We start from the raw sequence: 56376 nt of genomic DNA on the forward strand, positions 1-56376 counted from the left end.
GAACTGTTCGCGGGCGACGACCGGGCCTACGACGGTCTGACGTCCGAGGAGACGGCCTTCCTGGTCGCCGCGGTGGAGCAGCGGGCGGCGGAGGAGCGGACCGCCACCCGGGCCCGGCGCCGCAGCCGCACGCTCACGGTCTCGCTGTGCGCCGTGCTGGCGGTGGCGCTGGTCGTCGGCCTGACCGCCGTGCGCCTGCGTCAGGACAGCGAGAAGCAGACCACCGACACGGCGGCCCGCCGGGTGGCCGCGGTCGCCGAGGCGCTGCGTACCACCGACCCGCGCACCGCGATGCTGCTCGGCGTCGCCGCATGGCGCACGTCCCCGCTGCCGGAGTCCCGCCGAGCCCTGCTGGGCGCGCTGGCCCAGCGCGAACTGGGCACCTTCACCGACCCGGCGCCGGGTGACGGACCGGCGCGGTTCCTCGACGCTTCCGGACGGACTCTGCTCAGCGTAGGCGTGGAGAACAGCTGGCGGACGTGGGATCTGGGCACCCATCGCCGTGTCGCCTCGGGGCCGGTACCCGACGGAGGCATGCTCGACGCGGGTCCGGGTGGCCGGGTGCTCGCTGTCGCGGTCACTGACAGGGACCAGCGGCTGTGGGACACCCGAGCGAGGCGCTGGATCGGGGGTGTCCTGCCGCACGGATACAGCGTGAGGTTCGGGGCGAGTGACCGCAATTACCTGCTGACGAGCATGACGGACGACCGGGTGGGGCTCTACTCCGTCAACGATGGCCGTCTTGTCTTCCGGACCCCGGCGGCCGGCGGTGGACGGCTCACCGACGCGGCAACCGACGGCGACCGGCTGGTGGCCGTCTGCCCGCGCGGCCGGGCCCCGCAGGTCTGGGACACCTCCACGCGCAGCGTCCGGTCCGGTACCTGGACGAGTGCTCGCGGCGTCTGCGACGACAGCACCCGCGTCCGCCTCACCGGCGGCCGGCTCCTCGCTCTCACCGGGGACCGGGTGCGTGTATGGGACACCACGTCGGGACGAGAACTCGCCGACGTCGTCCACCCCGGGGTCGTCTCGGCCGCCGTGAGCGCGGACGGCTCGTTTCTGGCGACCGGCGGCGAGGAGGTCAGGGCGTGGCGTCTGCCCAGCGGCGGCGTCCCCGTCTTCCGGCAGTCCTTGGACAACGCGCCCCTCTCCGGTCTCGCCTGGGACTCCTCCCGGCCCCTGCTGCGGTACCTCGAAGGGGGCACGGTCCACACCCTCGACCTCACCACGACATTCACCCGCGCCTGGCGCAAGAATCCCCTCGCCGGGGTCCGGCTCAGCCCCGACGGCCGGACGCTCGCAACCGCCGAACCCACTCGTGACGGCTACGTCTTCCACCTGCGGAACACACGCGACGGCCGTCTGCTGCGCACCCTGCCGGCCCCGTCCCTTCCCGTCCTGCGCGACGACAGACCGATCTTCCTCCCTGACGAGACGGAGCCTCTGCTGTCCTTCAGCCCCGACGGAGGCGTGTTCGCGTACGGAATCTCCGTCCCCGGCGGGGACACGACGGCGCAAGGGCTGACGATGTGGGACGTGGCCGCCGGACGCGTCCGGACCACGGTGGACCTGGCGAAGGCACCCGCGCCTACGTCGGCGTACCTGGAGCCCAGTGACACGATCGCCCTGGGCCCTGGTGGACGTACGCTCCTCACCGCACGGGGGGCGCCCGAGGGGTTCGTCAACGAGACGTGGAGCACCGCGCACGGGCGGAGGACGGCGCTCCTCCCCGGCCCGGGCGGCGATCATCTGGCCGTCAGCCCGGACGGCGGGCTCCTCGTGACTGACAACCGCCTCGTCCGAGGGGGCAGGTCCCAGGCTCATGATCTCGTCCAGCGCGACGCCGTCGAGACAATCGCCTTCGCTCCCGACGGCTCCCGCCTGGCGGCCGGCGACGGGACCGGGCGGGTGGCGATCTGGGACGGCGATCTCCGGCGCCGGGAGGGCATCCTGAAGAACGTCTTCCTGGCGCCCGTCGATCCGACCCACGACTCGGCCGAGAGGATCACGGCTCTCGCCTTCAGCCCGGACGGCCGCACGCTCGCCGTGGGCGGCGACTCGGGAACCGTCCAACTCTGGGACATCTCCACCCAGCAACCCCTCGGCCCTTCCCTGCCCACCCCCGGTGGGAGCGTGAAGACGCTCGCCTTCAGTCCGGACAGCACCATCCTGTACGCGGGTGGCCTGCACGTCCCGCTCCAGCGGTACGTCGTGGATCCGGAGCGAGCGGTCTCCCTAGTCTGCGCCCGGGCCGGGAAGACCGAGCTGACTCGCGCTCAATGGCGCACGTACCTGCCGGACCGGCCGTACCGGCGGGTCTGCACCTGACCGGCTCGGGCCGCAGCCGTGCTCACAGCCCGTCCGTCCTGTCGCGGCCGATGAAGACATGGCCGATACCGGTCCCGTGCCGCATCTGGTCCGCCTGCTGTGCGGTGACGAACACGTCACCCCCGTTGTCCATACCGTTCGCGATGCGGTCGGCGACGGAGCGGAACCGGGAAGCCTCGGTGACGGCAATGAGGTAGCACAGCAAGCCGCGCGCCCGGGCGGGACGGCCGGTGGCGCGGGCCCCGAGGTCCCGGAGGCTGTTCACCAGGCTGACTGAGCTCAGGTTGATGGCGGTCAGGGGCTGGTTCGCGACGCGGGCGAGGGCGTCGTAGTCCGCCTTGCCGAGCAACCGGTCGTTGTCGGTGGCGTCTTCCTCGAAGGGGGCGCCGGGGGCGGCATTCAGGACGAAGCCGCGCGGGGTGTCGCCGGGGAGGAACCGCACGACGGCGAAGTCGCCGAGCCGCACGATGGCATGCACCGCGGGGGTGTGGCTGCCGCCGCTGATCAGGATGTCGGCGAAACTTTGGGGCACCGTGTCGTCGTCGGTGAGGGCGACGTCCGCCCCGCTGTCGACACCATCGCCGACGCCGTGGGCGGCCGCGGCATCGGCGAGGTCGCGCAACTGGTCGAGCATTGTCAGATAGGCGACCGAGCCGCGGTTGACGTTCCAGCGGACCTGGGGGCAGTCGATGTGATTCCTGCCGCCGACGGTCTCGGCGTTGATCGTCACGGGGTCCGTCGCCGTCGAGGCCGGCGTGTCGCTGTGACCGAGCGGCAGGAAGATCACCAGGATTCCGAGCAGGACGGAGAGAGCGACCGCGATGAGGACGCTGGTGGGCATGGTGTGCTCCGATGGTTCGACGTGCGGCGATACTCACGATCGACGTTCACAGCCGGGGGATTGTTTGGCAGGCCCCTCCTGCCGCCGCAGACAATTCCGGGGATCAGGTTCCCCCCTGCTGTGCAACGAGAAGCGGGTACCGGGGGCGGCGTGGAGAAGCGCCGCCGTCGGCCGTCATGGACGCACGACGACGGTCCACCCGGGGTTGTAGGTGTCCGGTACGGGAAAACGTTGCCAGTCGCGCGCCCAGTGCGGTGGGTTCCGCTCGCGAAGGACCAGCGCCATGGGGTGCGCCGGGGGATCCGACTCCGGGGCAGAGCAGCCCGCGGTGTGGGCGATGGGAATCGTCGAACTGTTCCCCGCGAGGACACACGGCGGGTGCACCCCGTGCTCGCGCAGCACGGAGGCGATCCGGTCCCAGTCTCCGCGGGCCCGCTGCTGGATGCCCGCATGGGTGTGGACGAGAGCGGCCTGGAGGCCCCAGTGCCCGAGGAACGCCAGGGCGAGCGCCGCGGCTGCCGGCAGCGAGCGGCGGTTACGGGCCCGATGGACGACGGCGAGCAACCCGACAGCGGCAGGAAGCGCCAGCAGGGCGTAGGCCGGCAGCAGGAAGCGGGCCGCGGCGTAGGGGACGAGGAAGAGGTACGGCGCCGCCGTGGCCAGCGCCACCGCCACCGCAAGCCACAGCGGTGCGGTGGACCGGCGCGCCCGGTGCTCCGCCCACAGCCCCAGGGCCACCAGCAGCGGCAGCAGCACCCACCATTCCGTCACGGGCAGCCGTACGCCGTCGCCCGTACAGGGACGGCACAGCAGCGGGCCGTCCAGCGCGGTGAGATGGGCACGCAGGGAGAACACGGCCCGCAGGCCGCCCTGGACCTCGTCGGCCTCCGCAAGCCGGTTCCGCACTCCGCCGAACCGCACCTCGGCCTCGACGACCCAGGGCAGCACACCAGCCGCGAATCCGGCCGCCACGGCTGCCAGACGCCCCCGGAGGCAGCCGTGGTCGCGCAGGGTCGGCATCAGCACGGCGGCCAGGAGCAGCGGTACGGCGACGGCCACACCGTCGTTGGGCCGCATCAGAGTCACCACCGCCAGGCCTGCCGCGACACCCCCGTACCGGGGGCGCGGCGCGAGGAAACAGCCCACCGCGGCGGTGGCCCCCATCGCGGTGTAGTGGTTGGGCATCGCGGAACCGGCGTAGAACAGGGTGATCCACAGGCTGCCGTACAGCCCGGCCGCCACCCACACCGCCGCCGGGCGGCGCACGATCCGCAGCCAGGGGCGGAATCCCAGCCAGAGCGCACCGCCGGCCAGCAGGAGCAGCCACACCCTGAACAGCACCGTCGAGTCGCTCCAGGAGGCGATCGGAGCGAGCAGCAGAGGGACCCCGCGGGTACGGGGGGCACTGAACGGGGTCTCGGGACCGTACGGTCCGAAGCGGCTGGCGTACACGATCTCGTCCCAGCCGAGCGGCAGCGTGAGCGGTACGAGGACGGCCGACAGCAGACAGAACCCGGCGGCCACGATCCACAGCCGCCGCTGCGCGGAGACCACTGCGCGATCCGTGTTCATCCGACCCAGCCCATCTCGCGCCGCCCACGGCGCACGGCTCCGCGGGCGAGGATGCCTGCCGTGGCGGCGAGGACGGTGGCACGGCCACGCCAGTCGGCCGGGCCGGGCGGTGGAGGAGCGGGCGGCCGGCCGGCCCGCTCCTCCACCAGTGTGCTCAACAGGCGCTCGTACCGCTCGGCGACGTCGTCCGGGGCGAATCGTTTCGCTGCGCCGGCCCGGGCCGCCTTGCCCATCTCCGCACGCCGTCCGTCGTCCCGCATCAGCGCCAGCAGGGCGTCGGCCATGCCCCGGGTGCTGTCACGCGGGACGAGAAGGCCGTCCTCCCCGTGGCGGATGATCTCGCCGGGCCCGTGGGGGCAGTCGGTGCTCACCACGGGCAGGCCGCACCGCATGGCCTCCACGATCGTCATGCCGAAGGACTCGTGCGCGGAGGTCACCGCGGCGAGGGAGCCCTTGACCAACTCGGCCTCGAGGGGAGTGGCCGAACCCATCAGGAAGACCCGGTCCCCCAGGCCGTGCCGGGTGATCCGGTCGGCTATCCGGCCGCGCTCCGCACCGTCCCCGTAGATGCGCAGGGACCAGTCGGGGCAGGCCGCACCGGCCAGGGCGAACGCGTCGACCAGCATCTCGTACCGCTTGACGCGGGCCAGCCGGCCTGCCGCGACGACGACCCTGGCCGCCGCGTCGGCCGGCGGCACCCTGGGTTCGGGGACGCTGTTGGGGATGGCCACCACCTGGGTGCACGGCAAGCGCATGCCGCGCCGGTGGTCGCGCGCGTCGGCCTCCGTCATGGTGACCAGCGCGTCGAGACCGCCGTACCAGCGCTGGAGTTCCGTCCGCAGTCGGTGGGAGTGGCTGTCGTGGGTGAGATGCTCCTGGCCGACGCGTACGGTGAGCCGCTGCCCGAACCGGGCCAGCAGCGCGTTGAGCCCGGCCCTGGTGCTCACGACGACGTCGGCGTCCGTCTCCCGCAGCCAGTCGATGACCCGCTGCTCGGCAAGCCGGTGGTACTGGTGCGAGCGGCTGTCCCCCTGGGGAAAGAACTCTCCGGCCCGGTGGGCGAGGGGGTCCGCGGCGTCCATGGACTTTTGGCGGCGGTCCACCAGGGCCCGCAGCGGCACCTCCGGCGACCGTCCCAGCCGCGGCTTCTCCCGGTGCCGGAAGACCGACACGAGTTCCACCTCGTGTCGACGGGCGAGTGTGTCGGCGAGTGTCATGGTCGTTCGTACGGTGCCGCCCATCGCGTAGGCGTTGTGCAGCAGGAAGGCGATGCGCACGTGCGGCGTTCCTCGATTTCCCTGTGATGTCGCCGGTCAGTGCCGCTGCCTCACCTTCGACCAGGCGACAACAACCCCGACTGCCGAGGCGCCTGCGATCCGAGGATCGTCATCGCGTCGGGGCCGGGTATGCGCTCTTCCTCGGGGTGACTCAGCGTGCCGGGATCCGGCCTTGCCGCCACCGACATTCGCGACGGGAAGGTTGTTTGGCACCTCCCCTTCGCCAGGTCGGACAATCCTGGGGGCGGTGGATCGCCGGGCCGGGTGCTCGGGCGTGGGGGCGCCTCGCGCCGAACAGACGGGCACGGTGGGCGAGCTTGCAGAGGTGACGCGGCGACTTCGACGACCCCGCCGACGTGCACCGCCCCGGCTCCCGCCCCTGCGCGGTCTATTCGGCTGACGGATCGACGGGAAGAACGCCCTTCGCCGGGAGTGGTGACCGCAGAGGCGCTCCGGTGTCTATGAAGGGCTCCGGCACACGGACCAGACCTCTTCCAGCAGTGCCGGATAGTCCTCGCCGTAGGTGACAACGCCCGCGTAGACCGCGTCCAAGGCGGCCTGGAGCGGGTCGGCTCCCGCGGCGTCGACCAGTGCGGGCAGGGCCATGTGCGGCTGCGACATCCGCAGGGCCGGGTCGGGTGCGCCGAAGACGACGGCCATGGCGTATGCAGGCGGGCTGTCGTCGGGCTGCGGTGCGGGCGGGCTCGGCGGCTTCACCATGGCGGCCGCCGGGCCCACCACGGGCGGTGATGCTGGTGAGGGGTTCCCCGCAAGCTCCTGGCCCCTGGAGGGTTCGGCCGGATGGCGGGGCGGCCGTCGGGGCGGGACGGCCCGGCCGACGGTCCTGTTCGGGACACGTGGGTCCGCGTCCAGTACCTGCCACATGTGGTCGCGGTCGTCGAAGGGCGGCGGCAGCGGACGGCCGGCGGCCAGGGCCGTGAGTGCGTCGGCGATCCGGTCCAGGCCGGTCAGGCCGGCCCTCTCGCAGGCCCGGCGGGCAGCCAACAAAGCCACGGCGCGCTGGGTGGCGGGGCCGGCGGCATCGATGGCGTGCAGGAGTGCGGGGTCGAAAGGGAGTAGGCCTCGCACGTTGCCGCCGACACCGCGCAGGGCCTGACTGGGCAATTGTCCGCCCCATTCCCACCGCTCGTGGGCGAGCAGGCTTTCTCGTTCCGCTTGTTGCCGGACGAGGCGGGCTCGGTGTTCGGCTGCGGCGCGCTCGGCGGGTGTGGGAGGCGGTGGCTGCTTGCGGGCGAAGTGGTGCCAGTAGGCGGCGTTCTGCGAGGTCTGCCTGATCACCTGGTCGGACCGAGGCGGCGCGGGCCAGAACTGCAGCAGGTATCTGTCGACCTGGGGGTCGTCGTCCAGTCGGGTGTCCCGCTTGCGGGCCGCGTCCATGCCTGTGGCGCAGTAGCGCACGCGGTAGTCGGTTTCTTCCAGGTCCAGGTCCCAGGCGTCCTCGCCCGCCCATTCCATGAGCACGCTGGTGGCGGACAGCGGACGGAAGGACACCTCCACGACGTCCTCCCATGCCGGATCCAACGGCGGGGCCTGGTCATGGACTTCGACGGTGAAGCCGACGCTGCCGGTGTGCAGCCCGGTGGTCAGCCACAGCGCGCCGGGAATCGCCGCCCCGCACAGCCCGCTGCTCTGTCCGGCGAACGCCTCCGCCAGACCGGGGCCGACACCGTCCTGGTCACTCTCGACATAGATCTGGCCGTAGTGAACATGCACCTCGCCATCGACCGGCCTGCGCACCTCACGCCCTCCCCGGCAGGGTTGTGCGCCGCGTACGGCAGTCGCGTACACGTGGCGCGGAGACGGCGTTCTGTGACGGGCTGCTTCGGCCGAGGCCGGTGGGCGGCGGGATTTCCCGGAGCATGGTGGGCTGCCTTCTTCCTGGGGCGCGGCGCTAGGAACGCGTCGCCGCCCTGCACTCGTCCCCGGAAGTCCCGCCCTGCCCGACCGGCGCGCTGCGGTCGTAGGGATCGATCGCCGCGCCGGACTCGTCCGTACGACGGTCCGCACCGAAGGGTGGGGTGAGGTAGCCGGTGGAGGCTCCGCAGCCACCGTTGGTCATGTCGTACTTGTACGAGACGATCGAGAACGTGCCCGGCTCGGTGATCACCTTGTCAGGGTCGTCCCAGCTCAGGACCAGTTCGCGCCGGACGATCGTGCGCACGATCTCGTCGTCGCGGCCCGCGTCCGCGGGGGTGACGGGGTAGACGAAGGTGACATCGGCGGTCACCTGGAGCGCACCGCGCTCGCCCTCCTGGTAGGTGAGCCTGCCCCTGGTCTTCACGACGTCGCCGACCAGGCGGGTCCGGGAGGGCTGGAAACGGCTGAAGAGGAGGAGGGGGTCGTCCTTCTCGCTCGGGGATCGGAAAGCGGTGTTCAGAAGATCTTGGACGTCCTTCTGGTGCGGGTTGATCAGCGCGATCGCCGCCTTGGGGCGCTCGCCCCGCAGTACCGCGCGGTCCAGGCCGGACTCGACGAGAAAGTCCCGGCTGCGGGCGAGGGCACGCTCGACCTCGGCCGCGCTCATCCAGCCGACCGCTTCGGCCTTGGGTACGGCGATCCCCGCCGCTCCGCTCGCCCAGCCCGCAGCCGGGGAACCGCGGAACGGCCTGTCCGTGGTGGGACGTTGGGCCGCCTCCGTCGGGGGTGCCTGGGTCGGGCGGGCGCTCTCGGCCGCCGGCGGCGGGGAGTCGGGGTCTTCGCCGGCGAACAGGTTCACTATCCGCCCCGGCGCGAGCGCCGCCACGAGCAGGACCGACGAGACCAGCAGCCCGAGCACGTACCAGCGTGTGCGCCGCTTGGGCTGCGCGGGCGTATAGGTGCGCCAGCCCTCCGGCCCCCGCCCAGGCTCCGCGCGCAGCCGATTCGCCACGTCACGGGCCCGCGCCGAGGTTTCTCTGGGCGAGTCGGCGGCACCCGCCACCGACTCGCGCAGGAACTGCTCCCACTCCTCGTCGGACTTGGACGAACCGTCCGGCTCCCTGCCCGCTCCCATCCCCTACCCCCTGGCTTTCGGTTGACCGCGGCCCACTCCCCCGGGACGCGCCCGCATAATGACACAGAGCGCTGACAGCCGGGCCGGCTGGGCGGACGGTGTAGCCGCCTCTGCGTCTTGTTCGGCGCGTCGCACGCATCAGAGGGCGAGCGCGCGCCGAGCGGCTGAACTCCCGCGCCGGCAAACTCTGATCGCGAAGCGAGCGCCCCCTCCTGTCACGAGGTCGAGCGCACGATCATCAGGTTGCACGGCTTCTGCTCCGCGCTCCGACGGGAACGACAACGGGAAGGCCCCGGCGCGGCCGCCGGTTCCCGGCTCCTTCCGCCCTACAGACCGGGGGAAGGAGCTTTCGGACCGGGGGTGTTCGGCGGCATACCCAGGAAGGGGCCGGACGATCGGTGCAGTACCCGTTCCAGATCACGGCGTATGCGCTCGGCTTCACCACGCACCTGGGCGGGGACATCGCCACGCTCGTCGACGAGGCGGCTGAAGATGGGAGTTTCCTGGAACACGGCGGGGTCTGCTCTCTGACGGGCTTTCCGGGCGGCGGTGCGAAGCCGGTGCGGCGGTGTACGACTGCGAGCGAGGCCAAAATCTGGCCACGCCCCACACCCTACGGTGGGACACTGACAACGCGGTGTCCCCGGCCCTGCAGCCGCCGTTCACGGGATCGTCCCCGGAGTCTGCCGCTTGCCCCCGCACACAGGCCGCAGCCGTGGGGGAGAACCAACTGCCGGAAGCCGTCGAGCGCGGCATCCTTCACTCCCGGTCGACGTCAACGGCGACGGCCACCGCGACCTGGCCGCCGCCTCCACCGCGGAGAACGCCTCCGACGGCGCCGTCTGGCTGCCGCGCGGCATCGCGTCACCACCACGTCGGCCCAGGCCTTCGGCCCGAAGGCCCTGTCGGCTCCCTTCGCGAACGCCCTGTTCGGCAGCTTCCTGCGCTGACCGGTCTGTGCCATCCGGATGGGCCGCCCGGAGCGAGAACTCCGGGCGGCCCGACGCCTGTCCAGGTACGCGCCATCGACGCGGGCCCGCGCGGCGGGCCTTGGTCAGGGCCTTCACGAGGCTGTCGGGGCGCGTTCGCACCCCCGGAGGCGCTCGGGCGACAGCGGCCGGCTACAGCGAGACCTTGCGCTCCTCCGCCTTGAGGACGCGGAGTTTCCAAAGGCCGTACAGAGCCAGCAGCGGTTTGCCAATGATCCACTCGCCAGGACGGTAGTCCTCCGCTCGCACGAGTCTCTCGGCGAGATCAGGGCGTTGCCGCCTCAAGTACGCACGGGCCTTGAGTGCGTGAGCCGGCTGGGAGGCGATCTTGATGCGGTCGACATCCTCGAGCAGCGGGATCACGTTCGTGATGTTCTCCCACGTCGTCGCGCTCTGGTCCTCGAGAACCACCGTGCCGTCGAACCCGAGCACCGACTTCGCATGGTCAGCCATCAGCTGGGCTTCTGAGGCATGGGAGCCGGTCGCACCACCGCTGAAGATCACGCGAGTGTCTCGCGCACCGTCCATGGCAACGGAGCGCAGCCCAGCACGAACGCGGGAGCGGTTGATGAAGTTCGCCTTCGGTCCTGGGTTCCGGTAGCCCAGCACCACCACGGCCTCCGATGCGCCCTCGCCGCTCCCCACGAGGGCTCGGGACCAGCGCCAGTTCAACCACTCGCCCCAGGCCAGGGCCGCAGCCCCAGCCAGCGCCAGCCCTGCTCGTCGTCGCATGCGGCGACTCTACTGAGAATGCCGCAGGGCTGTGCGGGCCTTCAGTGAGGAGCCGGTGCCCACAGAGGTGCTCGCACCTGTGCCGGCCGCGGCGGCCAGGGCTCCGTCGAGCGGGAGTATCCGAAGTGTCCGGCCGAACTGACGTCACCGTATCCGGACCGTTTCTCCGCCGCGGCCGCTCAGCGGTACGAAGCGCTGGGCATCGGGCGCGACGACCCCGACAGACCCACAGCCGGGCCGGGCCGCTGACCTGCGGAAGGCAGCGCCGGGCGAGGCCGGCGGCCCGGGCAAGCCGATCCGAGCCGCCGGCCGTCGGCACTTCTGCGGCACGGCGGGCCGACGGCGGTAGTACTCCACCGGACCCGGTTGGCGAGGCGGCCGTCGATGTCGGGCGGGTGAGGATCCCTCGCACCCTGACGGGCAAATCCCGTTGCAGGCACAGCAGTTACTTCGGTCGAATGCCTCCATGACTCATGATGGCCCGGCGGACCATGTGGAGCAGAACCGACGCTTCTGGGATGACGAGGCGGCTGCGTGGCACGGGCCGCTCGCCCGTGACCACTGGGCGCAGGCGGAACCGACCTGGGGATTGTGGGCCACCCCCGAGTCGCGGGTTTCCGTACTTCCCGACGGCATCGACGGTATGCGCACCATCGAGTTGGGTTGCGGTACCGCCTACGTCTCCGCTTGGCTGGCCAGAGCAGGTGCCCACCCGGTGGGGATCGATCTCTCGGAGAAGCAGCTCGCCACTGCCCGCGCCATGCAGGCGGAGTTCGGCATCGACTTCCCCCTCGTTCTGGGCAATGCCGAGAAGGTGCCGTACGAGGACGACACGTTCGGCCTGGCGATCAGCGAGTTCGGCGCCTCGCTGTGGTGCGACCCCTACCGGTGGATCCCGGAGGCAGCCCGGGTTCTCGTTCCTGGGGGTCGGCTGGTGTTTTCGCGGTACTCACCGCTGTTCGCGCTGTGTGTTCCCCCCGAGGGACCGGCATCCACCACTCTGTACCGCGGCCAATTCGGCCTGACGCGGCTGGACTGGGGGAATCACGTGGAGTTCGTCCTGCCGCACGGTGACATGATCCGTCTGCTGCGGGACTGCGGCTTCGTCGTGGAAGACCTGATCGAGATCCAGGCGCCCCCATCGGCACGGGATTACCTGGAAGTGTCCGCCAACTGGGCCCAGCAATGGCCGTGCGAAGAGATCTGGAAAGCTCGGTTGGCGGGCTGATAGGCCTTCGCCGTACCTCGCCGGCAATTCTTCTCCTCTTCAGGCAGCCGACCGGTACTCACCGGCCCCACCCCAAGACGTCGACAGGGTTTCTCCGGGCAGCGCCACCGTGGACCCAGGCCTGTGGTCAGCCAGACGGCTCGACGGCCACACATGACGAAGGGACACCTCATCGATGCGCGTCCTCCTGATCGGTCCGCCCGCAGCCGGCAAGGGCACGCAGGCAGTGCTCCTTGCCGCGCGTCTGTCGATCCAGCACATCTCCACCGGTGACCTGTTCCGCGAGCACGTCGGCCAGGGCACCGAGCTCGGTCAGAACGCCCACTCGTACCTACGCGCCGGCCTTCTGGCTCCGGACGAGGTCACCATCGAGGTGATCAAAGAGCGCCTTGCCCGTCCGGACACCGAGCGCGGATTCCTGTTGGACGGCTTCCCCCGCAATCTTGCCCAGGCGGAGGCGCTGGACGGCACCCTGGCCGAGTCGGAGTCGGGGCTGGATGCCGTGCTCGAACTGGGCATTCCCGAGGTCCAGGTGGTCAGGCGGATCGCTGGACGACGGTTGTGCCGTCAGGACCACGAACACATCTTCCACGTCGACTACAGCCCACCTGTGGTAGCGGGAGTCTGCGACGTCTGCGGCGGTGAGTTGTACCAGCGTGAGGACGACCGCGAGGCAACTGTTCGTACGCGGCTGGAGGTCTATCGCACCGAGACGGCGCCGGTCGTCGCCCACTACCAGGCCATGGGTCTGGTGACCACGGTCTCGGCCCTCGGCCAGGTGCAGGAGGTTCTGGACCGCGCTTTGGCCGCGATCGGCCAGGGCCGCCCGCCAGCCAACTCCGTGTGACGGCCCCGGCCTTCTGACGAGGCGGCTGACCGGATCCGTGTGCTGCAGGCCCGGCGTCAGCGCGGCGCGGCCCGCTTCCGGCCGAAGCCGCAAGCGGGCCGGGCGGGGCCGGCGTGGCGTCAGTGGCCGCTCTTGGCGCGCATGTCGGTGACGTCGCGGTGGACCGGATCCAGCTTCGCGACGAGGTTGGTCTTCACCGTCGGCGACTCCCCGCCGCCGAAGGAGTGGGTGACCAGGATCTCCCGGCTGTAGCGCCCGTTGACCTTCCACTGCACCGGGACATTCTCGGCGCGCAGGACACCGTCCACGTGATTTTTCCTCTCCCATGCCGCCAGCCGCTCGGCGAAGGCGGGCGTCAGGCAGTGCGCGCGCAGCGCCTTGGCCGACCTGGTGTCCGGGCCCTCGGTGTCTCCCTTCGCGTCCACGTACGCTCCGTAGAAGTCGGCGAGCCGCGTCACCGGGTTACCGGTCCTGCCACTGATCGACCGCACCGCGGCAGACGCCTTTGTCCGACCCCGGTGAGCACCCTCCGGGGTCGACAAGATCGATGCGCCGAGCACCTGCCCGGTCCAGGCGCCCGGCGAGCGCGAAGCGATGTGTACCGCCACCCGTGGAGGTCAGAAGCCCCGCATCAGGAATCGCTCCCGACGCCGCGATCGGGGGCGCTCATGTCCCCGGTGGCGGGCGTGCCGTCGGCGAGTGCGTAGCGCAGGTACACGGTGCCCTTGGTGCCGGCGGCCGGTGGTTCGAGGAGGGTCAGGTTGGTGGGTACCTCACCGCCGTCGAACACCTTCTTCCCGACGCCGAGCACGATCGGGTGCACCCAGAGGTCGAGACGGTCGAAAAGCTTCTCGCGCAGGAGGGTCTGCACCAGGTCCAGGCTCCCGACGACCTTCACGTTCTGGTGCCGGTCCCGGATCTCGCGTACCGCTGCGGCGAGGTCCGGGCCGAGCTGCGTGGACCCCTCCCACGACAGGTCGGGCGTGCCGCGCGAGGCCACGTACTTCGGGACACGGTTGAAGAGGTCGGCGATCTCCCCGTCCTCGCCGCCCTTCTGGTGCGGCCAGTACCCGGCGAAGATGTCGTACGTCCGCCGGCCGAGCAGGAGGGCGTCGGTGCCCTCGTACGCGGCACCTACCTGCGCCCCGGAGACCTCGTCCAGCAGAGGCGCCTGCCAGCCGCCGAACGGGAACCCGGCCGGGTCCTCGTCGGGACCTCCGGGTGCCTGCCCGACGAGATCCAGGGTCGCGAAGAGTTCGATGTGGATGAGGCCCATGGCTTCCTCCCGATGAGACGGTCGTCGCGGTCAAAACGTAGACCCGCGGAACCCGGCGTACTCATCGCCGCGCCGACCCGAGCCGGTCGGACAGCCAGCCAGCCAGGAACAGCTGAAGCCAATGCTGGGGAGATAGGCACAGGCGGTCTGGAAGAACACCGCTGCCGTGCCCGTCAGCAGTGCGACGCTCAGCAGCAGCCCGATACTCGGAATGTGCGTCCGGCGACGCAGGAGACGGCCGGGCGGATTCTGCTGGGTGTCCCCACCGACACAACTCGGCAGTGAAACCACAGCTTTCGTCCTTCCGCGAGGCAGGACAGGCCGTCGCCGACCTCCGGTCCGGCGAGGACGAACCCGCCCGATTCGCCTCAACGGCGGACCTGGGCAGCGACGGCCACGAGGCGGCGCGATCCGCGCGGCGGGCCCGGGCCGCCGCGGCACGACCGGGTGGCCCAACCGACGGCAGCCGACCCCATCTTGCGGTAGGACGGGCAGACATGCCCCGCCAGAGAATCCCGTCCGAACCGTTGACGCGTCGGCCCGATGGCGTTCATCATCGGGCCACCCGATGTCATCGTTGACACAAGTCATCGTTGACATCCCCTGGTCGGCGGTGTGGACGCCAGTCGCGGACCACGGAGTCGCATTTTTCACGGGCCGCCCGCCGCAGGCTGGGGCGCGTGGAGCCCGGATCACAGGAGACACCATGAGCTCTGCACGTGTAACCCGACAGGCCCGCCTGCGGGCAGCCGCAGCCACGGCGGCCGTCTGCGCGCTGTCCGCCGCCTTGCTCGCCCCGCAGGCCTCCGCGGCCGACGCCCCGGCGTACTCCGAGACCTACCGTCCCCAGTTCCACTTCACTCCCGAGAAGAACTGGATGAACGACCCCAACGGCCTCGTGTACTACAAGGGCGAGTACCACCTCTTCTACCAGTACAACCCGAGCGGCAACTCGTGGGGCGACATGTCCTGGGGGCACGCGGTGAGCACGGACCTCGTCCACTGGCAGGAGCTGCCGCTCGCCCTGTCGCACGACGACAAGGAGATGGTCTTCTCCGGCAGCGCCGTCGTAGACGAGAACAACACCACCGGCTTCGGCACCAAGAAGAACCCGCCCATGGTGGCGATCTACACCAGCCACGACAAATCCACCGGCATCCAGTCGCAGGCACTCGCCTACAGCAACGACCGCGGCCGCACCTGGACCAGGTACCAGGGCAACCCCGTCATCGACATCGGCTCGAAGGACTTCCGCGACCCCAAGATCCAGTGGTACGCGCCCACCCAGAGCTGGCTGATGTCGGTGTCGCTGTCCGCGGAGCACAAGGTGCGGTTCTACTCCTCCAAGAACCTCAAGGACTGGACCCGGCTCAGCGAGTTCGGCCCGGCCGGCGCGACGGGCGGCGTATGGGAGTGCCCCGACCTGTTCCCCCTCGCCGTCGACGGCGACAAGAACAACATCAAGTGGGTCCTGGTCGTCAACATCAACCCCGGCGGCATCGCGGGCGGTTCGGCAGCCCAGTACTTCATCGGTGACTTCGACGGCACGAAGTTCACCGCCGAGGACGACGGCACCTACACCCCGCCCGCCGGGACCGTGAAACAGGACTTCGAGGACACCGGCTTCGGTTCGTGGACGGCCACGGGCACCGCGTTCGGCCCGGGCCCGGCAGCCGGGACGCTCGACGGGCAGCAGACCGTCAGCGGCTTCGACGGCAAGGGACTCGCCAACAGTTTCCACTCCGGGGACGCCACCACCGGCACCCTGACCTCCCCCTCCTTCACCGTCGACAGCCCCTACCTGAACTTCAAGATCGGCGGCGGACGCCACCCGCACCGGCCCGGGAAGGTCCTCGCCGACTTCGAGGACGGCAGCTATGGCGACTGGACGACGACCGGCGACGCCTTCGGCACGGCACCGGCCACCGGCACCCTCCCCGGCCAGCAGCAGGTTGCCGGCTTCCAGGGCAGTGGCCTCGTCAACACCTTCCTGAGCGGCGACGCCGGCACCGGCACCCTCACCTCTCCCGAGTTCACCCTCGACAAGCGCTACGTCAACTTCCTCATCGGCGGCGGCAACCACCCCGCCGGATCCGCCAACCCCACCGCCCTCGAACTCGTCGTCGACGGCCAGGTCGTGCGCACCGCCACCGGAAGAGACGCCGAGGCACTCCAGGCGGCCTCCTGGGACGTCCGTGACCTCGCCGGCAAGAAGGCGCGGATCAGAGTGGTCGACGACAACACCGGTGGCTGGGGCCACATCAACGTCGACCAGATCACGCTGTCCGACAGCCAGGCCCAGCCCGGCTCCCAGGAGACCTCCGTCAATCTGGTCGTGGACGGCCAGGTGGTCCGCAGCGCCACCGGATCCGACAGCGAGACGCTGGACTGGGCCTCCTTCAACATGCGCCCCTTCCTCGGCAAGAAGGCGCGGATCCAGCTCGTCGACCTGAACACCGGCGGCTGGGGCCACATCCTCGCCGACCAGTTCACCACCGCGGACTCCCCCGCCCTCTCCGCCCTGCAACGTGCCGGCTGGGCCGACTACGGCAAGGACTACTACGCGGCCGTGTCCTGGGAGAACTCCCCGGGCAGCAAGCGCTACATGATCGGCTGGATGAGCAACTGGGACTACGCCGGCGCCACCCCCACCACTCCCTGGCGCGGTGCACAGAGCATTCCCCGCCAGATGGGCCTGCGCACCGTCGACGGCCGCGTCCGACTGACCAGCGAGCCGGTGACCAGCGTGAAGTCCCTGCGCCAGGACGACCCGGCGGCAGCGGCCACCACGGTCGTGACGAACACCTCGCAGGCGCTGATCGGTCCCGCCGCCCAGGGCAGGACACTCGACATCGAGGCGACCTTCTCCCCCAGGGATGCCGAACGATTCGGGCTGAAGGTTCGCACCGGGGCCGCGGGCGAGGAAACCGTCATCGGCTACGACACCACGACCCAGGAGCTGTACGTCGACCGCACCCGCTCCGGCGCCGTCGACTTCAACGGCACCTTCCCCGGCATCCAGACCGCGCCCCTCAAGGCGGAGAACGGCAAGATCAGGCTGCGGATCCTGGTCGACTGGTCGTCCGTCGAGGTCTTCGGCGGCAACGGCGAGGCCGTGATAACCGACCAGATCTTCCCCGACCCGGCCAGCCAGGGAGTCCAGGTCTTCGCCGAGAACGGCTCGGTGAGGCTGGACAAGGCGACCGTCTGGCACCTCGATTCCACCCACGGCTGATCCCCACTGCCGCCCAGCGCGACTGCACGCGAGGACACGACAGCGTGGCGCGCCGAGCTGGGCGGCACCGAGCCGCGGCCCGCATGTCCCGGGATGCGGGGATCCGGAGCAGCCCGGCCGTCGAGAGCACGAACAGGTGCGCGGCTCCAGGGCAGGGTGGGTGCGGCGATCCTCGTACCGCGTATGACCGTTCGCCGTTCGCCGTCCGCCGTCCGCCGTCCGCCGTCCGCCGTCCGCGGCAGATTGCGGCACCGAGGCTCACGGAAGCCGGACTCCGGACCAGGCGTCGACCGCGCACTGTCCGTCGACGTTGTTTCCCGTGGACACGACCGTGCCGTTGGCACGCAGGCCGAGGGTGTGCGCGGAACCGGCCGCCACCGCGACGATGTCGTGCCAGTCTCCGACGTCGCACTGGCCGTGGCGGTTGTCTCCCACGGCAAGGACCCGCCCGGACGCAGTGACCCCGACGGTGTGACAGCTGCCCGCGTCGAGCCCCACGACTTCCTCCCACTCATCGACCTCGCACGCCCCGGTGGTCCGGTCTCCGGTCGCTACGGCGCGCCCGTCGGCCCTGAGGCCGACGGTATGGACGTACCCGGCCGCGATGGCGGTGAGGTCACGCCAGCCCTCGACGGCGCACTGACGGCGTCGGTCGTTGCCCACGGCCAGTGCGGCACCGTCCGACCGGACGCCGACCGAATGCCAGTCACCACACGAAAGGGCGACCACCTCGCGCCAGGCCTCCACGTCGCACTGCCCTTCCACCGTCCGGCCGGTCGCCAGCACGCGGCCGTTCGCGAGCAGTCCGAGCGTGCGGCGCCAGCCGGCGGCCACTGCTGTGACTGCACGCCATCCGGCGACATCGCACTGCGCGTCGCTGTTCCACCCCGTTGCCAGCACCGTGCCGTCCGAGCGGAGTCCCACGGTATGGGACTTGCCCGTGTTCCTCGCGGTATGGACGTTGCCGGCCGCCACCGCGACGACACCGTCCCACCCCTCGACGCGACATTCGCGGGCTGCGTCATTGCCCACGGCGAGAACGGTTCCGTCCGAGCACAGCCCGACCGAATGCCGCCTTCCGGCAGCCAGAGACGACGAATGGACGGACACTACGACTCCTTTTCTCAGCCCGCGCGCCACCGGACACGACCCGCCGATGACCGACGCCAGGCACGCTTCCACGGGGCCTACGGTTCGACGATGTGCCGCAGATAGGCCTGCGGATCGGAGAGATAGCGGCGCCAGTGATCCACGAGGTCGAGCTCCGGCCAACTGACCCTCCGCATTCCGTGCTCACCGACCTCGATGATGTCCGCGCCCGGCAGCGCCGTCAGCAAGGGCGAGTGCGTGGCACAGATGACTTGGCCGCCCTCCCTGGCCAACCGGTCGATGTGCCCGATCAGTTCAAGGCACGAGGAGAAGGAGAGCGCCGCCTCCGGCTCGTCGAGAACATAGAGCCCGGCGTGGAGGAACTTCCCGCGGAACGCCGCGAGAAAGCCCTCGCCGTGGCTGACATCCTCCGGCGAGAACCCCTCCCGGTCCAAGGCGTCCAGCGCGGTCTCGGCCCGCAGGAAGAAGCCCTTGCGGGCCGACCAACTGGTGGCCATCCGACGCCCGCGCCCTGAGGCGGCGTCGAACTTCATACGCTCACCGAGAGCCGACTTGCCGCGCGGGGAGGCGTAACGCCAGTCGTGGGAGCCGCCGTAGGAGTCCAGGCCGAACCCCTCCGCGAGCGCCTCGACCAGCGTCGACTTGCCCGAACCGTTCTCACCGACCAGAAAGGTCACGGGCGCGGTGAACCTCAGCCCTTCGCGGAGCATCTGTCGCACGCAGGGCACCGACCAAGGCCAGGCATCCTCGTCGTACGAAGGGAGATGCGCATACGCGCGTTCGACAATCACCCGACCAGTGTCACCCGGGCACGGCAAGCGCACGCACGCTCACCCGCGGGTATGCGGAGCCGCCGCGTTCGACGAGTGAAGCCGGTTCCCGGAGTTCGGCCCACCAGATCCCGGCGGATCTGGTCAGCGGAGGTGCCGCGCTGGGCTGGGTCGAACCACCCTCGCAGGATGAGTCGCGGAGCTTCTCGGCCACGTCGTCTCTGCGGTACGGGCCGGGGATGCGGCGTTGCGTGCCGCATATCTCGACCGTCGGCTGGTCGGGCTGGGGTACTGGTTCCGCCACACCCGGCCGACACATCGGCCACACGCCGATCTGGAGGAGATCGCGGTACGTCCTGCTGCCCATGGCCGGAGTGTCGGCCGCGCGCCGGCCGCTGCGTTGATCACGGATGCCTGGGCGGCGGGCATCGAGGTCCTCACCCTCGACGCCCGTGGTGACAACGCCCATGCCCTGCACCTACCGATCACTGGGCTTCACCGAGTACGGCCGTCTGCCCGGCTTCGTCACGTACGCCGACATTGAGCGCGGAGTCCGGCACGGACGTGCCCAGGAGCCTGGCGTAGTAGTGCACCGGCGACACCGGTTCCGCACCGACCACTGGACCGTCGAGGAACCATTCGACCTGCAGGACGCTCCGCGCAAGGTGACCGGCCAGGCCACCCACCGACAGCCCGGGCAGCACGGATTCCTTCTCCCAACGCTGCGCCACCCCTCCGCTGCCAGAAGCTGCACGGCCTGTTCGGCAGCCAGCAGGTACGCGTTCCGTATCGCGGTAGTCGTCATGCCCTGCATAGTGCCGACAGGAAGATCACAGTCGTCGGGTCGTCCATATATCGATCACATCATCCACCATGTGGACATTCGGCTGGCCCTCGGCCCGGTGTGGGTTCGGCGTGCCGTCATCGCTCATGTGCGCCCGCTGCCAGATCTGGGCCCATCGGTACGGGGTGTCCGACACGAGCCGGTGCCGCTGCCCGCACGGGCATGGCCTGCGCACCCACGCGCACCCATGGCACAGCTCGACCCAGCCGTGCCCGGTCGACCTCGGTTCCAGCGGCCCCTCGTCCCCACAGGCCGGACAGCCGGGGAGAGCGGCGCCGTCCAGGAACGCGTTCTGCCGTTGGACGTACTCGGGCAGTCGCAGCGAAGGGTGGCGATGCGGGTCCTCACACCAGGCGCGGTCCGGGCCGTCCCATCTGTGCCCCAGCCACCACGGTCGCGGATTAGCCACTGCCCGCCGACCGGCCCGCTTCTGCGCCCGGCGCTGCTCGACGTACTCGTCCGCCCGCGCGAGCCACAGCACCCGCGCCTCATGCAGTTCCTCCACCGCTCGCACCAGCGCGTCCGGGTCCGCCTCCAGCCGCCGGGGCATCGCGGCGCTGAGCGTGAGGTGGTGGTACGTCGCCCGGAAGCCGTAGGGCGCGAAGAGGGTGAGGCACGTCCGCAGCGCGCTGTGTCGGCGGTGGGGAGGGAGGTGAGCCTCGTGCACGCGCGCTCGGTGGGTCAGGAAGCTGGCCATGGGGTGTGCTCCAGGTCCAGCACCCGCGCCAGGGCAGCGGTGACGGCGGTGGCGTGCGCCGACAGGTGTTGTTCGGCCCAGCTTCCGGCGAGGCTGAGGAAGTCCTGCAAGTCCCGCTGGGCACCGGTGACAAGGGTACGTACCTGGTCCACCGGCAGTTCGATGACCGGGCTGTCATTGCCCCCGTCGGCGTCGAGAGTCAGCCGGACGATGTCGCCGACGCGTTCACCCATCGAGGAGGGGTCGTGGCCGAAGTAGCAGCCGCCGGTGCCGTCGAGCATGTCAAGCCAGTCCCGCCAGGTCTCCAGACCGTTGCAGCAACCTGGCTGGACGACGACAGTGTCGGTGGCGCTATCGGTCACACGGAAGCCGCCGGCGGCAAACAGATCGGGCATGGTGAGCAGTCCGTGCAGGAACGTGCCGAGCGGGTCGGTCGGGCACGGCCCGTGCTCCTCTTCCGGCTCGAAGTCGTTGCAGTTGGCGATCCGCATCACCGCCGTGCCGACCTCCGCCGGAGTCAGGTCCCCGTCGAGAACGAGGTATCCGTACGACTCGTGCTCGCCGATGGGCCAGAGCGCGAAGTCGTCAGCAGCGAAGATCTCCAGAACGGGTTGCATGACCATCACACAGGGATGATGCCGGAACCTACCACCGCGCCGCCACGGGCTTTACTCGCCCCTGTCGGGCTCAGGGCGGGCCCCCACCGGGGCAGTCGGACGGGCCGAAGATCGCCGCGTGGGCACGCTGTGCTGGTGACTTGGCTCATTGGCTCACCTCGGCCTCCCACTGTCGGTCGTACGGCCTCGACGTCACGTTCGGTGCTCAAATCCTCCCGCAAGGCTTCGGCAGAGCGCGCCCGCAGGGCCCCGAAAGCAGCGGGCCCTCCGCCGCGCAGGCATGGAAGTAGCCCGAGCGGGCAAACGGTCGCTCCCTGAACCAGGAGGATGCCATGGCCCTGACGGAGCGGCCGGCCGGCGCAGGACCGGCGGCAGAGCAGGACACCGCCTGCTGCGCCCACCGCGATCACCACCAGCGAACGCCGGAAGCCGAAGCGCCGGAGGCGCCGGAATCGGCGCACGAGAGGGTCAACCGCCGTTGGAACGAGATCCTGCAGGAAACGCGGGTCACCCAGACCGGCGTGCAGATCCTCTTCGGATTCCTGCTCAGCGTGGCCTTCACGCCGTTGTTCCGGGAGCTGGAGACGCTGGACCGCGGCATCTACGTCACCACCGTGGTGCTCGGCGCGGCGGCCACCGGAGCGTTGATAGCCCCCGTCTCCATGCACCGTTTCCTGTCGGGTCAGCGCATGAAGGACGACCTGGTGGAGAGCGCCGCCCGCCTGATGATGTGCGGCATGGTCCTCCTCGCCCTGACCATCGGCTGCACGCTGCTGCTGATCCTGCGCTTCGTGGTGCCGGGCGTCCTCGCCGAAATACTCGTCGGCGCGGTCATGCTCTGGTTCGGCCTGTGCTGGTACGTGCTGCCGCTGCTGCTGCGCCGCCGCGCTGCCCGGCGCTCGCGCTCCGGCCGCGAAGCGTGACCAGGACGGCGACGACGAGACCGCGACCGCGTCAGGTCTGTGAGGGAGCGGGCAGCGGAAGCAGCATGCAGCTGCTCGTGGCATGAGCGAGGAGACGGTCCTCCTCGTCGATGAGCGTGGCCTCGGCCAGCACCGTACGGCGGCCGCCGTTGAGGACCGTGCCGACGGCGCGCACCCTGCCGGTGTCCACCGTGATGCGCCGCAGGAACTTCACGCTCAGGTCGAGGGAGGTGTATCCCATACCGGTCGGCAGAGTGGACTGCACGGCACAGCCCGCCGCCGAGTCGAGCAGCGTGGCGAAGACACCGCCGTGCACGCTGCCGATCGGGTTGTAGTGCTCCTCCCCCGGCATCAACGAGAACACGGCCCGGCCGAACTCGACCTCTTCGAGGGCCATGTCGAGCGTGGCCGCGATGGGCGGGGCGGGCAGTCGGCCGGCCTTCACGTCGCGCAGGAACTCCAGACCGGAGACGCGTCCGGCGGCTGCAGCCGTCAGCTGGGGGTCCTCCCACTCGTACGTCCGCGTCCGTCCCACAGTCACGCCTCCAGCTGTGCCACTCCCACCTGACTTCGGAGATCGAAGTTAGCCGCGCCACCCTCTGACTGTCAATGACGAAGTCAGAGTCCCTACCATGGCGGCATGGAGTGGCTTGAGGTGAGCACGGACAACTGCCCCGTGCAGCGCACGCTCGACGTCGTCGGCGAGAAGTGGAGCCTGCTGATCCTGCGGGACGCCACCAACGGTGTACGCAGGTTCGACGACTTCCGCCGCCACATGGGGCTGTCGGAGGCGGTCCTGAGCGACAGGCTCCGGAAACTGACAGCGGCAGGCATCCTCACCACCGTTCCCTACCAGGAGCCCGGCAGCCGCGCCCGCAACGAGTACCGGCTCACGCGCAAGGGATGGGATCTGTGGCCGGTCCTGATCGCTCTGCGCCAGTGGGGGGAGACGCATGCCGCCGACCCGGCGGGTCCGGTCCTCGATCTGCGGCATTCCGACTGCGGGGCACCCGTCCGGGTGGTGGTCGAGTGCGCCACCGAACACACCGTGCTGACCCCCCGGGACGTCACGGCCCGGCCGGGTCCGGGGGCGCACCGGCGGAGCGGTTGAGCGTCGGCCTCTCCTCTGTCCGCTGCCTTGTCCGCAGGGTGAGGCAGTGCTGATCGACGACTGGCCGATGGCCGTGGCAGTGAACGCGGAGCCGTTCATGTCGCTGGAGATCGCCCGCACAAGCGTCTCCCTCTCCGGCTTCTGAAGGCGCTGCGGTCCGCACCTATCACCGTGGCCGCCCTGCCCGCCGGCAGGGCGTTCACGGCGTCCGACAACCGGGTTGTGGTGCGGTCCTGACGGCGGCGGTGTCGGAGGTGGCGTTGCGGTCCACCTGGCCGACACCCACGGGGAGACGCTGCACCCGCCGCCGCTGGAGGCCGGGTCCTACGCCGTCGACCCCGTGCCGTACGGGCCACCGTGGCGGCAGTGGGACGAGGTCAGGCCGCACGAGGCCGCGGAGCAGGGGCGCTTCCCGCCGTTCGGCTCACTGTCCGACGGACCGTCAGGCACCGTCCTCCTCGCGCCCGGCGACCTGCGACCTGCGACCTGTGACCTGTGACCTGTGACCTGTGACCTGTGAGCGAGGATGGTGAGCCGCCGGAGGTGGGCGCCGTCGTCAATGACCGGCTGTGCCTGCCACAGACCGAGGCCGGCCTGGGATCGCGTCAGGGCGGGGCCTGCCGTGCACGGTGGTCCGGGCCGAAGCAGCAGGATCCGCCTGCAGTTCACCCCCTGTCGTCCGGTGTCCGTTCATGCATGATGACGGAATGAGCCACAGTGACCAGCGCTTCCACGTCATCCTGCTGTCGAACTTCGCGAAGGGCTTCGACAAGTACGCGTACGCCTACGGCAAGGCGGGGATCCCGGAGAGTACCTATCCCGACCGGTTCCATCTGCTGACCCGGGCGGAGTTGGGGATCGGCGTCGGCAAGGCGAGACGGCTGCTGGACCGTCTGGCCGTCCCGGGCGACCGGCTGCTGGTGCTGGAGACCACGGTGGACCCCGACGAGCTGATGCCCAACGCGTTGACCGGCCTCGGCATGGAACTGCACCAGGCCCTCATACGGTTGTCCGCAGTGCACGAACTCGACCAAGCGGACGACGAGTTCACTCTGCGCCCGACCACCGTCGAGGACGCGATGGCGGCCTCCCTGCGCCTGCACCCCTCGGCACAGCGTCGCTACGCCGAGACGCGACCGCGCTCGGTGTCGGTTCTGCCGGTCGCCTCCGCCTGCCAAGCCCGGTGTTCCTTCTGCTTCTCCTCGGCTTCGATATCCAGCGACCAGGCGCCGGCACGGGTTCCGTGGGACGCGGTCGGCCACTGGCTGGAGCGCGCCCGTGCGGCGGGGGCCGAGCGTGCGGTGATCACCGGCGGCGGGGAACCCACGCTCATACCGTTCGACCAGCAGCTGCGCCTGGTGTCGGCCTGTTCGGCGGCCTTCCCGAAAGTCGTCATGATCACCAACGCGCACACGCTGGCGAAGGGCGGGCACGCCGACCGGACCGACCGTCTCGCGGCGCTGAGCGACGCGGGCCTGAGTGTGCTGGCGGTCTCCCGGCACCACCAGGACGACGCCGTCAGCGAGCGGCTGATGATGCTGCGCACCCCGGTGAGCTCGGTCGTCGACACCTGGCGCATGGACCGTGACCGCTGGCCGGGGCTGCGGATGAGGCTGATCTGCGTGCTCCAGCACGGCGGCGTCGCAGACGCGGCCGGTATCGCAGGCTACCTGTCGTGGGCCGCGGCTCTCGGTGTCGAGGAAGTCTGCTTCAAAGAGCTCTACGTGTCCACGAGCACCGAGTCGCTCTACTTCGACCGCGCCGCGAACGTCTGGAGCCGGCAGCACCAGGTGTCGCTGTCCATCGTCACCCGGTTCGCCGAGCGGCACGGCTTCGCGCCGACGAGTCGCCTGCCCTGGGGCGCGCCGGTCTACGACGGCACCTGGGACGGGCGGCCGATACGGATCGCCGCGTACACCGAGCCCAGCCTGCTCTGGGAACGCACCAACGGCATGGCCCGCAGCTGGAACGTCATGGCCGACGGCCGCTGCTACGCATCCCTGGAGGACCGGGCCAGCGAGATCGTGCCGGAAGGTGCGACGGCATGAGGTTCCAGGAGTTCCAGGAGTTCCGGCAGCGACAGCTCAGCGCTTCCCCCTCGCTCCTGGACACCTCCGAGACCAACGTGTACGGGGCGCTCGCGCCCCTGCGGCCGCAACCGCCCACCGACGTGCGTACGGTGCACCGGTGCGATCTCGCCCGTGCCTGGCTGCGGCGCTTCGCACTGCCGGAAGAGTGGTCCGGCCATGCCATGGTCTGCCGAGGGGTCCGTCACGGGCTCGGTGTGGTGTTCCACTGGCTGCACGCCGTGCAAGGGCGGTTGTGGCTGCCCAGTGACGTGTACCCGGTGTACTTCGAACTGGCTCGCGCCGCGGGCCTGGAGCCCGCCTCCTACCCGACGTTGCCGGCGCCGGCCCTGCCTGGGTCGCCGGCCGACCACCGGCCCGAGTACCTGCTGCTGGCCAACCCCAGCAAGCCGCTCGGCCGGTACCTGTCCGACGCCGAGTGCGCCGCGCTGGTGTCCTGGCTGCGGGAGTCACCGCACCGCCGCCTGCTGATCGACAGTGTCTACGACCTGGGAGCCCCGTTCGCGGCCGGGACCCAGAGTCTGCTGGACACCGGTCGTGCGGTCCTGCTGCATTCGGTCACCAAGGGATGGCTCTGGCCCCGCACGTTCGGGGTGGTCCTGCTGGGCCCGGCACACGCCGAACTGGCCGACGCGTTCCGGACGGATCCGCCGACATCGGCACAGCTGCAGCTCGCCGACCGTCTGCTGACCGAGCACGGTGACGTGCCCCGGCAGGTCGTGGCGGAACTGGCCGCACGGGCGGAGCGGCTGTTCGAACGATTGCCGCAGGACGTGCTCGGCGCGATCCCCACGGCGAGCCGGATCTGTCCCGGCAACTACTTCTTCCCGGTCGGCATCCCGGCGCGAACCCTCCAGCGGGAGTACGGCGTGCTCGCCATGCCGGTCAGGGTGTTCGGGGAGAACGACTGGTCCGGCTCCATCCTGACCAGCCTCGCCGACGCCTTCGGCCCGGCGCCGACCGGGGCACGCTGACAGCGTTGGTGGCGCCGACCCCGGCCTCCACACGCCGGGCCGGAGACGACCGGTGCGTCTGCCGGCGGTCGGCGAGGGCCGCGACGATCTGCAGCCCTCGGCCGTGCTCGTCAACATCTCCCGAGGCCGTGGCGCGGTGGCCGCGAGCCGGGCCGGAGTCGGTCACCTCGATGTCGATGACGCCGCCGTGCGACGCGAGCAGCACCGTGAGGTCCGCGTGCTCGTGCCGAGCGGAATCGGCGGCCATTTCACCGACGATCAGGAGCACCGAGTCCGTGCCGTCGCGGGATGTCGCCCACTGGCTCAGTGCGGCGGCGGGGAAGTGCCGGACGTCGGGTACCCGGCCCTCCGCCGCGGGAAGCGCGATGACGGAGGTGAGGTGCGCGGTCAGGCAGGGGCGGGAGGCGAGATCATGGCAGGTGCTTCCTCCGGGGGGGGATCCAGCACCCATCCGGGGCGACACCCATCCGGGGCGGCACCGTGACAGGGGTTCAGCGCGTCAGGCTGCGGCTGATGACCAGTCGTTGGATCTGGTTGGTGCCCTCGAATATCTGCATGATCTTCGCCTCTCGCATGTACCGCTCCACCGGGAAGTCCCGTGTGTAGCCGTAGCCGCCGAGCACCTGGACGGCGTCGGTGGTGACCTTCATGGCGGAGTCGGTGGCGATGAGCTTGGCGATGCTGGCCTGGCGTCCGAAGGGGAGGCCGGCGTCGCGGCGGCGCGCCGCGTCGAGATAGGTGGCGCGAGCGGAATCGACGGCGGCGGCCATGCCGGCCAGCAGGAATCCCAGGCCCTGGTGATCGATGATCTTCCGGCCGAACGTGGTGCGCTCGTTGGCATAGGAGATGGCCGCGTCCAGTGCGGCCTGTGCGAGGCCGGTGGCGCAGGCGGCGATTCCCAGGCGGCCGGAGTCGAGGGCGCTGAACGCGATCTGCAGGCCCTGCCCCTCGGCACCGATCAGCCGTTCGGTGTCCAGCAGCGCGCCGTCCCAGTGGGCGGAGGTGGTCGGGATGCCCTGGAGTCCCATCTTCCGCTCCGGCGCGCCGAAGGACAGGCCCTCGGCGGTGCCGGGCGCGAGGAAGCAGGCGATGCCGCCGCTGCCGGGTGCGACGCGGGCGAACAGCGCGTAGAAGTCGGCCTTGCCGCCGTGGGTGATCCAGGCCTTGGTGCCGGTGACGCGGTAGCCGGACCCGGTCCGCTCAGCCTTGCAGGCGAGGGCGGCCGCGTCGGAGCCGGCCTGTGGTTCGGAGAGGCTGTAGCCGCCGACCAGCTCGCCGCCCAGCATGTCCGGCAGCCAGCGCTGCTTCTGGGCGTCGGTGCCGAAGGCGTTGAGCGGGTGGCAGGCCAGGGTGTGGACGCTGGTGGCCACGGCGACGGCCGCCCACCGGGCCGCCAGTTCCTCCAGCACCTGCAGGTAGACCTCGTACGGCTGGGACCCGCCGCCGTACTCCTCCGGGTACGGCAGGCCGAGCAGCCCGGCCTTGCTCAGGATGGCGAACAGGCCCTCGGGGTACGCGGCGGCGTCCTCGTGCTGCTCGACCCGCGTGGCGAGTTCCCGGTCGGCGAGGTCGCGGACGAGCGCGATCAGATCTTCCGCTTCCTCGGTGGGCAGCATGCGGTCGACGGCCATGTCGCACTCCATACGGTACTGTGAGTGGTACTTCAGTACCGTATAGCGTAGCGCATGGGTCGTCCTGGGATACTGATCGAATGACGGAGACCTCAGCCGCGGGCACCCCCAAGCTGACCGGGCGCGGCGCGGCCCGTCGGTCGGAGCTGTTCGAGGACCTGGTGGCCCTGCTGATCGGCGAGGGCTTCGCCCAGTTCACGCTGGACGACCTCGCCGCCCGGCTGCACTGCTCCAAGCGCACCCTGTACGGACTGGCCGGCAGCAAGGAGCAGCTGGTCCGGACGGTCGTGGTGCACTTCTTCCGGGCCGCCACCGCGCGTGTGGAGGCCACGCTCGCGGCCGAGCCCGACCCCGCCGGCCGGCTGGCCGCCTACCTGGGGGCGGTCGCCGCCGAACTCGCGCCGGTCTCACCGCGTTTCTTCGACGACGTGGCCGCGTTCGAGCCCGCGGCCGAGGTGTACGAGCGCAACACCCGCGCCGCGGCGGGCCGGATTCAGCAGCTGATCGAGGAGGGTGTGGCGGCCGGCGTGTTCCGCGAGGTCCACGTGCCCTTCGCGGCCGAGGTCATCGCCTCGGTGATGGTCCGCATCCAGCAGCGCCAGGTGGTGGCCGCGACGGGTCTGGCCGACGCCGAGGCGTACGCCAACCTCGCCGATCTGCTCCTGCGCGGCCTCGCCCGCTGAGCCGGGAGGGCTGGGCGCCCCTGATGCTCGCCCGCCCACGGCCCCGTGGCTGTTCAGCCGGATGGTGGGACCGGTGGGTCGATGATCCGGTACCCCACGCCGGGTGTGGTGGCGATGACCGGGGGGTCGCCGAGTTTGCGGCGCAGGCGGCTGATGGTCACCGTGACGGTGTTGGTGAACGGGTCGGCGTGTTCGTCCCAGACCTGTTCGAGGAGGTTCTCCGCGCTGAGGAAGGCGGGGCTCGCGTTCAGCAGGGCTTCGAGCACCGCGAACTCCTTGACGGAGAGGTCGAGTCGGTGCCCGTCCCGGCCGGCGGTGCGCCGTATCGGGTCGAGTTCGATGCCCGCCGTGCTCAGAGTGCGGGACCGGGCCGCGGGGCGGCGGCGGGCCAGCGCGCGGATACGCAGGACGAGTTCGGGAAAGTGGAAGGGCTTGGCGAGGTAGTCGTCGGCGCCCAGCGTCAGCCCGCTGACGCGGTCGCCGGGTGAGCCTGCGGCGGTCAGCATCAGGACCATCGCGCGGCCGTCCTGATCGGTGATCATCTGACAGAGGGTGTCCCCGTGAATGCCGGGCAGGTCGCGGTCGAGCACGACGACGTCGTACGTGTTGAGGTCCAGTTTGGCCGCTGCGTCGAGCCCGTCATGGGAGACGTCCACGGCCATGCCCTGGTCACGCAGCCCCTCGGCGACGACCTCGGCGAGGGGGCGGGCGTCCTCGACCACCAGCACTCTCAACGCACCATGTCCATCTCTGTGTTGCGAGCCTCCGCCGTCGCCCCGGCGTTCGTGCCGGGGAGGGTGACGGTGACGCCCAGGCCGCCGTCGGGTCGAGCGCGCAGGTCCAGGGTGCCGTGGTGGGCCCGGGTGATGGCCTCGACGATGGAGAGACCGAGACCGCTGCCCCGGCCGGTTCCGGTCCGGTCCGCGCCGAGGCGGCGGAAGGGCTGCGCGAGTTCCGCCACCCGCCGCTGGTCGAGGGCCGGTCCACTGGACTCGACGACGAGCGACACCGCGCCTGTGTCGTCGTCCCCTTCTGCCCGTACCGCGACACTGATCCAGCCACCGGGGTCGTTGTGCGCGATCGCGTTGTCGATCACGTTGTCGGCCAGGCGGCGCAGCAGCATCCGACTGCCCCACACCCACGCGGGGTCGTCGCTCCGGTCTTCACGCACGGTCAGCCCCTTGGCCGCGATGTCCTTCGCCCGTCCGGTCACGGCGGCCAGCGCGAGCCGACCGACATCGAGCCGCTCCGAGTCGGTGAACTCGCCGTGCTGGGTGCGGGCGAGAACGAGGAAACTCTCCAGCAGCCGGTCCACCTGATCGAGTTCGGCACGCATCCGGGTCGCCAGCGTGGCCGTGGTCCCGGGGAGCGGGCCCGGCTTGGCGAGGGCCACGTCCAGAGATGCCCGCATCGTGGTGAGCGGTGTACGCAGCTCATGGGCGGCGTTCGCGACGAAAAGGCGCTGGGCGTCGAAGGAACCCTCCAGACGACCCAGAAGGTCGTCGATGGTGTCGGCGAGGTCCTTCACCTCGTCACCGGGGCCGCTGATGGCCAGGCGTTCGTGCAGGCTGTCGGCGGTGATCCTGCGGGTGGCCGCCGTCATCACGCGCAGGGGGCGCAGCACTCGTCCGGCGACGAACCAGCCGAGTCCGACCGAGATCACCGCCATGACCCCGAGGGCGATCGCGGAGCCGATGAGGATCTGCCGGAACTGGATGTCGTGCACCTGGGCCAGTTGCCGCTCCAGTGCGCTGATGCGCCCCTGGACCTCTGCCGTGGTGGCGGGCTGACCGGTGCCGCCGTCCGGGACGGTCCGGCTGGAGCGAGAGGCGCCGGATGCCACCACGGCCGCGATGACGAGCAGCGCCGTTCCCGACAGCATGAACAGAGCCACGTACAGGGCGGTGAAGCGGGTGCGGGCAGTGCCGCTGCGCAGGCCGAGCCGGGCGGTCAGGCCCGCGAGCCGTCCGGACGGACTCCATGTCATCCGCATCCTTCCCCTCCCGCCGTCGCTCCAGGACATGTACCGGACCAGGCTAAGCCGAGGCGCCTAACAGCGAGATGACAGCGGCCGTTCGGCCCCTGTGACCCGCTCCGGCACAGGGTGGGCCCATGAGCGATGAGAGTACGAGGGCCACGATCGAGGTCGTCGGTCTGCGCAAACGCTACGGACCACAACCGGCCCTGGACGGAATGACGTTCACCGTACGGCCCGGGCGGGTGACCGGCTTCGTCGGCCCGAACGGGGCCGGCAAGTCCACCACCATGCGCGTGATCCTGGGCCTCGACGCGGCCGAGGAGGGAACGGCCCTGGTGGGCGGAGTGCCGTATCGCAGCCTGCGTCGCCCCCTTCTGCGTCTGGGGGCACTTCTCGACGCCTCCGCCCTGCAGCCGAGCCGCACCGCCCGCAACCATCTGTTGTGGCTGGCCCACTCACAGGGCCTGCCGGCCCGGCGGGTGGACGAGGTCATCGAGCAGGCCGGACTGGGCCCCGCGGCCCGGCGCAGGGCCGGCGGCTTCTCACTGGGCATGCGTCAGCGCCTGGGGATCGCCGCGGCGCTGCTCGGCGACCCGCCGGCCGTCATGCTGGACGAGCCGTTCAACGGACTCGACCCCGACGGCATCGTGTGGATGCGCGGCTTCCTGTCGTCGCTGGCCCGGCAGGGCCGCGCCGTCCTGGTCTCCAGCCATCTGATGAGCGAGCTCGAGGACACCGCGGAGCATCTCGTGGTGATCGGCCGCGGCCGGGTGATCGCGGACACCGGCGTGGCCGAGCTGCTCGCCGAGGCGTCCGGCGACCGGGTCACCCTGCGGACCTCCGAGCCGCCGCGTGCCGCCCGGGTCCTGGGCGGCGCGGGCGCCACCGTCGTCGCCACCGGCCCCGGCACCCTGGGCGTCACGGGCCTGCCCGACGAGGAGATCGTCGCGCTGCTCGCCCGGAACGGGGTGCCGTTCTCCCAGGTGTCCACGCACCGGGCGACATTGGAGGAGGCCTACATGGAGCTCACCCGGGACGCGGTGGAGTACCGGGGCGTCCCGGCGGGCGAGGCCGCGCCATGACCGTCGCCCACCTCCCTCCCCCGCCCGTCGCCAGACGCGCTGAACGGGGTGGTTTCCGCAGGGCGTTGCACTCCGAGTGGACGAAGTTCCGTACGGTACGCGGCTGGGTCCTCGCCATGGCGGGGGCACTCCTGGTCACGATCGTCGTCGGCCTGCTCGGCACGGCCGCCCCCACCCCCGGCGGTCGCGGCGCGGACTCCGCCTCGTACCCGACGGGACCCGGCGGCGAGGCCGTCAACGACAGCTTCTTCTTCGTGCACAAGACGCTCACCGGGGACGGAACCCTCACCGTTCCCCTGTGGTCGCTCACGGGTGTGGCCGACACCGGGACCGGTCGGACCGTCCCCGGCGCCCAGCCCTGGGCGAAAGCCGGCATCATCGTGAAGGAGAGCCTCGCCCAGGGGTCACCGTACGCGGCGGTCCTGGCCACCGGCGACCATGGCGTGCGCATGCAGTATGACTACACGCATGACACGGCGGGCCCCTCCGGCCGGGTCTCCCTGGAGTCCCCGCGCTGGCTGCGCCTGGTCCGTTCCGGTGACCGTCTCACCGGTTACGCGTCCTCCGACGGCTCCCGCTGGACCGAGGTCGGCCGGGTTCGGCTCACAGGGCTGGCGCGGACCGTACAGGCCGGCCTCTTCGCGACGTCACCGGAGGCGATGCACCACACCGCGGCGGGCACGGGATTCAGCCCCGCCGTAGCCATCGGCACCTTCGGCCGTCCCGGCCTCACCGGCGGCTGGTCCGACGCGGCGTGGCGCGGCACGCAGGTGGGCGGCGACGCGGGCACGTCCGGCAGCTACACGAACACCACCGAGGGCGGATTCACCCGGCCCGACGGCGGCGGATTCACCGTGACGGGGGCAGGTGACATCGCACCGGTCGTCGGCGGGCCCGTCATGGGCAGCGGCTACTCCGTCGAGAACTTCCTCGTCGGCACCTTCGCCGGGCTCGTCGTGATGATCGCCGTGGGCACGGTGTTCGTCACCGGCGAGTACCGGAGCGGTCTGCTGCGTACGACGATGGCGGCAACTCTCTTTCGTGGCAGAGTGCTTGCCGCCAAGGCGCTGGTGGCCGGGGGTGTCATGTTCGCCGTCGGCCTGATCGCCGCCGCGATCACCGTTCCCGTCGGAACACGCGGCGCGCTCGGCAGGGGCTTCCATGTCTTCCCCGTCACGTCGGCGACCGAAGTGCGCGTCATGGTCGGCACCGGCCTGCTCTGCGCGGCCGCCGCCGTGCTCGCTCTCGGCGTCGGCACCCTGCTGCGGCGCAGCGGCACGGCGGCCGCCCTGGTCATCGCGTCGATCGTGCTGCCCTTCCTGCTCGCCGCCTCAGGAGTGCTGCCCCCGGGCGTCTCGGACTGGCTGCTGCGGGTGACACCGGCCGCGGGTTTCGCCGTCCAGCAGACCCTGCCGCGGTACGCGCAGGTGCTCAGCGTGTACGAGCCGTCGACCGGCTACTACCCGCTGACGCCGTGGGCCGGCCTCGCCGTGCTGTGCGGTTACGCCGCGCTCGCCTTCGGTCTGGCCGTGGTGCGGCTGCGCGGGAGGGACGTATGAGTCCCCAGCGTGGCCCACGACTCACAAGGGCAGCGGACAGCACGTGGCGCGGGGGCTTCGGTCGTGCCCTGCGTGCGGAATGGACGAAGCTGCGCACCGCGGGAGACATGGGCAGGCTGCTCCTCCTGGCCGTCGCGCTGACGGTGGCCGTCGGCTGTGGCACCGCCGAGGCGGTGAAATGCCCGGACGCGGGGTGCGGGAAGGACGCCGTCAGGCTCGCCCTGACCGGCGTCACCGTGGGGCAGGCGGTCGTCGCCGTCCTCGCGGTGCTGGCCGTCAGCGGTGAGTACGGCACCGGGATGATCCGCACCACGCTCACCGCCGTGCCGAACCGGATCACCGTCCTCACCGCCAAGGCGGCCGTCCTCGGCACGGTCGTCCTGGCCGCGGGAACAGTGGCCGTCCTGGCCTCGCTCCTTGGCAGCCGCTACCTCCTGCCCGGCAACGGGTTCACCGAGGCGCACGGCTACCCCCCGCTGTCCCTGGCGGACGGACCGACCCTGCGCGCGGCCGCCGGCTCGGTCATCTACCTCGTCCTCATCGCCCTGCTCGGCCTCGGCGTGGCGACAGCGGTACGCGAGGCGGCGACCGCCATCGGCATCGTGCTCGGACTGCTCTACCTCTTTCCGTTGGTCACCCAGGTGGTCAAGGACCCGGACTGGCAGCGCCACCTCCAGCAGATCGCACCCATGCCCGCCGGACTCGCGGTGCAAGCCACCGCCGATCTGAACGAGCTGCCCATCGGTCCTTGGGCCGGCCTGTGCGTCCTCGCCCTGTGGACCGCGACCGCGCTGCTCGTCGGCGGCTTGCTGCTGCGGGGGCGCGACGCGTAGGCGGGTCGAGCCGGTCGTGTGCACGGTGGCTTCGGACCCCCGGTTCGGTATGGACTCGTCACACTTCTCTGATGGACAGGGAAGGCGTGGAGGCCGCTCGGCGTTGGCTGGCTGATCAAGGTGTCAGCCAGGTCGGGGACGGGTGGGTGAGCGACGTACGGCCGGGTGAGTCGCTCACGGCCCACGAGGTGGCGCAGTCATGGGCCGGCGCCGTGTTCTGCGCAGACCTGGACGCAGCCGCCCAGGTGCGGTTGGCCTTCGGACTGCTGGACCTCCTCGACGCGTACTGGGTCACGTGCGAGATCCGGTTCGCGTACGGGAGTGCCGAGGGCCGACTGCCGGCCGACGTGCTGTGGGACGGCTACCGTCGGCGCCTGGAGGCGGACCGGGACTGCGAGGCCGTCACGTACTCGCTGTGGGTGGACTGGTTCGAGGACCGGGCCACTGCCGCTACGGCCTTCGCGGAGGTTCTCGGCAATGACATCGACCGAGTGGTGAGGGAGCGATCGGCACACCTGCTGCGCCGTGCCCGTCGGGTTCTGGAGTGTTCGGGCCCGGTGCGCTGGGCGGTGAAGGAGCCGACGTACCGCACCGCCGCGCGGCTTCCCGCCCTGCACTCCTGCCTTTTCCGCGCTCTGCGGGCGGGCTTCCACGACGTCAACGGCGACCTGGAGCCGGCTGCCGCGCTGGCCCTCCTCGACCGGCTGGATCTCCCCGCCGACACCCAGCACCTCGCCGAACTGCGCCACGTACTCGCCGCAGGACACAGGAACCACTACCTCAGTCCCCGGGCCTGGGACGATGCGGTCGGCTCCGGTCCCCACGGTTGAACAGGGCGCGCGCCGCCGTCAGGGCTGCGCGCCTGCTCGCCGCGCCTACGGGCTGGGTCGGCTCCTCCACGAAGGAAGTGTGCTGCCGGTCACGAGCGCGCGGGGTCACCGCTACCCGCCTCATCGCCCACGGCACTGCCCAGGCCACGCTGCGCAGCCCAGGCGTACAACGCGGCCTCGGCGTCCTCGCGGGAGAGCGGGCCGCGGTCGAGGTGGAGTTGCTGGAGAGCGCGGACGGCCGCCCCTAACGTCCGGCCCTGAGGAATGCCGAGCAGCGCGATGATGTCCTTGCCGTCGAGTGCCACGGGAACACCAGGCAGCCGCTGATGGACGGCTCGCTCGGCCGCGGCACGTTCCACGCGATCCCGCTCGGCCCGCTCTCTCGCGTACCACTCGTCGTAGTCGGCCAGGTCGCATGCCTGCAGAGCGGCCTCCCGCCAGTCCTCCTCGTCCCGTCCCTGACCGAGACCCACTTCCGCGAACAGATCGCGATGGTCCTGCGCGCCGGGGCCGGCCCCACGACGCCGAGCCGGGCCGGCGCCGCGTTGATGGGCCAGTCCTCCCGAGGACCGTCGAACTCCGAGGTGTGCACCGGGCCCCAGTCCAGGAGGCCGGCCTGCCACAGGGAGGCGGTCTGATGCCCGTCGCCGGCCCAGAAGTCCGCTTCCACATGGGCGACCGGACCGCCCTGTGAGAGGTTGCTCAGTGTGCGCGGCAGGTCACCGTCGAGCGCGTCCGGCAGCACCAGCAGCCCCATGCGCTGTGCGAGCGGGGCGACCACCACCCATGGCGCCCCTGACGCCCAGCTTCGCAGGCGGTCGAAGTAGCTGAGGGCGGCGTCGAGTCGGTACGACATCCGCGCACGGCAGCCGCGTTCACGTGGCGATGGCCACTGGTGAAGTGGGTCAGAGCCTGACGTCTGTGCGGACGCGCGGGGTGAGGGGGCGCCGTCCGTACACTCGGTCCGTGAACAAGCCCATCGGCCCTGCCCGTTGTCCGCTCGATGAGCAGCACCTCGCAGGTGAAGCCACGACCGTGACGAAGGCCAAGGGGCGCCGCAGCGGCGAGCCGGCCATCGCGGACCTCAGCGCGCTCCTCGCCCTCGACCGAGCCACGATCCGCCGTGTGCTGGAACGCCCCCAGGACTCCATGGCTCTGTCGACATCCGGCGGGCAGTGAGGTGTCCGAGGCGCTCCCTTTCGTCTGTCGGATCACCAAGTACGATCCCGCCGACCGTGATGAACACGGCAGCTACATCGGCACCGCCGAGCCTGTCAGCGATCACGGGCCGGTCGAATCGGCGTACCTGCGGGCGGTGGCCGCATGTGCCGAGCACGTCGGTATCGACCGCTTGGCTGTCCGCGAGCCGCAGATCGCACCCGCCGGTGTCGACTTCGGCGCGGAGCCGGCCATCGAGGGGCACGGGTTGACCGGGCTCTACCCGCCCGACCTGACGGGCTTGCATGACGGGGCGCAGGTCTCGCTCGCCGTCGGTCTGGAACTGGTCCGGGCGATGCTCCGCAGCAACGGCGTCTGGTGCCGCCTGGAAGTGGAAGGCAGGTTCACCATCCACGTCGGATGGGACCAGTACGTGTACATCGGCAGCAGCGAGCCCTACGAGGAAGCGTTGGCCCACACCCGCGCGCTCGGTCTGTTCCCCGAGCGCCTGGACGCGTCGCCCTACGACCCCGACTACGACGAACCGGGCGAACAGCGGCCCGCCGACGACGTCTTCTGGGCTCGGCTGCGCTGGTGCGTGGCGGAGCGCCGGGCAGCGATCCTGGAGGAGGTCCACGTCGACAATGCCACTCGCTGGCACCGGCTCACCGACGACACCCTCGACGGAGTCCGCGCTCGGCTGACCCCCCGCGCTCGGCTGGCCGTCTGGCCGGACCTGTCCACCGACGTCGCCGCTGTTCTCGCGAGCCTCCCCGAAGAGGGCTCGGTCGAGCTCGTCCTGGAGGACGCGGATGGTCGGATCACGAGCGTCATCGCCGACGAGACCCGGTTCGCGGAGCTGGCGGCGCGATCCGCTGGAGCCCGCGCCGCGGCCGCCCTGTCCATGTACACCGACGATCGCCGTCCCCTGTTCACCGCCGTCCTGCCCGACGACGACGGCGTCCTGCGCGCCCGTTGGAGGACCGAGCCGACCCCGAGCGACCTCCGATGGACCATCCTCAAGACTCTGTACCGAGGCAAGGTCGTCACCGGGACGGTGACCGAGATCGCCGATGCCGGTGTCACCTCGGTGGACATCGGCGGCCTCACCGCGATGATCGACCTTCCCGAACTGTCCTGGCGGCACGTCGACCACCCCTCCGACGTTGTGACCGTCGGTCAGGAGGTCACCGCCGAGATCTTCGACGTCGACATGGTCCGGGAGCGGGTCCGGCTGTCGCTCAAGGCCCTCCGGCCGGGGGCTGCGTCCGGCGGGTGATGGGGCCCCCTCGTGCGTCATGGCCGTGTGCGCCGGTGTGGAGTGCGTCCCGCTACGGCGGCGCAGGATCGGCCGGCGCCGGCACGACAACCTCGCGCTCGAAGTGGCCTTCTTCGCCGCGCTGCTGCCACTGTGCCTGCTGACCTGCCGATGTGTCGAAGCTCCGACCCAGAGGTGGGGGCGTGGATGGGCGCACCGCGTGCGACGACGCTGACGCCCCGGCCTCGGGTCCGGCCACGTACGGGTCAACCACGGCGATGGCCTGTCATCACCACCCGGCGTCCGTCCCCCCGTCCCCCGGTGCGCGCCGACCGCCGGCGCGTACCTACGCCGTCCAAACACACCCATGCACGCGTCGCTGCCCGATCCGTGATGTGCCGGTAGGGGCTCGGGTCCCGTCGCCGTCGGCACCCCGCAACCGTCGAGCCCGGAATCCTGTGCCTTCGCAACGACACGAAGTGGGTTTGCCCCTGACAGAAGTCGAACGCATATGCGCGGTGCAAGTGAGAGGTGCGACGGCGAGGCGCCCAGGCTTCGCGCGCCCCGAGGTGCGCGCCGAATGCGCTCTGCCGACGGGGGCCGACGGTACCTTACCTTCACATCGCAGGACAAAAAGCAGTCACCCTATCATCAGCACACGAAGCGGGGTGGACTCACTGTTGGTACTGCATTCGTTCGGGAACAGCATTTAGCCGACTTGGGGGAGTTTTATGGATATGCGCTATGAAGCGTATTCGTACGCGGATGCGACGTTCTACGACTCGCCGGTCCGCTGGGCGACCTCGGACGAGTTCGCTGCGGTCGGTGAGCCCCTGCCCCCGGGCTGGAGCGGCTCCGCGAGAGAGGTGTGGGTGGGCCGCACGCCGGCCGGTGTCGAACTGCCCGACCAGGGCTGGAAGATCCACGTGTCCGCCTGTCTGGACAACGCCGAGCACATCCTCTCCGTGGTCAGTGCCTACTGCGTCGAGCACCGCATGGCCCACAAGTTCCTGCGCAGCCCCGCCCTGGTGCAGACGCAGAACGCCAAGTACGCCTCCCGTGGGTCCAGCGGCAAATTCATGACCCTCTACCCGGTCGACGAACCTCAGCTGGAACGTTCCCTCAACGACCTCGACGAGGCCCTCGCCGGCCAGCGGGGCCCGTACATCCTCAGCGATCTGAGATGGCGCAACGGGCCGTTGTACCTGCGGTACGGGGGCTTCACCGAACAGTTCTGCCGGTCGGAGACCGGGGAGCTCGTCCTGGCGCTGCGCGAGCCGTCGGGCCGGCTGCGCCCCGACGTACGGCGCGCCGTGTTCGAAGTGCCCGAGTGGGCCCCCGTCCCCGCCGTGCTGGCGAAGGCGCTCGCCGACCGGGCCTCGACGAGCATGGCCGACTTCCCCTACACCGTGGAAGGGGCCCTGCACTTCTCCAACGGCGGCGGCATCTACCTCGCGCGGCACGCCTCGGGCGGCGACCAGGTGGTCCTCAAGGAAGCCCGTCCGGACGCCGGCCTCGACCAGCGCGGCGACGACGCCGTCACCCGTCTCGGCAGAGAGCACGACATCCTGCGCCGCCTGGAGGGCGTGCCCTGCGTCCCCGCCGCCCTCGACCACCACACCGCGTGGGAACACCACTTCCTGGTGCAGGAGTACATATCCGGTGAGCCGCTGAACAGATGGTTCGGGCAGCGCTACCCCCTCATCCATCCGGATCCCTCTCCCGAGGCGATCGAGCGCTTCAGGGACGAGGCACTGGACGTCCTGGCGAAGATCGAGGCAGGACTGCGTGCCATCCATGCCCGCGGTGTCGTCTTCGGGGACCTCCACCCGCGCAACCTGATCGTGCGCCCCGACGGGCGAGTGTGTTTCGTGGACTTCGAACTGGCCTCGCCGGCCGACGAGTTCGTCAGACCCGGCCTGGGCGCCGCCGGTTTCGCGGCCCCCGCCGACCTCAAGGGCTACGCGATCGACCACCACGCTCTCGACGCCCTCCGCCTGTGGATCTTCATGCCGCTGACCCAGCTCACGGCGCTGGATCCGGACAAACGAGAACAGCTGACCAGAGCCGCCTCCAGACGCTTCGGACTGCCCTCGGCCACGGACACCGGCCGGCCCGCACCGCCGTCCTCGCTCTCCCCGTCCCCCACCCTGCCTTCCTCGCTCTCCCCACCCCCCTCCCCCACCCCCCTGCCGTCGGAGGCACACCCGGTCCACTCCGCACCCCCCGCACAGGCGAGAACGTCGGACTTCGACAGGCTGTCGGCGCTGTTCACCGGCGACCGTGCCCACTGGCCCGCGCTGCGGGACTCCCTCGCCGCGGCCGTCATGGCGAGCGCCACCCCAGAACGGATGGACCGTCTCTTTCCCGGGGATCCCAGCCAGTTCACCCACGACGGACTCGGCCTCGCCTACGGCGCGGCGGGCGTGCTGTGGGCCCTGCACTCCGTGGGAGCTCCCGTCGCTCCCGATCACGTCGAGTGGCTGCTGGAAGCCGTCGCACGCCGTCCCTGCCGGCCCGGTCTCTACACCGGCGCCCACGGCGTGGCCCTCACCCTGGACCGCCTCGGTCACGTCCGGCAGGCGCACAACCTGCTCGACCGGCTCCTCAAGGAACCGCTCGACGGTCAGGGCGGCGACCTCGCCGGAGGGCTCCCGGGGGTCGGACTGACGCTGCTGCACTTCGCCGGCACCACCTCCGACGCCTCGCTCCTGTCCGGTGCCGTGGACGTCGCCGACCGTCTCGCCGCCCGCCTCATGGACGAACCCGGCGGCCCCGCCTCCGGCCGACGTCCCGGGCTCCTGCACGGCCCCTCCGGTTCGGCCCTGCTCTTCCTGAGCCTGTACGACCGTACCGGCGACACGGGCCTGCTCGACCTGGCCGAACAGGCGCTGCGCCTGGACCTCTCCCGCTGCGTCGTCGGCGCGGACGGCACCCTCCAGGTCGACGAGGGCAGCCGGGTCCTGCCGTACCTGGAGTCGGGCAGCGCCGGCATCGCCGCCGTCCTGCAAGCGGTGCTGCGCCACCGCCCCGACCCCGGTCTGCGGCAGAGCCTGGAGCAGATACGGCTGGCCGCGGAGCCCGAGTTCATCGTCCAGCCCAGTCTGTTCAACGGACGGGCGGGACTGATCCTGCTGCTCCACCTGCTCCGGGACGACGCCCGCGACGACGATCCGCTGATCCGGCGGCACATCCGCCACCTCGTCTGGCACCTCATCCCCCACCAGGGGCACGCGGCCTTCCCCGGTGAGCAGCTGCTGCGTCTGTCGATGGACCTCGCCACCGGATCAGCGGGCATCCTGCTCGCCCTCGGATCGGCGCTGGCCGACGCCCCGGCGCTGCCCTTCTGGCCCGGCCGCCGAGCCAAGGCCCCCGCGCCCCTCGCGGCCCCGGCGTCGCCGGCGCCCGCCCCCTGAGACCGCCCCGCCGGTCCGGCCGCCGCACCCCTCGCGGCATCCCGCGGCGTCCGCCGCCGCGGCCCAGAGTTTCCGGCGATCGCCGGAAAGCACCAACCCAACCGAAGGAGACCACCATGTCCATCCTCGACCTGCAGGCCCTGGAGACCCCGGACGAGACCGTCGAGTACCTGTCGGTGCTCAGCTCCCTGTCGGTCGTCAACTGCACCAACAGCACCGTCAGCACGCTGCTGTGCCTCTGACGGCATCTCCCCGGGTCGTTCCCCCTCCCCACAAGGGGTGACCTGACCCGCTGAACAGAGCCGGCCCGGGCTGAGGGACAGCCCGGGCCGGCGTTCTCGTGCCGCCCCGACGACCGCCCGTCCACCGCCCCCAGGAGTCTCGCATGGGACAGGACCACCGACACCGGCCGCAGCGGGACGCAGCTTCCGATCGTACGGCCTGGGCCGTCTTCGCGTGCGGCCCCCGGACGCGGCCCGGCCGCCCGCCCGGCACCGCCCGACCGAGGGCACGGCCATGGGGGTGGGCCGCCCTCCTCGCCGTGGCGGTGGCGGCGAGTTCGGCCGCCGCACTGGCCCTGCCCGCCACCCTGGCCGCCGCCGTCGACCAGGCCCTGTCCGCGAGCGCCGGAGGATTCCTGCCCGTCGCCGCCGTCCTGGGGCTGCTCACGGGCGCCGAGGCCCTCGCGCAGTACGCCGGTCCCCGTACCACCGCCGAGGCGACCGCCCGGCTGCGTGCCGCACTGGTACGGCACGCCATGGCCCTCGGCCCCCATCCCTCCCGGCGGACCACGACCGGCGACCTCGTGGCCCGACTCACCGCGAGCGCCGCCGAAGCCGGGCTCAGCGTCCAGGCCGCCGTCTACGCCGTCGCCCAACTCGCCATGGCCGCGGGCTCCGTACTCGCCCTCGGACTGCTCGCCCCCGAACTCGCCGCCGCCTTCTTGATCACGGCGCCCGCGGGCTGGCTGCTGCTCCGCCGCCATCTGCGGCGCACCGTGCGCCGGGGCGAGGGCTACCAGAGCGCGCAGGCCGCCGTCGCCGGCCACCTGCTCAACGCGCTGGCCGGGCACCGCACCATCGCCGCCGCCGGAACCGTGGAGCGCGAGATCGAGCGGGTCCTGCGGCCGCTGCCCGAACTGGGCCGGCACGGACGCGCCCTGTGGGACAGTCAGCGCCGCGTGTCCTGGTCCACGGGACTGCTCGCCCCCGCGACCCAGATCACCGTCATCACCGTCGCCGGCTACGAACTGCTCGCCGGCACCCTCGGCCCTGGTGACCTGGTGGCCGCGCTCGGCTACGCCACTCTGGGGCTCGGCGGCTTCGGGACCGCCCAGAGCCTGCTGGACCTGGCCCGCGCCCGGGCCGGACACCAGCGCGTCCGGGAGGTACTCGCCCTCACCCCGCAACCGCCGGGTCTGCGCCCCCTGCCTCCCGGACCGGGACGCGTCGAACTGCGCGGCATCACCGTACGCACCCCGGACGGCGACACGGTCCTGGACGGACTGGACCTGGTCCTGCCCCCACGGCACAGCGTCGCACTCGTCGGACGCTCCGGTGCGGGCACATCCCTGCTGGCAGCCGTCGCGGGCGGTTTGCGGGCTCCGGAGCAGGGCCTGGTGCTCCTGGACGGCGTACCACTGGACGACGTCCGCCCCGCCGACCTGCGCGCCGCCGTCTCCTACGCGTTCTGCGACCCGGAGCTGACCGGCGGCACGATCATGGACGCCCTGAGCGCCGCCGCCGACCGCGTTCCGCCGGAGCGGGTCCACGCGGCCGCCCGGGCGGCGCAGGCCGACACCTTCGTACGTCGTCTCCCGTCCGGCTACGACACCCTCCTCACCGACGCGCCGCTCTCCGGCGGCCAGCGCCAACGCCTGGGCCTGGCCCGCGCCCTGGCCCGCGACAGCCGGCTGCTCGTCCTGGACGACGCCATGTCCAGCCTGGACTCCGCCGCGGAGGCCGCCGTACTGCGCGCCCTCGACGGCCCGTACGGCGACCGCACCCGGCTGGTCGTGACACGCCGGACGGCGGCGGCGGCCCGTGCCGACCTCGTGGCCTGGCTGCACGAGGGGCGCGTGGCGGCTCTCGCGCCCCATCACGAGCTGTGGCGGCTGCCCGCCTACCGCGGTCTGTTCGACAGCGCCGAGGACGTGGACGACTGACATGGGCCACCGACGCGCGGGCCGTCCCGCCCGCCCCACGAAGACGCCGCGCCCGTCCTCGGCGGACCGAGCCGCGGACGGGCCCGGAGCCGCCTCCTCCCTCATCACGGCCCACCGGGCCGCCGTGAGCCTGATCCGTGCGGCCCTGACGGCCAACCGTGGGGCCGCGCTCCGGCTGACCTGGTGGACACTCCTGTCGGCCGCCCCCGCCCTCGTCTGCGGCAAGGCCCTCGCCCTGGCCGTCGACCGGGGGTTCCTGCTGGACCGGCCCCGCACGGCGGCCCTCGGACTGGGCGTGTTCGCGCTGAGCGCCCTCGGCGGCGCGTGGGCCGGGCGGCAGAGCTATCCGTGGCTCGCCGAGATCGTCGAGCCGCTGCGCGACCGGCTGCTGCGGGACGTCGTCACCGGCACCCTCCGCCGCGCCGTCGCGCCCCGCGCCGCACCCGACGACAGCGCGGCCGTGGCGGTCGCGCGGCTCACCCGGCAGGTGGAGGCCGTACGCGACGCGCTGGCCGGTCAGTTGATGCTGCTGTGGCAGTTCGTCCTGACGGTCGCCGCCGTGATCGCGGGCACCGCCGTCCTCGCCCCCGCCGCCGTACCCCTGATCGCCGTTCCACTGCTGGCCGCGCTCGTCCTGTTCGCCGTCCTCGCCCCCGCCACCGTGCGCAGACAGCGCGCTGCCTTCGACGCCGAGGAGGCCCTCGCCGGCCGCACCGTCGCCACCTTCACCGCCGTGCGCGACATCGTCGCCTGCGGAGCCCAGGAGCACGCCCGGGACGAGACCCTCGCCGCCGTCGACAGGCACCTGCGCGCCTCGAACACCCTCGCCTCGGTGTCCGCGCTGCGGCGGCTCATCGTCGCCCTGGGAGCGCACAGTCCGCTGCTGCTCGTCGTCCTCGCCGCACCCGGCCTGCACGCCCGTGGCGTGAGCACCGGCGAGATCGTGGGGGTCCTCGCCTACGTCCTGGCCACCCTGGAACCCGCCGTCCGGCTGCTGGTACAGGGGCTCGGCGCGTCCTGGCTGCGGCTGGCCGTGGCCGCCGAACGGCTCGCCGAGGCGGCCCAGCATCCTCCGCCCGGCCCGACCCCGGTCCCCGCCCTGACCCCCTCGGACGGTACGGCGGCGTTGTCGGACATCGTCTTCGCCTACGGCCCCGGCGCCGAACCGGTCCTGGACGGGCTCGACCTCACCCTCACCGACGGCGAACACCTCGCGGTCGTCGGCCCCTCCGGGATCGGAAAGTCGACCCTGGCCGACGTCCTCGCCGGCATGCTCGCGCCCGACCGGGGACGGGTTGTCCTGGGCGGTGTGCCCCTGGAGTGCGTCGCCCGGGACGACCTGGCCCGCGCCCGCGTCCTGGCACCGCAGGACCCCTATGTCGTCACCGGCACCCTGCGCGAGAACCTCTGCTATCTCGCGCCGGACGCACCCGGTGCCGTCGTCGCCGCCGCCGTGACGGAGCTGGGCATGGAGGCGCTGACCGAACGGCTCGGAGGGCTGGACGGCCCGGTCGACCCCGCCGCGTTGTCCTCTGGGGAACGCGCGCTGGTGGCCCTGGCACGCGTCTACCTCTCCGCCGCCCGGCTCGTCATCCTCGACGAGGCCACCCGTCACCTGGACGCGACGGCCGAGCGGCGCGTGGAGGAGGCGTTCCGGCGTCGTCCCGGCACCGTCGTCACCGTCGCGCACCGCTTGTCCGTGGCCCGCCGCGCCGACCGGGTGCTGCTCCTGGACGGAACCCGCCCGGCGATCGGCACGCACGACACGCTGCTGGCCCGGTTTCCGCTCTACGCCGACCTGATGGGCCACTGGCACGCCGGTGCGTCCGGCACCGGGCGGCCCCCGTCGGGCCGCACCGGCTCCGGCCGCCCGGGGGACGGGCTCAGCACCCCGGGCGCAGCATCACATCGCTCATCGTCGCGTCCTGCGGCAGATCAAGCGCCATGACCAGGGCGGCCGCGACCGACGTCGCACGCATATGAGCCTGCGGCTCGTAGGGGAGACCGAACTGCTCGTGCAGTTTGACCTGCATGGGGGTGTCCGTCTCCCCGGGATACACGGTGGTGACCCGGACTCCGTGCCCGTACTCCTCGGCCCGCAACGACTCCGCGAGCGCCTTCAGACCGAACTTGGACGCCGCGTAGGCACTCAGTCGCGGCGGGGCGTGCACGCCGGCCCCCGAGTTGACGAACACGACGTGTCCTCCGCCCTCGCGCAGCGCCGGCAGGAGCACTCCCGTCAGCTCGGCCGGGGCGACGAGGTTCACCGCGAGCGTGTCCCGCCAGACCTCCGCGTCCAGCTCCTCCACCCGGCCCGACTCGATCACGCCGGCCACATGCACGAGCGAGTCCAGCCGTCCGGGCAGGGCAACGACCGCCAGCCGGGCCCGTATCGACCCCGGCGTGGACAGATCGGCCACCAGTGTCCGGCTCCCCGGAAAGCGGTCACGCAGCTCCCCCGCCCGCGCCTCGTCCCGCGCCAGCAGCCACAGTTCCTCTCCCCGCTCGGCGAACAGCTCCGCGACCGCCGCACCGATCCCCGAACCAGCGCCTGTGATGAAATGAACTCCCATGGAGTGATAGATACCCCATATCCGTATTCCACTCGCCGGGAGCAAGGGAGTTGCAGACCTCGCGGTGCCGTTCGACCGCAGGACGCCCGGCCCACGACGACAGCCGAGCCTCTCCTCAGCGCAGTTGCTCGGCCAGACCGACGATGATGCCTTCCGGTCCGCGGACGTAGCAGAGCAGGTAGCTGTCCTCGAACCGGGCGATCCCGCCGACGAGTTCGGCGCCGTGCGGGCGCAGGCGGGCCACCGTGTCCTCGATGTCGTCGACGGCGAACATGACGCGGTGGGTGCCCAGGATGTTGTGCGGCCGGTCGCGCGGTCCGGCGCCGGTCGCCGCGGGGCTGCGGTACTTCGCCAGTTCGAGCCGGCTGTGGCCGTCCGGGGCCCGGAGCATCGCGATGTCACAGCGCACGCCGTCGAGCCCGGTGCACTGGTCGGCGACGGGACCCTCGACCTGACCCCTGCCCTCCAGTTCCATACCGAGTTCCACGAAGAACGCGACGGCGGCATCCATGTCCTCGACGACGATGCCGACGTTGTCCATCCGCTGAATCGCCATGCTGCTCTCTCCTTGCTCCTCGTGCTGCCCGTCCCGGATCCGGTCAGCCGGCCATGTCGTGGGGTACCGCCAGGTCCGCTCGGGCGAACAGGCCGGTCAGGGCGAGCGGGTCGTCCCGGGAGCAGGCGTCGGCGACCTCGTCGATGAGCTGGTCGTAGTCGGGTCCCGTCCGTCCCTGGTAGGCATCGCCCATCCGGCCCCATTCGTCCCAGTTCAGCATCTCCCTCTTGCAGAGCGCCGCGAGATCACGGACCACGTTGCCGCTGATCTCGGCCGGTCCCCAGGCGAAATCGACACCGGCCACCCCGAACTTCTGCCCGTCGACCGATCCTTGACGATACTGAACCCATGCCTCGCCGCCGGTCAGGAACTCGCCCGCGGCGAGATCCTCGGGCCGCTCGACATACGACGACCCGAGGTGCTCGGTGTCGACGCGCACCCAGCGCCGCCGGTCAACGTCCCGGTACTCGGTGATCCAGTGGTCGACGCCGCAGCCGTCCAGGAAGTAGGTCCCGAAGCCGCACCGAGCCCGCGCGGGGATGCCCTTCGCCCGCAGGAACGCGCAGGCGAGGGTCGCGAAGTGCCGACAGGTCCCGATCACTCGCGTCTCGGGGGCGCGAGCCTGCCGCAACGGGGCCGGATCCAAGGCGATCAGAGTGGCGATCAGCTCACTGACCGACCGGATGTTCCTCTCCGCGAGCCGCGCCTCACCGACGCCGGACACCACGGCGTCCGCGGGCTGCACGACCAGGCCCTGCGCGACGGCGCAGATGCCGACAGGGTCGTCCGGCAGGCTCTCGACGAGCCGGAGCTGTGTCGCGTCCAGGGTGGTGAAGGGTCCGGGCTGGGAGTAGTCGAGCACATCGTCGGCCATGACCGGGCATGGTAGACGGCAGGTCCGACAGCCGGTCCAGGAAGGCCGGGGCGCCTCGCTCCGGTCCCGCTCTCCACAGGACCGCCGGCAGGCGGTGCCCCGTGGGCCGCGGGCCCCGCGTCAGGCGGACGGTGCTCCCGTGAGCGTCTCCATGCGGGCGGTGTCCACGCTCAGGTCACCCTTCTTCACCAAGGGGGCGAGGGCGGCGTTGGACCGCAGGTCGGCGGCGGTCCGGTTGGCGTGGGCGCGGATCATCCCGTCGACGGGTCGGCGTGCTTGGGCCTGGCGATGTCCTCGCAGGCCGGGCGCAGGGCCTCGACCGATCGACTGCAGGTTGCCCGGCAGGTTCTCACCGTCCTTGATCGCCTCGTACGCCGCCTTGATGGCACCGCACTTCTGGTGACCGAGTACGACGACGAGCGGGGAGCCGGCGGTGAGGGGCCCGTACTCGACGGAGCCGACGAAGTGCTGCAGCTGGCCCACGAACGGCCGGCTGCAGATCCCGGTGATCGACAACACGATCAGCCGCGTGCATCTGCTCAACCACCCCTCGGTGTCCCTCCCCTACACCGTCACCGACCAGATCAACGTCACCGTGGCGGCCACGGCACCGCACGCCAACGACTCCGTGGTGTGCGTCGAGGTCCAGGGCATGCCCCTGCGGGCTTCGGCCATGGTGTTCCAGAACGTCGACTACGACGCCGACCGGGCCGTCCTGCCGCTGGGCAGCCACACCTCCTCCCAACTGTCGGAGTATCTGATGGAACGACGCCGCGGCGGGCGCCTACCGTTTCGTAGGTGCCCGCCGCTGGAGTGCGTGGTGCCGCCGGGACTTCTCCGGTCAGGCGGCATCGGATACTGACGGGCTCCTGTCGTTTTCCCTTGATCACCCCTGGACGCATGTTTTTTGTGCGGCACCAGAAATGCATTTCCCCTCGTGCCCCCAGGAGACCGATCCGGAAATGCAGGGATCACGTTCCGCCACTGTCGTCCGCGTCTTCGGGATCGTCGGAAAGTTCCTCCAGAAGCCTGACCGGCCGCCGCACCACGAGGCTCTGGACCGTGTACGACATCTCCTTCACATGGGGAGCCGGCGGCGGATGATAACGACCCGCGCACACCGACAGGTTGACGATGAGATAGGCGTGCCAGGAACGCCCCACGCCGCGGCGGTCGGCGAAGACCCGAGTGCCGTTCACCCACCAGATCACGGACCGCACACCGAACTCGACGCGGAGGTCGACCCAGGCACCCGGACTGATGGCGGGATCACGGTAGTAGAGGTTGGCACCGCGAACGTGGTTGGTCAGCTCCAGGAGGTCGGGGTTGTCGGGGTGGTACTCGAAGACGTCGATCTCCTGGTCGCCGTCCCGCCAGGTCCAGATCGCCGGCCAGGCTCCGGCCTCGTACGGCAACCTGACCCGCGCCTCCAGCACGTCCCCCGCGCGGACGGTGAACGCCTCCTCGCTCTCCTCCGTGGTGAGCAGCCCCGCTTTCCACCGGCCGTCCCTGCGGCGGGTGGCGCGGAACGTACCCGAACGGCTGTAGGCGGGGTCGGCCGTCAGGTAGTCCAGCTTGTTGTCACCGGGGTTGACCGGTCCGCCGTTCGGATAGGCCCACGAACGCCCCGCCACCCATTGACGGGTGGACGCGAAGTCCGCCGTGAAGACGACCTCAAGTCCAGACAGGATCCCCTCTGCCGACGCTGTTCCGTCAGATGCGGCATTCTCCATGCACGAAGGCTGCTCCGCAGCCGACTTCGGCATGCGAATACCGGCGAACCCGCGACAAAGACAACTCGTACGGGCGAATGCGTCAAGCCGTATTCGCCCCCGTGGTCACTCCGGCGAATCCACCGTCGTTCACGATTCTCCCGTCCTGGCAGAAGGCAACTCCCCTGCCGGAAAAGGAAGAAGCCACCTCACCGGCCGGACACCCGCCGGGAGCGGGAGGCGGTCAGCGTCGGCCGCGGAGTTTGCCCAGCAGGCTCTTGGCCTGACTCCGACGGCGGGGGTCGGCAGCGGCCCGTCGCGCCTGCTCGGCCACCCGACGCCCCTGCGGGCTGCTTGCGAACTGCTTGATCCGTTCCATCATGCGCGGCATGCGACTCCGTCCCTCGGTAGCGGCAACTGTCTCCTGCGTCCCGGCTACCCCCTGTGGGCCGACTCAGCCCTCCCGGCGGCTGGAATGTGCGCTTCGTCCGACGGTGACACCCCGTCGTGTCGCTCGGGCGGCCACCTTCACACAACCCTTCCTCCACCTCGTGTGTCACACCCCCCGAGAGCACATCGCCTTCGGCCCTCATTCACCATTTCTACTTGGGAGTTGACCGTGCGCGTACGCACACTTGCCGCCACCGCCGCCGTGGCGGCACTGACCGCAACCGGCCTGACCCTGCCGCTCGCCGGGAGCGCCGCGGCTGCGACGACCGTGCGGTTCGACTTCAACGGCGACGGATACCTGGACATCGCGGTCGGCATGCCGGACTCCACCGTGAACGGCAAGGCCGAGGCGGGCTATGTCAGCGTGATCTACGGTGGCTCGGTGGCCCCGTACCAGTCCAACGGTGAAATCGGCCAGGCCGAGCCGGGCATACCCGGCACGCCCGAGGCGGGCGACCGCTTCGGCTCCTCCGTGACGCCCGTCGACGTGGACGGCGACGGCGACTTCGAGCTCGCCGTCGGCGCGAGCGGCGAATCGCTCACCTCCGACCAGTACAAGGACGAGGGCATCATCACCGTCCTGGACTACTCGAACGGGGACATCAAGGGCACCACCGTGGCCAGAGGCACGACCGAGTACAGCAGCATCGGCAGCACCGTCACCGCGGGTGACTACGACGGCGACGGTGACGCCGACCTCGCGTACGGGGAGAACAGCGAGGAGGACGCCACCCTCCGGTTCCGCCCGGGCCCGCTCACCTCCGCCCCGGTGACCAGCACCTCCTTGCGCAGGTACAGCATGGGCGGCCGCACCCTCGACCTGGCGACCGGTGACTTCGACGGCGACGGCCGGGACGACCTCGCGACCACCTGGCAGGCCCTGGACGACTCCGGCACCTTCATCACCCGCTGGGACGACCGGGCCAGGCCCGCCCAGTGGTGGTCCGACCCCGACCGGGGCAGTGCGCTCGCCGTCGCCGACTTCGACCGGGACGGCACCGACGACCTCGCGGTCGGTCCCGTGAAACCCAACTCCGAGTCGGACACGACCCATTGCCAGGACCGGCTCGGCGGTGCGGTGCTCCTGTTCAAGGGCTCGAAGACCGCGGCGTTCGGCACCGAGAACGAGTGCGTCACCCAGTCGAGCCCCGATGTCGGGGGCAACGCCGAGGACGGCGACGACTTCGGCGCCGCGTTGGCCGCCGGTGACCTGAACGGCGACGACATGCCCGAACTGGTGGTCGGCGTGCCCGGTGAGGACGTGGGCACCCTGAAGGACGCGGGCGGCTACGTCGTCCTGAACGGTACGAAGGACGGTCCCCGTGGTGGCCTCGCCCGCAGCCAGAGCACCCCGAACATGCAGGGCGCGGCCGAGGCAGGCGACCGCTTCGGCGCCCAAGTGGCCGTCGGCGACTACAACCGGGACGGTCTGCGGGACACCGCGGTGAGCGCGCCCGGCGAGAACGCCGGTGGGCCCACGTCGGGCGGCGTCTGGTTCGTGCCGAGCAGCGGCGTGGAGGCCTACCCGCCGGGCAAGGCACTGACCCCGTTCGGCTTCGCGCTGGTCAACGGTGTCTTCAAGTACGGCGAGGTACTGGGCCTCTAGGCGTCGGCTCGCCCGGCCACGGTCCGCCTCGTGGGCCGGGCCCCCCGAACTCTGCTCGGCGGGCCCGGTGGTCCGGTGTGGTGAGGGGCGGGTCAGGTGACGCGGACGATCTTCCAGAGCTGATCGTCAAAATCAACGCTGTTCCCCTGCGCGATGCCCGCGCCGTCGGCGGTGGAGGACTGCGCGACGCCCGCGACCAAGGTGCTGTTGACGTTCCGGAGTTTGTAGTAGCCGTTGCCGCCGTCGGTGGAGCGTCCACTTCTGGGCGTCGGCTCCGGAGGCGGTGTTCTGGACGACGACGCTTCCCGCGGTGGTGGAGGAGGAGCGGATGTCCAGGTTCAGGACCGGCAGACCGGTCGCAGGCAAGGTCACCGCCCCCGCGGGAGGCGTCGCCGTGGTCCGCGAGCCGCGGTCCCCCTCCAGCGGGGTGTGAGGCGGCCCCGGCGGACCTCCCGTCCGGTGCCGCCGGCCGGAGGGGTCAGCCGGGCCCGAAGTCCCGGGTCCTGATGAAGCGGCGGTCCGTCGTCGACGGGCCGTCCTTCGTTCCCCGCAGGATCCAGTAACCAGCGTCCTTGCGAGGCTTGTTGAAGCCGAACGTGCCGATGAGCAGCTCGGCGCGGCCGTCGGTGTCGAGGTCGGCGAGGTGCAGGTCCCAGCCGAAGAAGTCACGGTCTCCCGAGTGCTGCGGGGAGCCACCGAGACCGATCGCGTACCGGTCGATCTCGACGCTGCGGGCCGGTCCGAGTCCGTCCTTCCCGCTGAGCACCACGATCACCCGGCCGATGCGGCGATCGTCCCCGGGGGACTGCGTGGCGATGTCGTCGCGCCCGTCGCCGTCGACATCTCCGACGGTGAGGGCGCCGACGGTGTCCAGTCTGCCGAGCTCGCTCTCGGTCCTCCCCCGGCCGGGCCCCTTGTCGCTGCCGTGGACGACAACGGCTTCCCGGTAGCCCTGCCGGGCGAGGATGTCGGCGTGGCCGTCGCCGTCGAAGTCCCCCACGGCCACGGGGACGGCGCCGTCGGCCAGGCCCGGCTCCCGGCTCGTGATCCCGGGTACGGCACCGGTGGGCTTCAGCCCGTGAGCCGTTCCCCGGTGGAACACGGCGTCGACGACGTCCTCGGGCATGTCCTCCTCCAGGCGGACGTCCTCCTCGTCGTACGCGGCCTTGGTCACCAGGTCGTCCCGGCCGTCGCCGTCGAAGTCGCCGACGACGGCGTGGGCCACGGTCGCCCAGCCCTCCTGGCCCACGTCGACCGTGGATGTGTCGCGGGGGATCCCGCCGTCGCGGCTCAGCGGGCCGTACAGGACGGCGGCGCGCTGCGGCTTTCGGTCGTACTCGCTGCCGGGTTCCGCGAGGGTCAGCAGATCGAGGGCGCCGTCCCCGTCGAAGTCCCCGGCAGCGGTGGCGCGGAGGAGGTCGGCCGGCAGTTCGGTGGCGCCCGTGGGGCCCTTCGGTCCTCCCCAGACGATGCGCTGTTCGAGCGTGTGCGTACCGCTGGGGTGGCTCAGCGGGTTGCGGACGACGATGTCGGCGTAACCGTCGTCATCGAGATCCGCCGTGAACTGAACCGACCGGTCTTGTGAGATCGGCGAGCCGGTGAGCCTGGGGTCGGGCCTGGCGTAGCGGTCCGCGAGGCGGAAGGCCGCTGCCGGTTTCGGCCCGCCGGGCGCGGCGAGGGCGACGAAACGGTTGTTGTGCCAGTCGCCGCCTGACTTCGGCTCCTTGTACCAGCCGTTGACGACCACGTCGGCATGGCCGTCGCCGTTCACGTCGGCCCGGTTGACCGCGCCGTCGTCCCGCCGGGTGGGAGACGGGGGCGACGGTGCCGGATCGCCGCCGTCGGCCGAGCACCCCGTGGCCAGCAGGGTGGTCGCGCAGAGGCACATCGACACGATGGCAGGGCGGCGAGGGAGCAGACGCATGGCACCAGCCTGCACAACGTGGCTCACGGGCCCATAACGTCCGGATCAGGGTCGGATTCCGGTCAGGTTCCCTCGGCCCGGCTGCCGCTCGGGCGTGCGGTCGCGGGGCAGCCGACCCGGAGTGCGGACCGATGGTCACGGTCGGATCCCTGTCCAGCCCTGCACGGAGTCGAACGGACCATTCCGTGGTGCAGTCGGCACATGGCCTCACCTCCCCAGGACGCGCAGGACGCGCAGGACGCGCAGGACGCCCAGGACCCACCGGTAACACCTCATGGCCGAGAACGTCGCGCCTGGTTGCTCGACATCGCGGTCGCCCTGCTGTTCCTGATCGTGGACGCCGTGATCGTCGTGGTCACCGCGCACCTGCTCGTCATGTTCGGCTACGGCACCATGGTCTCGTCCTCGACCGGCGATGTCCCCATGCTGGTGTGGCTCACCGTCTGGGGCATCCCGGCCGTGGCCGCGACCAGCGCGATCACGCACGCCCGGCTTCGCATGCCGATCACCTGCGTCGTGCAGAGCCTCTTCACTCTCGCCTGTACGTTCCTGGCCTTGAGCGGAACCCGCCTGTTCCTGTCCTGACCGCACACGGCTCACAGGACTCACACGACTCAGGTCGCGCAGCGCGGCCCGGCCCGCCGAACGGCCTGAGCCGGTCGGCGGGCCGGAGAGGCGCACCGCGTCCGGTGGTTCACACCGTGGCGGGCTCCTCGTCGAGGCGGAACCTCGGGTCGCCCGGTACGGACGCGAGGAGTTGGGCGGTGTACGGGTGGCTCGGTTCGGCGAACGTGGCCCCGGTCGGGCCGAGTTCGACGAGGTCCCCGTGCAGCAGGACCGCGACAGAGTCGCTCACGTGCCGGACCACGGCCAGGTCGTGGGAGATGAACAGCATCGTCAGCGAGAGCCGGCGGCGCAGGTCGGCGAGCAGGTTGAGGATCTCGGCCTGGGTCGTCAGGTCGAGGGCCGAGGTGATCTCGTCGGCGATGACGAAGCGGGGCCCCGGTGCGAGGGCCCGTGCGATCGCCAGTCGCTGCCGCTGTCCTCCGGAGAACTCGTGCGGGTAGCGGTCCATGCCGTCGGGGTCCAGGCTCACCTGGCCGAGCAGTTCGGCGATCCGGGCCCGGGCCGGTCCGACCCTGGCCCGGACCGGATCGAGTGCCTCGGCGAGCGACTGCGCGACGGTGCGCCGCGGATCGAACGAGGAGTACGGGTCCTGGGGGATCATCTGGACCGTCGCGGCCCCCGCCCGTCCGCGCGCGGGGCGCAGCGGGGCTCCGTCCACGAGGATCCGGCCACTCGACGGCCGATGGACGCCGACGAGTGTCCGCGCGAGCGTCGTCTTGCCCGACCCGGACTCCCCGACGAGGGCGAGGGTGCTGCCCCGGGGGATGTCGAAGGAGACCGACCTGAGCACCCTGCGGGCCGCGACGCCGTGCCCGAGCTCGACGGTGAGGTCCTCGACGCGCAGCAGCGGGGTGGTGGCAGCGTGCGTCTCCGACGGGTTGGCGGTGGCGGACATCAGTGGCTCCCTTCCGCGGCCGGGGATCGGTCCGCGGCTGTGTCGGTAAGGTCCTCCGTCGGCGCCCCGTCCGGCTGTGCCGCGTGGGCGTCGGCCGTCCACCGGACCGCGCTGAGGGTTCCGCCGGCCTCGACCGCGGCGGGGGTCGCCGCGAGCAGCGCGCGGGTGTAGGGGTGGGTGACCGTCCCCCGGCGCAGGTCGGCGCCCGTCGTCCGGTCGACGACCCGGCCGCCGTGCAGCACCAGGACGGTATCGCAGAGCACGCCGACCACGCCGATGTCGTGCGAGATGAACAGCATCGCCGTGCCGTGCTCGCGGTTGATGCGCCGGAACTGGCGCAGTACCTCCGCCTGGACGGTGACGTCGAGGGCCGTCGTCGGCTCGTCGGCGATGAGCAGCCGGGGGTTCGTCGTCGTCGCGGAGGCGATCGAGGCGCGTTGGAGCATGCCGCCGCTCAGCTCGTGCGGGTGCTGGCGCAGCCGCCGGTCCGGCTCGGTGACGCGGATGTCGGCCAGGGCGCGGACCATGTCCTGTGCCGCCCGGCGCCTGGGTGTCCCCAGGTGGACCCTGGCCACCTCGGTGAGCTGGGTGCCGAGCCTGAGTGCGGGGTTGAACGTGCCGATCGGGTCCTGGTAGACGATGCCGATCTCGGTGGCGAGCCGCCGCTCCGGCGGCGCCGCGAGCAGGTCGAGGTCGTCGAGGGTGAGGTGCGAGGCGCTGGCCCGCACGCCCTCGGGGAGCAGGCCCGCGACCGCCATGGCGATGGTGGACTTGCCCGAGCCCGACTCCCCCACGAGGCCGACGATCTGGCCGGCTGCGATGGTGAACGACACGTCGTCGACGAGGGTCCGCTCGCCGGCCCGCACGGTGAGCCCGGCGACGGTCAGCAGCCCGTCCGGGTCCGGACCGACCGCTGCCCCCGTGCCGCCCGGCAGCGACGCCGACGGCCGTGCCACACCGTCCTGCGCCGGGGCGGGCGCCGCGCCGCGGGTGCGCGGGTCGACCAGCGAGGCCACGCCGTCCCCGAGGAGCATGGCGCCCACACCGGTGACGATGAGCATGATCGACGGGGCGAGGACGAGCGACGGCTGGGCGAAGATCGACGGCAGTGCCTCGTTGAGCAGGCGGCCCCAGTCGTACTGCGGGTTCTGTACACCGAGGCCGACGAACGACAGGCTGCTGATGTCGAGCAGGGACAGGGTGAAGCTCGAACTGAGGAGCACCAGCAGCGGCCCGCTGATGTTCGGCAGGACGTGCCGGCCCAGGATGCGCAGGCCGGGAACGCCGAGCAGGCGGGCGGTGAGGACGTAGTCCTTGTCCGCGACGGTCGCGGCGAGATTCGCCGTCAGGCGGGCGAATCCGGGGACACCGGCGACGGCGATCGCGACGATCGCGGACACCGTGCCCGGTCCGAGCACCGCCGCGACGACGAGGGCGAGGACGAGCGAGGGGAAGGCCACCGCCGAGTCGATCAGCCGCAGGGAGGTCTCGCGCAGCCACCCGGGTGCGAGGTGGACCAGCGCGCCGATCGCGACGCCGACGACGAACGAGACGGCGGTGGCCGCGGCGGCCATGAGCAGGGTGAGCCGGGTCGCGACGAGCGCCCGGGCGAGGACGTCACGGCCGAACGCGTCGGTGCCGAGGAGATGCCCGGCACCGGGTCCGAGCCGGGTGTCGCCGGTGAGCGTCTCGGCAGGGCCGCGCAACAGCAGGGGGGCCACGAGGGCGACGAGGACGAGCAGTCCGAGGATCACCGCGCCGGCCACCAGCGACGGGTTGCGGCGCCACCGGCGCACGGTCGTGTCAGTGGCCACGACGCCCTCCCTCAAGAGTGCGGGGGTCGACGATCCCTAGGACCACGTCGACGAGGAGGTTGACGAGCAGGGCCAGCATGCCGACGACGAGGATGATGCCCTGGATCACCGGATAGTCCTTGTAGATGATCGCCTGGACGACCTCGGTGCCGAGCCCCGGATAGGTGAAGACGTTCTCCAGGATGATCGTCCCGCCGAGCAGGGACGTGAGGACGAGACCGCTCAGGGTGAGGACACTCGTCACCAGGTTGGGCAGCGCGTGGCGCAGGTGGAGCCGTACGG

General features: G+C 71.3%; 53 protein-coding genes and 2 pseudogenes (1 of these 55 only partly in view). 26 read left to right on the forward strand and 29 right to left on the reverse strand.

Features of this window, described 5'->3' with window-relative positions; translation table 11 throughout:
• Window positions 1-2328, forward strand: a 2328-nt coding sequence (locus ACFU5F_RS25555) for a WD40 repeat domain-containing protein (protein WP_383891551.1), incomplete at its 5' end; no start/stop codon positions are given.
• A gap of 22 nt (window positions 2329-2350) precedes the next feature.
• Here the strand turns inward: ACFU5F_RS25555 and ACFU5F_RS25560 are convergent.
• From ACFU5F_RS25560 to ACFU5F_RS25580, 5 genes are all read right to left on the reverse strand, one after another.
• The gene (locus tag ACFU5F_RS25560; protein WP_383891554.1) at window positions 2351-3169 is read right to left on the reverse strand and encodes a ribosome-inactivating family protein; all 819 of its coding nucleotides are present in this window, start codon (window positions 3167-3169) and stop codon (window positions 2351-2353) included.
• 174 nt (window positions 3170-3343) lie between these two features.
• Window positions 3344-4741: a hypothetical protein gene (locus tag ACFU5F_RS25565; protein ID WP_383891556.1), complete on the reverse strand. Its 1398-nt coding sequence runs from the start codon at window positions 4739-4741 to the stop codon at window positions 3344-3346.
• Window positions 4738-6018, reverse strand: coding sequence for a glycosyltransferase (locus tag ACFU5F_RS25570; RefSeq protein WP_383891559.1), 1281 nt, complete (start codon window positions 6016-6018; stop codon window positions 4738-4740). The genes ACFU5F_RS25565 and ACFU5F_RS25570 overlap by 4 nt, the downstream gene beginning before the upstream one ends.
• A gap of 459 nt (window positions 6019-6477) precedes the next feature.
• Window positions 6478-7776, reverse strand: a complete 1299-nt coding sequence (locus ACFU5F_RS25575) for a hypothetical protein (protein ID WP_383891562.1) — start codon at window positions 7774-7776, stop codon at window positions 6478-6480.
• A gap of 154 nt (window positions 7777-7930) precedes the next feature.
• Window positions 7931-9031, reverse strand: coding sequence for a hypothetical protein (locus tag ACFU5F_RS25580; protein WP_383891565.1), 1101 nt, complete (start codon window positions 9029-9031; stop codon window positions 7931-7933).
• Between the two features lie 690 nt (window positions 9032-9721).
• On the opposite strand from ACFU5F_RS25580, the gene ACFU5F_RS25585 reads away from it, so the two are divergent.
• A complete protein-coding gene (locus tag ACFU5F_RS25585; protein ID WP_383891567.1) occupies window positions 9722-10255 on the forward strand; it encodes an FG-GAP repeat protein in 534 nt (177 codons plus the stop codon).
• Here the strand turns inward: ACFU5F_RS25585 and ACFU5F_RS25590 are convergent.
• On the reverse strand, window positions 10153-10752 hold the full coding sequence (locus ACFU5F_RS25590; RefSeq protein ID WP_383891569.1) for a YdcF family protein: 600 nt from the start codon (window positions 10750-10752) through the stop codon (window positions 10153-10155). The two genes, ACFU5F_RS25585 and ACFU5F_RS25590, sit on opposite strands and share 103 nt — an antisense overlap.
• Window positions 10753-10783: 31 nt before the next feature.
• Between ACFU5F_RS25590 and ACFU5F_RS25595 the strand changes: the two are divergent.
• The 3 genes and pseudogenes from ACFU5F_RS25595 to ACFU5F_RS25605 form a co-directional block, all read left to right on the forward strand.
• A pseudogene (locus ACFU5F_RS25595) lies at window positions 10784-10980 on the forward strand (nitroreductase); the annotation flags it as partial.
• 238 nt (window positions 10981-11218) lie between these two features.
• Window positions 11219-11980 (forward strand): class I SAM-dependent methyltransferase, encoded by a 762-nt coding sequence (locus ACFU5F_RS25600; protein ID WP_383891571.1) that lies wholly within the window; start codon window positions 11219-11221, stop codon window positions 11978-11980.
• A 175-nt stretch (window positions 11981-12155) separates the two neighbouring features.
• The gene (locus tag ACFU5F_RS25605) at window positions 12156-12827 is read left to right on the forward strand and encodes an adenylate kinase (RefSeq protein WP_383891574.1); all 672 of its coding nucleotides are present in this window, start codon (window positions 12156-12158) and stop codon (window positions 12825-12827) included.
• Between the two features lie 119 nt (window positions 12828-12946).
• Here the strand turns inward: ACFU5F_RS25605 and ACFU5F_RS25610 are convergent, their stop codons facing one another.
• Both ACFU5F_RS25610 and ACFU5F_RS25615 read right to left on the reverse strand, forming a co-directional pair.
• A complete protein-coding gene (locus ACFU5F_RS25610) occupies window positions 12947-13318 on the reverse strand; it encodes a hypothetical protein (RefSeq protein ID WP_383891577.1) in 372 nt (123 codons plus the stop codon).
• 140 nt (window positions 13319-13458) lie between these two features.
• The gene (locus ACFU5F_RS25615; protein ID WP_383891580.1) at window positions 13459-14103 is read right to left on the reverse strand and encodes a dihydrofolate reductase family protein; all 645 of its coding nucleotides are present in this window, start codon (window positions 14101-14103) and stop codon (window positions 13459-13461) included.
• A gap of 706 nt (window positions 14104-14809) precedes the next feature.
• Between ACFU5F_RS25615 and ACFU5F_RS25620 the strand changes: the two genes are divergently transcribed.
• On the forward strand, window positions 14810-17338 hold the full coding sequence (locus ACFU5F_RS25620) for a GH32 C-terminal domain-containing protein (RefSeq protein ID WP_383891583.1): 2529 nt from the start codon (window positions 14810-14812) through the stop codon (window positions 17336-17338).
• A gap of 258 nt (window positions 17339-17596) precedes the next feature.
• On the opposite strand, the gene ACFU5F_RS25625 is transcribed toward ACFU5F_RS25620, so the two are convergent.
• Together ACFU5F_RS25625 and ACFU5F_RS25630 are read right to left on the reverse strand one after the other, a co-directional pair.
• On the reverse strand, window positions 17597-18448 hold the full coding sequence (locus ACFU5F_RS25625; protein WP_383891585.1) for an RCC1 domain-containing protein: 852 nt from the start codon (window positions 18446-18448) through the stop codon (window positions 17597-17599).
• A 77-nt stretch (window positions 18449-18525) separates the two neighbouring features.
• Window positions 18526-19239, reverse strand: coding sequence for an AAA family ATPase (locus ACFU5F_RS25630; protein WP_383891588.1), 714 nt, complete (start codon window positions 19237-19239; stop codon window positions 18526-18528).
• A gap of 77 nt (window positions 19240-19316) precedes the next feature.
• Here ACFU5F_RS25630 and ACFU5F_RS25635 point away from each other — a divergent pair.
• A pseudogene (locus ACFU5F_RS25635) lies at window positions 19317-19757 on the forward strand (GNAT family N-acetyltransferase); the annotation flags it as partial.
• Here the strand turns inward: ACFU5F_RS25635 and ACFU5F_RS25640 are convergent.
• The 3 genes from ACFU5F_RS25640 to ACFU5F_RS25650 form a co-directional block, all read right to left on the reverse strand.
• Window positions 19704-19949, reverse strand: a complete 246-nt coding sequence (locus ACFU5F_RS25640) for a hypothetical protein (protein WP_383891591.1) — start codon at window positions 19947-19949, stop codon at window positions 19704-19706. The pseudogene ACFU5F_RS25635 and the gene ACFU5F_RS25640 sit on opposite strands and share 54 nt — an antisense overlap.
• A 99-nt stretch (window positions 19950-20048) precedes the next feature.
• On the reverse strand, window positions 20049-20759 hold the full coding sequence (locus tag ACFU5F_RS25645) for a hypothetical protein (protein ID WP_383891593.1): 711 nt from the start codon (window positions 20757-20759) through the stop codon (window positions 20049-20051).
• Window positions 20744-21382 carry a hypothetical protein gene (locus ACFU5F_RS25650; protein WP_383891705.1) on the reverse strand — a complete coding sequence of 213 codons (639 nt, stop codon included), beginning with the start codon at window positions 21380-21382 and terminating at the stop codon, window positions 20744-20746. The genes ACFU5F_RS25645 and ACFU5F_RS25650 overlap by 16 nt, the downstream gene beginning before the upstream one ends.
• A 326-nt stretch (window positions 21383-21708) precedes the next feature.
• Here ACFU5F_RS25650 and ACFU5F_RS25655 point away from each other — a divergent pair, with 326 nt between their 5' ends.
• The gene (locus ACFU5F_RS25655) at window positions 21709-22299 is read left to right on the forward strand and encodes a DUF6328 family protein (protein WP_383891596.1); all 591 of its coding nucleotides are present in this window, start codon (window positions 21709-21711) and stop codon (window positions 22297-22299) included.
• A gap of 31 nt (window positions 22300-22330) precedes the next feature.
• On the opposite strand, the gene ACFU5F_RS25660 is transcribed toward ACFU5F_RS25655, so the two are convergent.
• Window positions 22331-22834: a PaaI family thioesterase gene (locus ACFU5F_RS25660; protein WP_383891708.1), complete on the reverse strand. Its 504-nt coding sequence runs from the start codon at window positions 22832-22834 to the stop codon at window positions 22331-22333.
• 105 nt (window positions 22835-22939) lie between these two features.
• On the opposite strand from ACFU5F_RS25660, the gene ACFU5F_RS25665 reads away from it, so the two are divergent.
• From ACFU5F_RS25665 to ACFU5F_RS25680, 4 genes are all read left to right on the forward strand, one after another.
• Window positions 22940-23410 carry a winged helix-turn-helix transcriptional regulator gene (locus tag ACFU5F_RS25665; protein ID WP_383891599.1) on the forward strand — a complete coding sequence of 157 codons (471 nt, stop codon included), beginning with the start codon at window positions 22940-22942 and terminating at the stop codon, window positions 23408-23410.
• 220 nt (window positions 23411-23630) lie between these two features.
• A complete protein-coding gene (locus ACFU5F_RS25670) occupies window positions 23631-23909 on the forward strand; it encodes a hypothetical protein (protein WP_383891602.1) in 279 nt (92 codons plus the stop codon).
• 208 nt (window positions 23910-24117) lie between these two features.
• On the forward strand, window positions 24118-25458 hold the full coding sequence (locus ACFU5F_RS25675; protein WP_383891604.1) for a radical SAM protein: 1341 nt from the start codon (window positions 24118-24120) through the stop codon (window positions 25456-25458).
• Entirely contained in the window at window positions 25455-26471 is a 1017-nt protein-coding gene (locus tag ACFU5F_RS25680) for an aminotransferase class I/II-fold pyridoxal phosphate-dependent enzyme (protein WP_383891606.1), read from the forward strand. The genes ACFU5F_RS25675 and ACFU5F_RS25680 overlap by 4 nt, the downstream gene beginning before the upstream one ends.
• Here ACFU5F_RS25680 and ACFU5F_RS25685 read toward each other — a convergent pair.
• Window positions 26383-26922: an ATP-binding protein gene (locus ACFU5F_RS25685; RefSeq protein ID WP_383891609.1), complete on the reverse strand. Its 540-nt coding sequence runs from the start codon at window positions 26920-26922 to the stop codon at window positions 26383-26385. The genes ACFU5F_RS25680 and ACFU5F_RS25685 overlap by 89 nt on opposite strands.
• A 40-nt stretch (window positions 26923-26962) precedes the next feature.
• A complete protein-coding gene (locus tag ACFU5F_RS25690) occupies window positions 26963-28102 on the reverse strand; it encodes an acyl-CoA dehydrogenase family protein (RefSeq protein WP_383891612.1) in 1140 nt (379 codons plus the stop codon).
• A gap of 80 nt (window positions 28103-28182) precedes the next feature.
• Here ACFU5F_RS25690 and ACFU5F_RS25695 point away from each other — a divergent pair, with 80 nt between their 5' ends.
• Window positions 28183-28785 (forward strand): TetR/AcrR family transcriptional regulator, encoded by a 603-nt coding sequence (locus tag ACFU5F_RS25695; RefSeq protein ID WP_383891615.1) that lies wholly within the window; start codon window positions 28183-28185, stop codon window positions 28783-28785.
• 53 nt (window positions 28786-28838) lie between these two features.
• Here ACFU5F_RS25695 and ACFU5F_RS25700 read toward each other — a convergent pair whose 3' ends face one another.
• The gene (locus ACFU5F_RS25700) at window positions 28839-29519 is read right to left on the reverse strand and encodes a response regulator transcription factor (protein WP_383891618.1); all 681 of its coding nucleotides are present in this window, start codon (window positions 29517-29519) and stop codon (window positions 28839-28841) included.
• Window positions 29516-30772, reverse strand: coding sequence for a sensor histidine kinase (locus ACFU5F_RS25705; RefSeq protein ID WP_383891620.1), 1257 nt, complete (start codon window positions 30770-30772; stop codon window positions 29516-29518). Before ACFU5F_RS25705 ends, ACFU5F_RS25700 begins: the two co-directional genes overlap by 4 nt.
• Window positions 30773-30897: 125 nt before the next feature.
• On the opposite strand from ACFU5F_RS25705, the gene ACFU5F_RS25710 reads away from it, so the two are divergent.
• The 4 genes from ACFU5F_RS25710 to ACFU5F_RS25725 all read left to right on the forward strand — a co-directional run bounded on the left by ACFU5F_RS25710 (window position 30898) and on the right by ACFU5F_RS25725 (window position 35067).
• Complete coding sequence (locus tag ACFU5F_RS25710; RefSeq protein WP_383891623.1) at window positions 30898-31845, forward strand: ABC transporter ATP-binding protein; 948 nt, start codon at window positions 30898-30900, stop codon at window positions 31843-31845.
• Window positions 31842-33404: an ABC transporter permease subunit gene (locus ACFU5F_RS25715; RefSeq protein WP_383891626.1), complete on the forward strand. Its 1563-nt coding sequence runs from the start codon at window positions 31842-31844 to the stop codon at window positions 33402-33404. The genes ACFU5F_RS25710 and ACFU5F_RS25715 overlap by 4 nt, the downstream gene beginning before the upstream one ends.
• Window positions 33405-33511: 107 nt before the next feature.
• Window positions 33512-34237, forward strand: a complete 726-nt coding sequence (locus ACFU5F_RS25720) for an ABC transporter permease (protein ID WP_383891629.1) — start codon at window positions 33512-33514, stop codon at window positions 34235-34237.
• 71 nt (window positions 34238-34308) lie between these two features.
• A complete protein-coding gene (locus ACFU5F_RS25725) occupies window positions 34309-35067 on the forward strand; it encodes a hypothetical protein (protein WP_383891631.1) in 759 nt (252 codons plus the stop codon).
• 89 nt (window positions 35068-35156) lie between these two features.
• Here the strand turns inward: ACFU5F_RS25725 and ACFU5F_RS25730 are convergent, their stop codons facing one another.
• Window positions 35157-35540: a hypothetical protein gene (locus ACFU5F_RS25730; RefSeq protein WP_383891633.1), complete on the reverse strand. Its 384-nt coding sequence runs from the start codon at window positions 35538-35540 to the stop codon at window positions 35157-35159.
• A 493-nt stretch (window positions 35541-36033) separates the two neighbouring features.
• Here ACFU5F_RS25730 and ACFU5F_RS25735 point away from each other — a divergent pair, with 493 nt between their 5' ends.
• From ACFU5F_RS25735 to ACFU5F_RS25760, 6 genes are all read left to right on the forward strand, one after another.
• A complete protein-coding gene (locus ACFU5F_RS25735) occupies window positions 36034-36246 on the forward strand; it encodes a hypothetical protein (RefSeq protein WP_383891635.1) in 213 nt (70 codons plus the stop codon).
• A 1-nt stretch (window position 36247) separates the two neighbouring features.
• A complete protein-coding gene (locus ACFU5F_RS25740) occupies window positions 36248-37504 on the forward strand; it encodes a S1 RNA-binding domain-containing protein (protein WP_383891638.1) in 1257 nt (418 codons plus the stop codon).
• Between the two features lie 716 nt (window positions 37505-38220).
• Window positions 38221-40899: a class III lanthionine synthetase LanKC gene (lanKC, locus tag ACFU5F_RS25745; protein ID WP_383891641.1), complete on the forward strand. Its 2679-nt coding sequence runs from the start codon at window positions 38221-38223 to the stop codon at window positions 40897-40899.
• Between the two features lie 116 nt (window positions 40900-41015).
• Window positions 41016-41141: a SapB/AmfS family lanthipeptide gene (locus tag ACFU5F_RS25750; RefSeq protein WP_383891644.1), complete on the forward strand. Its 126-nt coding sequence runs from the start codon at window positions 41016-41018 to the stop codon at window positions 41139-41141.
• Between the two features lie 143 nt (window positions 41142-41284).
• A complete protein-coding gene (locus ACFU5F_RS25755) occupies window positions 41285-43063 on the forward strand; it encodes an ATP-binding cassette domain-containing protein (protein ID WP_383891647.1) in 1779 nt (592 codons plus the stop codon).
• 1 nt (window position 43064) lies between these two features.
• Entirely contained in the window at window positions 43065-45011 is a 1947-nt protein-coding gene (locus tag ACFU5F_RS25760) for an ATP-binding cassette domain-containing protein (RefSeq protein WP_383891650.1), read from the forward strand.
• On the opposite strand, the gene ACFU5F_RS25765 is transcribed toward ACFU5F_RS25760, so the two are convergent.
• The 4 genes from ACFU5F_RS25765 to ACFU5F_RS25780 form a co-directional block, all read right to left on the reverse strand.
• Window positions 44947-45636, reverse strand: a complete 690-nt coding sequence (locus ACFU5F_RS25765; protein ID WP_383891653.1) for an SDR family oxidoreductase — start codon at window positions 45634-45636, stop codon at window positions 44947-44949. The genes ACFU5F_RS25760 and ACFU5F_RS25765 overlap by 65 nt on opposite strands.
• Window positions 45637-45751: 115 nt before the next feature.
• Window positions 45752-46192 (reverse strand): VOC family protein, encoded by a 441-nt coding sequence (locus ACFU5F_RS25770; RefSeq protein WP_383891656.1) that lies wholly within the window; start codon window positions 46190-46192, stop codon window positions 45752-45754.
• 43 nt (window positions 46193-46235) lie between these two features.
• The gene (locus tag ACFU5F_RS25775; protein ID WP_383891659.1) at window positions 46236-47066 is read right to left on the reverse strand and encodes a transglutaminase domain-containing protein; all 831 of its coding nucleotides are present in this window, start codon (window positions 47064-47066) and stop codon (window positions 46236-46238) included.
• A gap of 120 nt (window positions 47067-47186) precedes the next feature.
• Window positions 47187-47609 carry a carbonic anhydrase gene (locus ACFU5F_RS25780; protein WP_383891662.1) on the reverse strand — a complete coding sequence of 141 codons (423 nt, stop codon included), beginning with the start codon at window positions 47607-47609 and terminating at the stop codon, window positions 47187-47189.
• On the opposite strand from ACFU5F_RS25780, the gene ACFU5F_RS25785 reads away from it, so the two are divergent.
• Entirely contained in the window at window positions 47596-47928 is a 333-nt protein-coding gene (locus ACFU5F_RS25785) for a hypothetical protein (protein ID WP_383891665.1), read from the forward strand. The two genes, ACFU5F_RS25780 and ACFU5F_RS25785, sit on opposite strands and share 14 nt — an antisense overlap.
• A 109-nt stretch (window positions 47929-48037) precedes the next feature.
• Here ACFU5F_RS25785 and ACFU5F_RS25790 read toward each other — a convergent pair whose 3' ends face one another.
• The gene (locus ACFU5F_RS25790) at window positions 48038-48799 is read right to left on the reverse strand and encodes a beta-glucanase (RefSeq protein WP_383891668.1); all 762 of its coding nucleotides are present in this window, start codon (window positions 48797-48799) and stop codon (window positions 48038-48040) included.
• 598 nt (window positions 48800-49397) lie between these two features.
• Between ACFU5F_RS25790 and ACFU5F_RS25795 the strand changes: the two genes are divergently transcribed.
• Window positions 49398-50834, forward strand: a complete 1437-nt coding sequence (locus ACFU5F_RS25795; RefSeq protein ID WP_383891671.1) for an FG-GAP and VCBS repeat-containing protein — start codon at window positions 49398-49400, stop codon at window positions 50832-50834.
• A 92-nt stretch (window positions 50835-50926) separates the two neighbouring features.
• On the opposite strand, the gene ACFU5F_RS25800 is transcribed toward ACFU5F_RS25795, so the two are convergent.
• Both ACFU5F_RS25800 and ACFU5F_RS25805 read right to left on the reverse strand, forming a co-directional pair.
• Window positions 50927-51034: a hypothetical protein gene (locus tag ACFU5F_RS25800; protein ID WP_383891674.1), complete on the reverse strand. Its 108-nt coding sequence runs from the start codon at window positions 51032-51034 to the stop codon at window positions 50927-50929.
• A gap of 278 nt (window positions 51035-51312) precedes the next feature.
• Complete coding sequence (locus tag ACFU5F_RS25805) at window positions 51313-52758, reverse strand: FG-GAP repeat domain-containing protein (protein ID WP_383891677.1); 1446 nt, start codon at window positions 52756-52758, stop codon at window positions 51313-51315.
• Between the two features lie 201 nt (window positions 52759-52959).
• On the opposite strand from ACFU5F_RS25805, the gene ACFU5F_RS25810 reads away from it, so the two are divergent.
• Window positions 52960-53343, forward strand: coding sequence for a hypothetical protein (locus ACFU5F_RS25810; protein ID WP_383891680.1), 384 nt, complete (start codon window positions 52960-52962; stop codon window positions 53341-53343).
• 109 nt (window positions 53344-53452) lie between these two features.
• Here ACFU5F_RS25810 and ACFU5F_RS25815 read toward each other — a convergent pair whose 3' ends face one another.
• The 3 genes in view from ACFU5F_RS25815 to ACFU5F_RS25825 are tightly spaced (each overlapping or abutting the next) and all read right to left on the reverse strand, a layout consistent with a single transcriptional unit that may run on beyond the window.
• A complete protein-coding gene (locus ACFU5F_RS25815; RefSeq protein ID WP_383891683.1) occupies window positions 53453-54280 on the reverse strand; it encodes an ABC transporter ATP-binding protein in 828 nt (275 codons plus the stop codon).
• Entirely contained in the window at window positions 54280-56094 is a 1815-nt protein-coding gene (locus ACFU5F_RS25820) for a dipeptide/oligopeptide/nickel ABC transporter permease/ATP-binding protein (RefSeq protein WP_383891686.1), read from the reverse strand. Before ACFU5F_RS25820 ends, ACFU5F_RS25815 begins: the two co-directional genes overlap by 1 nt.
• A protein-coding gene (locus ACFU5F_RS25825; RefSeq protein WP_383891688.1) for an ABC transporter permease crosses the window boundary here: on the reverse strand, window positions 56084-56376 show its 3' end. 763 nt of this gene lie beyond the right edge of the window; the window shows 293 of its 1056 coding nt (coding positions 764-1056); the start codon falls outside the window, past its right edge; it ends in the stop codon at window positions 56084-56086. Before ACFU5F_RS25825 ends, ACFU5F_RS25820 begins: the two co-directional genes overlap by 11 nt.

Origin of the sequence: Streptomyces sp. NPDC057438 (assembly GCF_042802995.1) — a bacterium.
Taxonomy (GTDB): Bacteria; Actinomycetota; Actinomycetes; order Streptomycetales; family Streptomycetaceae; genus Streptomyces.

Bases quoted from the DNA above. Each gene is read 5' to 3' on its own strand.
- ACFU5F_RS25560 (WP_383891554.1), bottom strand. From the start codon at position 3,169: ATGCCCACCAGCGTCCTCATCGCGGTCGCTCTCTCCGTCCTGCTCGGA.
- ACFU5F_RS25565 (WP_383891556.1), bottom strand. From the start codon at position 4,741: ATGAACACGGATCGCGCAGTGGTCTCCGCGCAGCGGCGGCTGTGGATC.
- ACFU5F_RS25580 (WP_383891565.1), bottom strand. From the start codon at position 9,031: ATGGGAGCGGGCAGGGAGCCGGACGGTTCGTCCAAGTCCGACGAGGAG.
- ACFU5F_RS25590 (WP_383891569.1), bottom strand. From the start codon at position 10,752: ATGCGACGACGAGCAGGGCTGGCGCTGGCTGGGGCTGCGGCCCTGGCC.
- ACFU5F_RS25600 (WP_383891571.1), top strand. From the start codon at position 11,219: ATGACTCATGATGGCCCGGCGGACCATGTGGAGCAGAACCGACGCTTC.
- ACFU5F_RS25605 (WP_383891574.1), top strand. From the start codon at position 12,156: ATGCGCGTCCTCCTGATCGGTCCGCCCGCAGCCGGCAAGGGCACGCAG.
- ACFU5F_RS25615 (WP_383891580.1), bottom strand. From the start codon at position 14,103: ATGGGCCTCATCCACATCGAACTCTTCGCGACCCTGGATCTCGTCGGG.
- ACFU5F_RS25620 (WP_383891583.1), top strand. From the start codon at position 14,810: ATGAGCTCTGCACGTGTAACCCGACAGGCCCGCCTGCGGGCAGCCGCA.
- ACFU5F_RS25645 (WP_383891593.1), bottom strand. From the start codon at position 20,759: ATGGCCAGCTTCCTGACCCACCGAGCGCGCGTGCACGAGGCTCACCTC.
- ACFU5F_RS25650 (WP_383891705.1), bottom strand. From the start codon at position 21,382: ATGGTCATGCAACCCGTTCTGGAGATCTTCGCTGCTGACGACTTCGCG.
- ACFU5F_RS25655 (WP_383891596.1), top strand. From the start codon at position 21,709: ATGGCCCTGACGGAGCGGCCGGCCGGCGCAGGACCGGCGGCAGAGCAG.
- ACFU5F_RS25665 (WP_383891599.1), top strand. From the start codon at position 22,940: ATGGAGTGGCTTGAGGTGAGCACGGACAACTGCCCCGTGCAGCGCACG.
- ACFU5F_RS25675 (WP_383891604.1), top strand. From the start codon at position 24,118: ATGAGCCACAGTGACCAGCGCTTCCACGTCATCCTGCTGTCGAACTTC.
- ACFU5F_RS25680 (WP_383891606.1), top strand. From the start codon at position 25,455: ATGAGGTTCCAGGAGTTCCAGGAGTTCCGGCAGCGACAGCTCAGCGCT.
- ACFU5F_RS25685 (WP_383891609.1), bottom strand. From the start codon at position 26,922: ATGGGTGCTGGATCCCCCCCCGGAGGAAGCACCTGCCATGATCTCGCC.
- ACFU5F_RS25690 (WP_383891612.1), bottom strand. From the start codon at position 28,102: ATGGCCGTCGACCGCATGCTGCCCACCGAGGAAGCGGAAGATCTGATC.
- ACFU5F_RS25695 (WP_383891615.1), top strand. From the start codon at position 28,183: ATGACGGAGACCTCAGCCGCGGGCACCCCCAAGCTGACCGGGCGCGGC.
- ACFU5F_RS25705 (WP_383891620.1), bottom strand. From the start codon at position 30,772: ATGACATGGAGTCCGTCCGGACGGCTCGCGGGCCTGACCGCCCGGCTC.
- ACFU5F_RS25710 (WP_383891623.1), top strand. From the start codon at position 30,898: ATGAGCGATGAGAGTACGAGGGCCACGATCGAGGTCGTCGGTCTGCGC.
- ACFU5F_RS25715 (WP_383891626.1), top strand. From the start codon at position 31,842: ATGACCGTCGCCCACCTCCCTCCCCCGCCCGTCGCCAGACGCGCTGAA.
- ACFU5F_RS25720 (WP_383891629.1), top strand. From the start codon at position 33,512: ATGGGCAGGCTGCTCCTCCTGGCCGTCGCGCTGACGGTGGCCGTCGGC.
- ACFU5F_RS25725 (WP_383891631.1), top strand. From the start codon at position 34,309: ATGGACAGGGAAGGCGTGGAGGCCGCTCGGCGTTGGCTGGCTGATCAA.
- lanKC (WP_383891641.1), top strand. From the start codon at position 38,221: ATGCGCTATGAAGCGTATTCGTACGCGGATGCGACGTTCTACGACTCG.
- ACFU5F_RS25750 (WP_383891644.1), top strand. From the start codon at position 41,016: ATGTCCATCCTCGACCTGCAGGCCCTGGAGACCCCGGACGAGACCGTC.
- ACFU5F_RS25755 (WP_383891647.1), top strand. From the start codon at position 41,285: ATGGGACAGGACCACCGACACCGGCCGCAGCGGGACGCAGCTTCCGAT.
- ACFU5F_RS25760 (WP_383891650.1), top strand. From the start codon at position 43,065: ATGGGCCACCGACGCGCGGGCCGTCCCGCCCGCCCCACGAAGACGCCG.
- ACFU5F_RS25765 (WP_383891653.1), bottom strand. From the start codon at position 45,636: ATGGGAGTTCATTTCATCACAGGCGCTGGTTCGGGGATCGGTGCGGCG.
- ACFU5F_RS25770 (WP_383891656.1), bottom strand. From the start codon at position 46,192: ATGGCGATTCAGCGGATGGACAACGTCGGCATCGTCGTCGAGGACATG.
- ACFU5F_RS25775 (WP_383891659.1), bottom strand. From the start codon at position 47,066: ATGGCCGACGATGTGCTCGACTACTCCCAGCCCGGACCCTTCACCACC.
- ACFU5F_RS25790 (WP_383891668.1), bottom strand. From the start codon at position 48,799: ATGGAGAATGCCGCATCTGACGGAACAGCGTCGGCAGAGGGGATCCTG.
- ACFU5F_RS25805 (WP_383891677.1), bottom strand. From the start codon at position 52,758: ATGCGTCTGCTCCCTCGCCGCCCTGCCATCGTGTCGATGTGCCTCTGC.
- ACFU5F_RS25810 (WP_383891680.1), top strand. From the start codon at position 52,960: ATGGCCTCACCTCCCCAGGACGCGCAGGACGCGCAGGACGCGCAGGAC.
- ACFU5F_RS25815 (WP_383891683.1), bottom strand. From the start codon at position 54,280: ATGTCCGCCACCGCCAACCCGTCGGAGACGCACGCTGCCACCACCCCG.